Source organism: Streptomyces nanhaiensis, assembly GCF_046614825.1.
In the GTDB taxonomy this organism is placed as follows: domain Bacteria; phylum Actinomycetota; class Actinomycetes; order Streptomycetales; family Streptomycetaceae; genus Streptomyces; species Streptomyces radiopugnans.
On sequence record NZ_JBKJFM010000009.1, the window covers coordinates 1 to 57,671 of the forward strand.

45 protein-coding genes, 1 tRNA gene and 1 pseudogene (1 of these 47 running past the window's edge) are annotated in these 57,671 nt (G+C 73.0%); 20 read left to right on the forward strand and 27 right to left on the reverse strand.

Annotation, left to right across the window (positions count from 1 at the left end):
- The 12 genes from ACLIYP_RS04765 to ACLIYP_RS04820 all read right to left on the reverse strand — a co-directional run.
- Nucleotides 1-1,406, reverse strand: a 1,406-nt coding sequence (locus tag ACLIYP_RS04765) for a polysialyltransferase family glycosyltransferase (RefSeq protein ID WP_412711926.1), incomplete at its 3' end; no start/stop codon positions are given.
- A 37-nt stretch (nt 1,407-1,443) separates the two neighbouring features.
- Nucleotides 1,444-2,427, reverse strand: a complete 984-nt coding sequence (locus ACLIYP_RS04770; protein WP_412711880.1) for a glycosyltransferase family 2 protein — start codon at nt 2,425-2,427, stop codon at nt 1,444-1,446.
- Nucleotides 2,428-2,721: 294 nt separating this feature from the next.
- Nucleotides 2,722-4,071, reverse strand: coding sequence for a serine/threonine-protein kinase (locus ACLIYP_RS04775; protein WP_412711881.1), 1,350 nt, complete (start codon nt 4,069-4,071; stop codon nt 2,722-2,724).
- Nucleotides 4,068-4,799: a hypothetical protein gene (locus tag ACLIYP_RS04780; protein ID WP_412711882.1), complete on the reverse strand. Its 732-nt coding sequence runs from the start codon at nt 4,797-4,799 to the stop codon at nt 4,068-4,070. Before ACLIYP_RS04780 ends, ACLIYP_RS04775 begins: the two co-directional genes overlap by 4 nt.
- 131 nt (nt 4,800-4,930) lie before the next feature.
- Entirely contained in the window at nt 4,931-6,958 is a 2,028-nt protein-coding gene (locus tag ACLIYP_RS04785; protein ID WP_412711883.1) for a CocE/NonD family hydrolase, read from the reverse strand.
- 29 nt (nt 6,959-6,987) lie between these two features.
- Nucleotides 6,988-8,331 carry an ATP-grasp domain-containing protein gene (locus ACLIYP_RS04790; RefSeq protein WP_412711927.1) on the reverse strand — a complete coding sequence of 448 codons (1,344 nt, stop codon included), beginning with the start codon at nt 8,329-8,331 and terminating at the stop codon, nt 6,988-6,990.
- A gap of 203 nt (nt 8,332-8,534) precedes the next feature.
- Nucleotides 8,535-9,518 carry an aldo/keto reductase gene (locus ACLIYP_RS04795; protein ID WP_412711884.1) on the reverse strand — a complete coding sequence of 328 codons (984 nt, stop codon included), beginning with the start codon at nt 9,516-9,518 and terminating at the stop codon, nt 8,535-8,537.
- Nucleotides 9,519-9,657: 139 nt separating this feature from the next.
- Nucleotides 9,658-13,239: a transcription-repair coupling factor gene (mfd, locus tag ACLIYP_RS04800; protein ID WP_412711885.1), complete on the reverse strand. Its 3,582-nt coding sequence runs from the start codon at nt 13,237-13,239 to the stop codon at nt 9,658-9,660.
- Nucleotides 13,240-13,510: 271 nt separating this feature from the next.
- Nucleotides 13,511-16,087 carry an ABC transporter permease gene (locus ACLIYP_RS04805; RefSeq protein WP_412711886.1) on the reverse strand — a complete coding sequence of 859 codons (2,577 nt, stop codon included), beginning with the start codon at nt 16,085-16,087 and terminating at the stop codon, nt 13,511-13,513.
- Nucleotides 16,084-16,872: an ABC transporter ATP-binding protein gene (locus tag ACLIYP_RS04810; RefSeq protein ID WP_412711887.1), complete on the reverse strand. Its 789-nt coding sequence runs from the start codon at nt 16,870-16,872 to the stop codon at nt 16,084-16,086. Before ACLIYP_RS04810 ends, ACLIYP_RS04805 begins: the two co-directional genes overlap by 4 nt.
- Nucleotides 16,873-17,298: 426 nt before the next feature.
- Nucleotides 17,299-17,370 (reverse strand) — tRNA-Gln (locus ACLIYP_RS04815).
- 7 nt (nt 17,371-17,377) lie between these two features.
- Nucleotides 17,378-18,079, reverse strand: a complete 702-nt coding sequence (locus ACLIYP_RS04820; RefSeq protein WP_412711888.1) for a hypothetical protein — start codon at nt 18,077-18,079, stop codon at nt 17,378-17,380.
- A gap of 167 nt (nt 18,080-18,246) precedes the next feature.
- Between ACLIYP_RS04820 and ACLIYP_RS04825 the strand changes: the two are divergent.
- Nucleotides 18,247-19,652 (forward strand): annotated as a pseudogene (locus ACLIYP_RS04825) (sensor histidine kinase).
- Here the strand turns inward: ACLIYP_RS04825 and ACLIYP_RS04830 are convergent.
- Both ACLIYP_RS04830 and ACLIYP_RS04835 read right to left on the reverse strand, forming a co-directional pair.
- On the reverse strand, nt 19,633-20,145 hold the full coding sequence (locus tag ACLIYP_RS04830) for an SUKH-3 domain-containing protein (protein ID WP_412711889.1): 513 nt from the start codon (nt 20,143-20,145) through the stop codon (nt 19,633-19,635). The pseudogene ACLIYP_RS04825 and the gene ACLIYP_RS04830 sit on opposite strands and share 20 nt — an antisense overlap.
- Nucleotides 20,142-20,648: a YwqJ-related putative deaminase gene (locus ACLIYP_RS04835; protein WP_412711890.1), complete on the reverse strand. Its 507-nt coding sequence runs from the start codon at nt 20,646-20,648 to the stop codon at nt 20,142-20,144. Before ACLIYP_RS04835 ends, ACLIYP_RS04830 begins: the two co-directional genes overlap by 4 nt.
- A 293-nt stretch (nt 20,649-20,941) precedes the next feature.
- Between ACLIYP_RS04835 and ACLIYP_RS04840 the strand changes: the two genes are divergently transcribed.
- From ACLIYP_RS04840 to ACLIYP_RS04880, 9 genes are all read left to right on the forward strand, one after another.
- Nucleotides 20,942-21,946, forward strand: a complete 1,005-nt coding sequence (locus ACLIYP_RS04840; protein ID WP_412711891.1) for an SMI1/KNR4 family protein — start codon at nt 20,942-20,944, stop codon at nt 21,944-21,946.
- Nucleotides 21,947-21,952: 6 nt separating this feature from the next.
- Complete coding sequence (locus ACLIYP_RS04845; protein ID WP_412711892.1) at nt 21,953-23,941, forward strand: SUKH-4 family immunity protein; 1,989 nt, start codon at nt 21,953-21,955, stop codon at nt 23,939-23,941.
- A 208-nt stretch (nt 23,942-24,149) separates the two neighbouring features.
- Nucleotides 24,150-25,217, forward strand: a complete 1,068-nt coding sequence (locus ACLIYP_RS04850) for a coiled-coil domain-containing protein (protein ID WP_412711893.1) — start codon at nt 24,150-24,152, stop codon at nt 25,215-25,217.
- A 197-nt stretch (nt 25,218-25,414) separates the two neighbouring features.
- Nucleotides 25,415-26,881, forward strand: coding sequence for a bifunctional UDP-N-acetylglucosamine diphosphorylase/glucosamine-1-phosphate N-acetyltransferase GlmU (gene glmU / locus ACLIYP_RS04855; protein WP_412711894.1), 1,467 nt, complete (start codon nt 25,415-25,417; stop codon nt 26,879-26,881).
- A 90-nt stretch (nt 26,882-26,971) separates the two neighbouring features.
- Entirely contained in the window at nt 26,972-27,949 is a 978-nt protein-coding gene (locus ACLIYP_RS04860; RefSeq protein ID WP_093660882.1) for a ribose-phosphate diphosphokinase, read from the forward strand.
- Between the two features lie 226 nt (nt 27,950-28,175).
- Nucleotides 28,176-28,766 carry a 50S ribosomal protein L25/general stress protein Ctc gene (locus tag ACLIYP_RS04865; RefSeq protein ID WP_412711895.1) on the forward strand — a complete coding sequence of 197 codons (591 nt, stop codon included), beginning with the start codon at nt 28,176-28,178 and terminating at the stop codon, nt 28,764-28,766.
- Between the two features lie 104 nt (nt 28,767-28,870).
- Nucleotides 28,871-29,461 carry an aminoacyl-tRNA hydrolase gene (pth, locus tag ACLIYP_RS04870; protein ID WP_412711896.1) on the forward strand — a complete coding sequence of 197 codons (591 nt, stop codon included), beginning with the start codon at nt 28,871-28,873 and terminating at the stop codon, nt 29,459-29,461.
- 106 nt (nt 29,462-29,567) lie between these two features.
- A complete protein-coding gene (locus ACLIYP_RS04875; protein ID WP_412711897.1) occupies nt 29,568-30,119 on the forward strand; it encodes a hypothetical protein in 552 nt (183 codons plus the stop codon).
- Nucleotides 30,120-30,326: 207 nt separating this feature from the next.
- Nucleotides 30,327-31,115 (forward strand): LPXTG cell wall anchor domain-containing protein, encoded by a 789-nt coding sequence (locus tag ACLIYP_RS04880; protein WP_412711898.1) that lies wholly within the window; start codon nt 30,327-30,329, stop codon nt 31,113-31,115.
- Between the two features lie 139 nt (nt 31,116-31,254).
- Here the strand turns inward: ACLIYP_RS04880 and ppc are convergent, their stop codons facing one another.
- Nucleotides 31,255-33,984, reverse strand: a complete 2,730-nt coding sequence (gene ppc / locus ACLIYP_RS04885) for a phosphoenolpyruvate carboxylase (protein WP_412711928.1) — start codon at nt 33,982-33,984, stop codon at nt 31,255-31,257.
- Between the two features lie 339 nt (nt 33,985-34,323).
- Between ppc and ACLIYP_RS04890 the strand changes: the two genes are divergently transcribed.
- Both ACLIYP_RS04890 and ACLIYP_RS04895 read left to right on the forward strand, forming a co-directional pair.
- A complete protein-coding gene (locus ACLIYP_RS04890; protein ID WP_412711899.1) occupies nt 34,324-35,334 on the forward strand; it encodes an acyl-CoA desaturase in 1,011 nt (336 codons plus the stop codon).
- 7 nt (nt 35,335-35,341) lie between these two features.
- Nucleotides 35,342-36,010, forward strand: coding sequence for a TetR family transcriptional regulator (locus ACLIYP_RS04895; RefSeq protein WP_412711900.1), 669 nt, complete (start codon nt 35,342-35,344; stop codon nt 36,008-36,010).
- Between the two features lie 54 nt (nt 36,011-36,064).
- Here ACLIYP_RS04895 and ACLIYP_RS04900 read toward each other — a convergent pair whose 3' ends face one another.
- Both ACLIYP_RS04900 and ACLIYP_RS04905 read right to left on the reverse strand, forming a co-directional pair.
- Nucleotides 36,065-36,427, reverse strand: a complete 363-nt coding sequence (locus tag ACLIYP_RS04900; RefSeq protein WP_412711901.1) for a VOC family protein — start codon at nt 36,425-36,427, stop codon at nt 36,065-36,067.
- Nucleotides 36,428-36,502: 75 nt separating this feature from the next.
- A complete protein-coding gene (locus ACLIYP_RS04905; protein WP_412711902.1) occupies nt 36,503-37,336 on the reverse strand; it encodes a trans-aconitate 2-methyltransferase in 834 nt (277 codons plus the stop codon).
- Nucleotides 37,337-37,407: 71 nt separating this feature from the next.
- Between ACLIYP_RS04905 and ACLIYP_RS04910 the strand changes: the two genes are divergently transcribed.
- Nucleotides 37,408-37,902, forward strand: coding sequence for a MarR family winged helix-turn-helix transcriptional regulator (locus ACLIYP_RS04910; RefSeq protein ID WP_101258685.1), 495 nt, complete (start codon nt 37,408-37,410; stop codon nt 37,900-37,902).
- Between the two features lie 38 nt (nt 37,903-37,940).
- Here the strand turns inward: ACLIYP_RS04910 and ACLIYP_RS04915 are convergent, their stop codons facing one another.
- The 4 genes from ACLIYP_RS04915 to galT form a co-directional block, all read right to left on the reverse strand.
- Nucleotides 37,941-38,693, reverse strand: coding sequence for a response regulator transcription factor (locus ACLIYP_RS04915; protein WP_412711903.1), 753 nt, complete (start codon nt 38,691-38,693; stop codon nt 37,941-37,943).
- Nucleotides 38,694-39,050: 357 nt separating this feature from the next.
- Entirely contained in the window at nt 39,051-40,223 is a 1,173-nt protein-coding gene (gene galK, locus ACLIYP_RS04920) for a galactokinase (protein WP_412711929.1), read from the reverse strand.
- Nucleotides 40,224-40,270: 47 nt separating this feature from the next.
- Complete coding sequence (gene galE, locus ACLIYP_RS04925; protein ID WP_412711904.1) at nt 40,271-41,278, reverse strand: UDP-glucose 4-epimerase GalE; 1,008 nt, start codon at nt 41,276-41,278, stop codon at nt 40,271-40,273.
- On the reverse strand, nt 41,275-42,399 hold the full coding sequence (galT, locus tag ACLIYP_RS04930; RefSeq protein ID WP_412711905.1) for a galactose-1-phosphate uridylyltransferase: 1,125 nt from the start codon (nt 42,397-42,399) through the stop codon (nt 41,275-41,277). Before galT ends, galE begins: the two co-directional genes overlap by 4 nt.
- A 119-nt stretch (nt 42,400-42,518) precedes the next feature.
- Between galT and ACLIYP_RS04935 the strand changes: the two genes are divergently transcribed.
- Nucleotides 42,519-44,192 carry a sodium:solute symporter family protein gene (locus ACLIYP_RS04935; protein WP_412711930.1) on the forward strand — a complete coding sequence of 558 codons (1,674 nt, stop codon included), beginning with the start codon at nt 42,519-42,521 and terminating at the stop codon, nt 44,190-44,192.
- Between the two features lie 212 nt (nt 44,193-44,404).
- On the forward strand, nt 44,405-44,692 hold the full coding sequence (locus ACLIYP_RS04940) for a hypothetical protein (protein WP_412711931.1): 288 nt from the start codon (nt 44,405-44,407) through the stop codon (nt 44,690-44,692).
- Between the two features lie 43 nt (nt 44,693-44,735).
- Here ACLIYP_RS04940 and ACLIYP_RS04945 read toward each other — a convergent pair whose 3' ends face one another.
- From ACLIYP_RS04945 to ACLIYP_RS04965, 5 genes are all read right to left on the reverse strand, one after another.
- Nucleotides 44,736-45,452, reverse strand: a complete 717-nt coding sequence (locus tag ACLIYP_RS04945) for a response regulator transcription factor (RefSeq protein ID WP_412711906.1) — start codon at nt 45,450-45,452, stop codon at nt 44,736-44,738.
- Nucleotides 45,453-45,702: 250 nt separating this feature from the next.
- Nucleotides 45,703-47,685 carry an outer membrane protein assembly factor BamB family protein gene (locus ACLIYP_RS04950; RefSeq protein WP_412711907.1) on the reverse strand — a complete coding sequence of 661 codons (1,983 nt, stop codon included), beginning with the start codon at nt 47,683-47,685 and terminating at the stop codon, nt 45,703-45,705.
- Between the two features lie 276 nt (nt 47,686-47,961).
- The gene (locus tag ACLIYP_RS04955) at nt 47,962-49,809 is read right to left on the reverse strand and encodes an ABC-F family ATP-binding cassette domain-containing protein (RefSeq protein WP_412711908.1); all 1,848 of its coding nucleotides are present in this window, start codon (nt 49,807-49,809) and stop codon (nt 47,962-47,964) included.
- Between the two features lie 213 nt (nt 49,810-50,022).
- Complete coding sequence (locus ACLIYP_RS04960; RefSeq protein WP_412711909.1) at nt 50,023-50,673, reverse strand: hypothetical protein; 651 nt, start codon at nt 50,671-50,673, stop codon at nt 50,023-50,025.
- A 234-nt stretch (nt 50,674-50,907) separates the two neighbouring features.
- Nucleotides 50,908-52,563: a penicillin-binding transpeptidase domain-containing protein gene (locus ACLIYP_RS04965; protein WP_412711910.1), complete on the reverse strand. Its 1,656-nt coding sequence runs from the start codon at nt 52,561-52,563 to the stop codon at nt 50,908-50,910.
- Nucleotides 52,564-53,049: 486 nt separating this feature from the next.
- On the opposite strand from ACLIYP_RS04965, the gene ACLIYP_RS04970 reads away from it, so the two are divergent.
- The gene (locus tag ACLIYP_RS04970; RefSeq protein ID WP_412711911.1) at nt 53,050-53,289 is read left to right on the forward strand and encodes a hypothetical protein; all 240 of its coding nucleotides are present in this window, start codon (nt 53,050-53,052) and stop codon (nt 53,287-53,289) included.
- Nucleotides 53,290-53,659: 370 nt separating this feature from the next.
- Nucleotides 53,660-54,025 carry a hypothetical protein gene (locus tag ACLIYP_RS04975; protein WP_412711912.1) on the forward strand — a complete coding sequence of 122 codons (366 nt, stop codon included), beginning with the start codon at nt 53,660-53,662 and terminating at the stop codon, nt 54,023-54,025.
- Nucleotides 54,026-54,178: 153 nt separating this feature from the next.
- Here the strand turns inward: ACLIYP_RS04975 and ACLIYP_RS04980 are convergent, their stop codons facing one another.
- The gene (locus ACLIYP_RS04980; RefSeq protein WP_412711913.1) at nt 54,179-55,951 is read right to left on the reverse strand and encodes a dolichyl-phosphate-mannose--protein mannosyltransferase; all 1,773 of its coding nucleotides are present in this window, start codon (nt 55,949-55,951) and stop codon (nt 54,179-54,181) included.
- A 94-nt stretch (nt 55,952-56,045) separates the two neighbouring features.
- Between ACLIYP_RS04980 and rsmI the strand changes: the two genes are divergently transcribed.
- The 3 genes from rsmI to ACLIYP_RS04995 all read left to right on the forward strand — a co-directional run.
- Complete coding sequence (gene rsmI / locus ACLIYP_RS04985) at nt 56,046-56,897, forward strand: 16S rRNA (cytidine(1402)-2'-O)-methyltransferase (protein WP_412711914.1); 852 nt, start codon at nt 56,046-56,048, stop codon at nt 56,895-56,897.
- Between the two features lie 135 nt (nt 56,898-57,032).
- A complete protein-coding gene (locus ACLIYP_RS04990; protein WP_412711915.1) occupies nt 57,033-57,296 on the forward strand; it encodes a hypothetical protein in 264 nt (87 codons plus the stop codon).
- 80 nt (nt 57,297-57,376) lie between these two features.
- On the forward strand, nt 57,377-57,671 hold the start of the coding sequence (locus ACLIYP_RS04995) for a TatD family hydrolase (RefSeq protein WP_412711916.1). 584 nt of this gene lie beyond the right edge of the window; the window shows 295 of its 879 coding nt (coding positions 1-295); its start codon is at nt 57,377-57,379; its stop codon lies off the right edge, out of view.

The window sequence follows — 57,671 nt, forward strand, 5'->3', positions numbered from 1 at the left end:
GCCGCCCGCCTGACCCGGCGCGCGGCGCGCAGCGCGTGGTCGCTGCCGGGCAGACGGCGCACCAGGCCGGGCGTGAGCCCTCCGGGCAGGCCGAGCGCGGTCAGGCGGCGCCTCTTGAAGTAGCGGGCCGTGGTGTCGTCCAGGTGGGCGGTCAGCCACGCCTCGGCCTCGGCGCGCAGGGCGGGGTAGCGCTCGGCCTGCATGCAGTACCCGACGGCCCGCACCAGCGGCTCGGCCCGCCGCACCGCCTCCCCGGACTCGGTGACCACCTCGCCGCGCGCCCCCTGCCCCGCGCCCGGGGCCTCCAGGTCGGGCACGAGGGCGTCGACGAGGGTCAGCGGGACGCGGTTGCTGTTCTGGTACGGCGTCAGCCGGTCCAGCAGCGGCCCGGTGCCCACCCGGGCGACGGGTACGCCGTACAGGGCGGAGGCGGTGAGCAGCGCGGTGGAGAAGCAGCCCACCACCAGCTTCGGGCGGCACCGCCGGAAGACGGTCTCGGCCAGCATCGGCCGCTCGGGCACCACCAGCCGTACGCCGGTGTCCGCGGCGGCCTTGTCCAGCACCCTGGAGTAGCGGGCGGGCGCGGTGGGGTGGGGCTTGAAGAGGACCGCGCGGTGCCCGGCCGCGGCAGCGCCGCGCAGCATCCGCTCGTGCAGCGCCTCCTCCTCGTCCACGGTGAGGATGCCCAGCGCCGCCAGGTACTGGCCCAGCAGCACGGCGGTGGGCAGGCCCTCGCCGTCCGGGTCGAGTTCGGCGTCCAGGCCGTCGTCCCCGGCGGCGTCGTCGAGTTCGTCGAGGACGGAGCGGAAGACCTCGTTCGGCACCAGCTCGGACGGCACCCCGTACTCGGTCAGCAGCAGCGGTGTCAGGCCGGGCACCAGATCGAGGTGGAGCAGCCGCTGGATGCGGCAGGCCAGGGTCTGCGGCAGCTTCTCGCGGGTGGGGCCGTAGCTCATCAGGCCGTCGGCGTAGACGTGGACGGAGGCGCTCGCGAAGATCGCGGCCAGCGCCTTCGCGGGACTGACGTGCACGGACTCCACGACGAGGTCCACCAGCCCGTCGCCCAGGTCCCAGCTCGCGCGGAACATCCGCTCCCACAGCGGGCAGTCGTTGCCCGCCGGGCTCCAGGTGCTGGGGTGGTGGGGGCGGATGGCGTCGTTCCAGTCGACCACCCGGTCGAAGCGGGCGGTCAGCCGGTGCCAGCCGCGCATGCCGTCCAGCCGGGAGGCGGTCTCGGGCACCTCGGCGTTGTTGGAGACCAGCAGGACGCGCAGCGTCCGGTGCCACGGCCCGAACAGGCCCGCGTCCAGGGCGGCGGCGAGCGTGGCGGCGCCGTAGAGGGTGGAGACCTCGAAGACCTGGACGCGGGTGCGCGCGCCCGCGCCGCTCCCGGAGGTGTCCCCCATGCCGGTGGTGCCGGTGGTTCCCGTGGTGCCCGCCATGTCAGGCCGCCTTCCGTGCCGTGCCGCCCAGCAGCCGCCGCAGCGTCCTGGCGCGCTCTTGGTCCATCGACGTCAGGGTCCGCTCCAGCACCTCGCCCGGCATCCGGCGCAGCGCCGCCGCCGACTCGTGCTTCAGCCGCCGCGCGGCCGCGGGCTCGTAGCGGTGGGCGTTCGCCGCGTGGAAGGCGATCATGGCGCAGTAGGTCCGCACGATCTTGGGCAGGAAGCGCTCGGCCTCGCGGTCGGCGGCGACCTCGGCCAGGATCAGGTCGTGGGCCGGTATGAAGTCCAGTTGCCTGGCGTCGCGGATCTGGGTCAGCGAGGTGGCGACCCCGCGCCGGTAGAAGACGCCGAGCAGGCCGACCGCAGCGAACGTCCTCGCCCGCAGGTGGAGCTGCCACATGAAGACGCGGTCCTCGGCGGTGCGCAGGTGGGTGGTGAAGCGCATGCCCAGGCCGTCGCCACCGGTCTCGAACAGGCGGCGGCGGTAGATCCCGGCCCAGACGAAGGGGTAGTCCACCATCGTCTCCATCTCGGCCGGCGCGATGGCGTCCCGCGTGCTCAGCACCGCGTCCCGCCGCCGCGCCGGGGCCCGCTTGACGACCCGGTCGCGGCCGGTGGACTGCACGTGGTCGGTGCGCACGAAGTCGCAGTCCAGCTCCTCGACGGCGCGGAGCAGGTCGCGCAGGTATCCGGGCGCGTACCAGTCGTCGCCGTCGAGGAAGGTCAGGTACTCGCCCTCGGCGGCCTCGATGCCGGTGTTGCGGGCCTGGGCGATCCCCCGGTTCTCCTCGTGCCGCACCAGCCGGGCGCGCGGCAGACCGGTCACGGCCCGGTCGAGGATCTCCGCGGTGGCGTCCGTGGAGCAGTCGTCGACCAGGATGAACTCCGTCCCCGGCCGCGCGTTGGCCGCGAGGCTGCGCAGGGTGTCCTGCGCGTACTCCTGGACGTTGTGGAAGGGGACGATCACTGAGAGCTTCGGCACGTGGTTTCCAGACGCTGCGGACAGGGCGGCGGGCCGGACCCCCACCGTCCACGGCTGCCGGCCCCGCAGGGCGAGGCTAGCCACACGCCGGTCACACCGGATGCCGTCGAGGGGACACCCGGGTGAACTCTGAACGTACGCTCGGTGGACGACCTTCCGAAGGGCTGTCCGGCGGGCTGTCCCGCCCGTCGCGGGACGCGCCGTACGACGGGCCACGGCGGGCCGTCCGGAAGGCCGCCGGGACGGTTCCGGCAGGCTCCCGGCCGGTGCCCGGTCAGCGCGGCCGGCGGCCGGTCAGCGGCCGAGCCGCTCCAGGCACAGCGCCTCGTCCTGGCGGAGCTGGACCACCACCGGGTCGTGCGGGCCGCGTTCGGCGGTGTACTCCTGGGCGAGCCGGCCGATCTCCGGCAGCGCCCGCGCGTACTGGCCGGTGTCCAGCAGCACCGCCGCGTACTGCTTGCGCAGGGTGCGGACGACGGGCGAGTGCGCCCCGTGCTCGGCGACGGCGGCCGGGAGGGCGTGACCGAGGAGATCGGCGACGCGCGTGTAGTGGCCGGAGGAGAGCAGGGTGCGGACCTCCTCCAGGGTGGTGCTCAGATCGGCCGGCGGCGGGGGCGGCCCGAAGCCGGGCGGGGATCCGGCACCGGGGCCGGGCTGGAACGCGGCGGGCCGCACGACCACCGTGGGCACCGGTCCCGGACCCGGCGCCCGGCCGCGCGGCGGCCAGGGGGCCATGGGCTCGCGGAACGGGCGGGTGGGGTCCAGCGGCAGGGCGGGGCCGCCCTGCCCGGGCCGGGGCAGCAGCGGCGCGAGGGCGGCGTACACCTCGTGGGCGTCCTCGGGACGCCCCGCGGGCTCCTTGTCCAGCAGCCGCCACACCAGCGCGTCCAGCTCGGCGGGCGTCTCCGGGCGCAGCTCGCGCACCCGCGGGGGCGTGTGGTGGAGCTTCTTGTACAGCAGCCCGGTCGGCTCGGGGGCGTCGAAGGGGACCCGGCCGGTGAGGAGTTCGTACAGCAGCACGCCCAGCGCGTACAGGTCGGAGCGGGGGCCGACGGGGCTGCCGCCCATGGCCTGCTCGGGCGCCATGTAGACGGGGGTGCCGATGAGGGAGCCGGTGCGGGTCAGCCGGGTGGTGTCCCCGGCGGACCGCACGGCCGCGATGCCGAGGTCGAGGATGACCACCCGGCCGTCGGGCCGCACGATGACGTTGCCGGGCTTGAGGTCGCGGTGGACGATGCCGACGGCGTGCACCTCCGCCAGGGCCGAGCACATCTGGGCGACGACGGCCACGGCCCACTGCGGCGGGTAGGGCTCCCGCTCGGCGATGTGGTCGCGCAGGTCGCTGCCCTCCAGCCGCTGCATCACCAGGTACAGCTCGTCGCCGTCCCGGCCCGCGTCGTGGACGGAGACCAGGCCGGGGTGGTCGATCTGGGCGGTGACGCGGCACTCGCGCTCGAAGCGCTCGCGCAGCTCCTCGGGGTCCGTACCGCCGGACAGGGAGGCGACCTGCCCGGAGTGCATCAGCTTCACGGCGATCCGGCGGCCGCCGAGACCGAGGTCGCGGCCGCCCCAGACCTGGCCCATGGCGCCCCGGCCCAGCGGCTCGGTCAGCTCGTAACGGCCGGAGATCAGGCGCCCGTTCACCGGCCGTGCCGCCCGTCGCCGCCACCGTTCCCGCCGTCGTGCCCGCCGTCGTGCCCGCCGTCGTGCCCGTGGTGTCCGTCGCGCTTGCGCAGCAGCTCGCCGAGTTCGTCCAGTTCGGAGGCGACCTGGCGCATGCGCGGCGACTGCGGCGGCTGCGGCGGCTGTACGGGCGGGGACTGCCGGGACTGGGGGTAGCCGTACGCCGGGGGCCGGGCGGACGGGGCGGGCGGCGGGGCGGGCGGCTGGACGGACGGGCCGGGCAGGGGGTGGCCGTAGGCGGTGGGCGCGCCGGCGATCCCCGGGAACCGGGGTGCGGGCGGGGCGGGGTGGTGGGTGTGAGGGACGCCCGGCAGGGGGGCGGCCGCCCGGTACGGTGCGGGGTCGCGCAGGAAGCGGTCGCCGAGGACGGCGTGGGCCACGGAGCCGCCGATGAGCAGGACGCTGTACAGGCCCGCCCAGAACTGGGCCATGCCCTCCTCGCCCGGCTCGTTCGCGGGGACGTTGACCAGCAGCACCACGTAGACCACGGTCAGCACCACGCTCACCGCGAAGACCGCCCAGTCCAGCGGTCTCCTGCGGATGACCGCGAAGCGCAGCGACGGGACCCAGGCCAGCAGCCCCACCGACCACACCGGGAACGACGCGAAGAACAGTCGCAGCGCGATGCCCCCGAATCCCGGCCCGCGGCGGGACGGGGCCGGGTGCGGGGTGGCGGCCGGGCCGTACATCAGCGCTCAGACTCCCTGTTGCGACATCGTTCGGTGCGAAGGGTATACACCGCCGCGGACGGTGGGGTCCGGTGTTCGCGGGCCGATACCGTTCCGATGCCCGCCGCACCGAGCCCGCGGGAGGGAGCCGTTCAGACGTGGTCGCGGGGCAGCGTCTCGTTCCAGGTGCGGGAGAACACCCGGCGCTCCCCCTCGTACCCGTCGAGGGTGGCGTCGACCGTGAACTCCTCCTCGGTGCAGCTCAGCACCGTGCGGGTCACCGTCCGCACGTTCCAGTCGCCGCGCGAGAACTCCATCGTCCACTGCGACTCGCCGCGGGCCGAGGTGAAGTCGTCGGCGACCGAGTCGTAGCGCTCGTAGGCGCGGCGGCGCACGTCCAGGTCGATGTCCTCGAAGTGGACCGTCCCGCCGTCCTTGACGATCTCCAGCGCCGACCCGTAGTCCACCAGGTTCCGGGAGACCTCCCAGCGCTGCTCGGGCGGCTCGACCTGGCGGGTGCGGATCGGCTCGGCGCCCTCGGGCTCGCCGAACGGCTCCCCGGCCACCTCGTCGGACTCCGCCACCGGGCGCACCGGCAGCCTCAGGGAACTGCCGGGCGCGTACACGCTCAGCAGTGCCGGGCGCGGCGGCGGCCAGGCCAGCGGCCAGTACGAGGTCGACAGCGACAGCCGGATGCGGTGGCCCGGCGGGAAGACCTGCGCCACACCGTTGAGCTGCACCGTCGCCCGGTAGCGGCGGCCGGGCCGAAGCGGCTCGGGCTCCGCCTCGTGGCCGCCCAGGCGGGTGAGGTTGAGCAGCCCGTAGGTGACGCGGGTGGCACGGCCGTCGGGGGCCACGTCGGACAGGCGGGCGGCGACCATCGCCACCGGCTCGCTCACCGACAGCTCCAGCTCCACGCTCGGCGCGCCCAGGATCTCCACCCGCTCGGCCAGCGGCTCGGTGTCGAAGACCATCGAACCGCCGTCCTCCTCGCGCTGGTCGTAGGGGAGGTCCGGCGGCGCGTTGTAGGAGGCCCACTTCCCGGCGAACTGGCCCACCGACAGCGGCGACCGCACCGTCAGCTCCGTCTCCCGCGGCTCCTGCCCCGGCCGGTGGAGGCGGTGCGCGCCCAGCGGCAGCTCGGTGGGGGTGATGTGCGGCGACGGCCAGGACGGCTCGCCGACCCAGCGGCCGGGCCGCTCCTCGTACGAGGTCGACGGCGGCACGCTCTCCTGCATCCAGGTGCGCAGCATGGGCCCGTCCATAACCCCGTTGTCGGCGCCCTTGAGCCAGTGGTCCCACCAGCGCACCACCTCCTGGAGGTAGCCGATGGCCGGGCCCGGCTGCCCCAGGTGGGGGTACTTGTGCGACCACGGCCCGATCAGGCCCTTGCGGGGCACGTCCAGGTTCTCCAGCAGGCGCGTGACGGCGTTGGAGTAGCCGTCCGCCCAGCCGCTGGAGGCCAGCACCGGCACGTTCACCGCCGGGTAGTCCTCGCAGACCGAGGCGTGCCGCCAGTAGTCGTCGCGGCGCTGGTGGCGCAGCCACTCCAGCACCCACGGCCGGGTGTTCTCCAGCCGCTCCAGCCACATCCCGCGCCACCGCTCGCCCACCAGCGCCGGATCCGGCGGGCAGGTGCCGTAGGCGAACATCGTGCCCGCCTCGGCCAGGTTGTCCGACAGCAGGCAGCCGCCCATGTAGTGCATGTCGTCGGCGTACCGGTCGTCGGTGAAGGAGGAGATGACGATCGCCCCCAGGCTCGGCGGACGGCGGGCGGCGACCTGGAGGGCGGCGAAGGCGCCCCAGGAGATGCCCATCATCCCGGTGCGGCCGTCGCACCAGGGCTGCTCGGCGAGCCAGGCCAGCACGTCCTCGGCGTCGGTCTGCTCCACCTCCAGGTACTCGTCGCGCAGCACCCCCTCGGACTCGCCGGTGCCGCGGATGTCCACCCGCACGCAGGCGTAGCCGTGGCCCGCGATGTAGGGGTGGTGGATGGAGTCGCGCACCGAGGTCAGATCGCGCCTGCGGTACGGGATGTACTCCAGCACCGCGGGCACCGGCTCCCCGTCGGAGGAGACCGGGCGCCAGATCCGGGCCGCCAGGCGGGTCCCGTCGGAGACCGGGATCCACACGTGCTCCTCTTCCCTGATCGCGTACGGCAGGCTGGTCACGTGGCGCACGGCCGGACCACCTCCTCTCCCCGCCCGGTTCAGGCGGCCTGCTCGGACTCGCGGTCGTTCCCCTGGTCGCCGCCCCGGCCGCTCTCCCGGCCGTTCTCCTCGGCGAACTCGAACGGCAGCATCGCCAGGCAGCGGTCGTACTTGGCCCGCATCTCCTCCTCGCTGTCGGCGCCGACGAAGACGTGCGCCAGCTCGAAGCTGTAGCTGTCCTGGCCGGGCATGTCCGACAGCCGCTGCCCCTCCTGCGGCTTGACGGTGATCCGCACGCCGGGCACCTCGCGCTCCACGCGCTCGATCTCCTCGGCCGTCGGCACGCGCGTCACCAGTCCGTCGGTGAACTGGCGGTGGTACCACTTGGCCGCCACCTCGTAGGGGCCCTCGCGGTAGGGCAGGTCCGGGTCGCGCCCCATCGCCAGGCTGAGCATGGCGTGGTGGTTGGGCACGCCGTCGACGTACTCGAACAGCTCGGCGTGGGACTGCGAGTGGCGCGGGTTGATCTCCAGCAGGCTGATCTCGCCGGTGGCCGCGTCGTAGAAGTACTCGATGCTGAAGGTGGCCCAGTCCATGCCGATCTGCTCGATCACCCGCCGGGAGACGTCCCGCAGCCGCAGCTGCACCGGCTCGGGCAGCGAGGCGGGGTACTGGTGGCGCAGGAAGCAGGGGGTGTCGGGGTAGTTGATCGAGTCCAGCACGCCGTAGACGGTCACCTCGCCGTCGTACACGTAGCCCTCCACGGCGGCCTGGACGCCCTTGAGCGACTCCTCGGCCAGGCAGGCCTGCCCGCCGGCCTCGGCCACCTCAGGCGGCAGCTGGAGGCGCCGCATCACGAACTCGAAGGGCCGGCCGACGCGGGTGATGCCCTCGCGTATCTCGGCCACCGCCGCCGCGAACTCCTCCTCGTCCTTCACCCCGAAGGCCAGCTCCGAGGAGTAGGACTTCACCGGTTTCAGCCACATCGGGAAGCGCAGCCCCTCGGGCGGTCGGGGCTCGCCCTCCAGGTCCACCAGCGCGAAACGCGGATGCTCGTCGACGACCTTCTGCTGCTCCAGCCGGCTCCAGTACTTGTGCTCGCACTTGACCACCGACTCCAGGCTGGTGGCGCGCGTCCCGTAGCGCTCGGCCAGGATCGGCACCAGCGTGCTGACGGGGAAGTCCCAGTAGCCGACGATGGCGTCGATGCCGCCGTCGAACGCGTCCAGCTGCTTCTGCGCCTTCTCCAGCAGCTCGGCCACCGGGATCTCGCCGTGCTGGAGTTCCTCGACGCTCAGCAGGGGGTGGAAGCGGTACTCCACCGCGTGCGGCACCGCGCGCAGCGTCCTGATGTTCTCCTCGTCCAGTCCGATGACGAAGACGTTCGCCTGACTCACTTGGATGACTCCCTCGTGCCGGTTCCTCACGAGTCCTTCCGGCTACCCGGGGACAACAGGGGACATTCACCCACATGGGGCGACCGGGCACACAAGGCACGGAAAGGGAGAGAAGGTGCCGACGGTGTGAAGAGGGAGAGGAGAAGGCGGCGGGGCCGGTCGCCATCCACTTCGACCGGTCCCGCCGCCCGTCCGCCGCGCGGGCACCCCTACCAGCGGTGGTGCACCTGCGCGCGGATGCTGCGGTCGTACAGGGCGGCGATCGCCTCCAGCGTCCGCTGCGGCAGCGGCGGCAGCTGCGCCGCCGCGGCGTTCGCCCGCGCCTGCCCGACACTGCGCGCGCCGGGGATCACCGAGGTCACCCCCGGCTGCTGGATCACCCACCGCAGCGCCGCCTGCGCCGGCGTCACCCCCTCCGGCGCCAGCTCGGCGAACTCCGCCGCCGCGGCCAGGCCCGTCTCGTAGTCCACGCCCGAGAACGTCTCGCCCTGGTCGAACGCCTCACCGTGCCGGTTGAAGCTGCGGTGGTCGTCCGGCGAGAACACCGTCTCGCGGGTGTAGCGGCCCGACAGCAGGCCCGACGCCAGCGGCACCCGCGCGATGATGCCCACCCCCGCCTCGGCCGCCGCCGGAAGGACCTCCTCCAGCGGCTTGAGGCGGAACGGGTTCAAGATGATCTGCACGCTCGCCGTGCCCGGCCGCGCGATCGCCTCCAGCGCCTGCGCGCACGTCTCCACGCTCACCGCGTACGCCGCGATCCGCTTCTCCGCCACCAGGGTGTCCAGCGCGTCGAACACCTCGTCGGAGGAGTACACCTCGGACGGCGGGCAGTGCAGCTGGACCAGGTCCAGGGTCTCCACACCCAGGTTCGTGCGGGAACGGTCCGTCCAGGCACGGAAGTTGGCCAGGTTGTAGTTGCCGGGCAGCTGCTCCGCCCGGCGCCCCATCTTCGTCGCCACGAACACGTCCGCACCCGGACGCTCCGCCAGGAAGCGGCCGATCAGCCGCTCGCTGCGGCCGTCCCCGTACACGTCGGCGGTGTCGAGGAACGTCACCCCGGACTCCACCGCGGCGTCCAGCACCGCCAGCGCGTCCTCCTCGCGCACCTGCCCCCAGTCGGCACCCAGCTGCCAGGTGCCCAGTCCCACGACGGACACCTCGCGGCCCGTCCTGCCCAGTACTCGCTGCTCCATGACACCCGATCCTACGTTCCGGCCGGCCCGGCGGACCGGGCCGGTCCTCGCAGGTCACCGACTACGGGAACGCTCCCATGATCGGCTTCCGGATCGGCTTCCGGACGGGCCCCGGATCGGCCCCGGACCGGCCCCCGCGTCAGCCCAGCACCGTGGTCAGGAACTCCCCCGTCCACGCCAGCAGTTCGCGCCCCACCACCGGCTTCCCGCCGATCCGCGCCGTCGCCGGACGCGGCACCAGCACCTGCCCGGCCGCCGCCTTCACCACCGACCGCGGATACAGCCGCTTCAGCCGCAGCTCCTGCGACTCCCGCAGCTCCACCGGCGAGAACCGCACGTTCGAACCCTGCAGCGTGATGTCGGTGACGCCGAAGGAGCGCGCCAGCATCCGCAGCCCCGCCACCAGCAGCAGGTTCTCCACCGGCTCCGGCAGCGGACCGTAGCGGTCGGCCAGCTCCTCGCGCACCGCGGCGATGTCCTCCTCCGAGTTCGCCGACGCGATCGCCCGGTACGCCTGCAGCCGCAGCCGCTCCCCCGGCGCGTAGTCGTGGGGCACGTGCGCGTCCACCGGAAGCTCGATGCGCACCTCCAGCGGCGCCTCCTCCGCCGCGCCCCCGGACTCCAGCGCCGCCCGGTAGTCGGCCACCGCCTCCCCCACCATCCGCACGTACAGGTCGAAACCGACCCCCGCGATATGACCCGACTGCTCCCCGCCCAGCAGATTGCCCGCCCCGCGGATCTCCAGGTCCTTCATCGCCACGTACATGCCCGCGCCCATCTCCGTGTGCTGCGCGATCGTCGCCAGCCGCTCGTGCGCCGTCTCCGTCAGCGGCTTCTCCGGCGGATACAGGAAGTACGCGTACCCCCGCTCCCGGCCGCGCCCCACCCGGCCCCGCAACTGGTGCAGCTGGGACAGGCCGAACATGTCGCCCCGCTCCACGATCAGCGTGTTGGCGTTGGAGATGTCGATGCCCGACTCCACGATCGTCGTGGAGACCAGCACGTCGAACTTCTTCTCCCAGAAGTCCACCACCACCCGCTCCAGGGCCGTCTCCGACATCTGCCCGTGCGCCGTGGCGATCCGCGCCTCGGGAACGATCTGCCGCAGCCGCGCCGCCGCCCGGTCGATCGACTCCACCCGGTTGTGGATGTAGAACACCTGGCCCTCGCGCAGCAGCTCGCGCCGGATCGCCGCACCGATCTGCCGCTCCTCGTAGGGGCCGACGAACGTCAGCACCGGATGCCGCTCCTCCGGCGGCGTGGTGATCGTCGACATCTCCCGGATGCCGGTGACCGCCATCTCCAGCGTCCGCGGGATCGGCGTCGCCGACATCGTCAGCACGTCCACGTTCGCCCGCAGCTTCTTCAGCTGCTCCTTGTGCTCCACACCGAAGCGCTGCTCCTCGTCGACGATCACCAGGCCCAGGTCCTTGAACCTCGTCTCCGACGAGAACAGCCGGTGCGTGCCGATCACCACGTCCACCGAACCGTCCCGCAGCCCCTCCAGGACCGCCTTCGCCTCCGCGTCCGACTGGAACCGCGACAGCGCCCGCACCTTCACCGGGAACTGCGCGTACCGCTCCGAGAACGTCCCGAAGTGCTGCTGCACCAGCAGCGTCGTCGGCACCAGCACGGCCACCTGCTTGCCGTCCTGCACCGCCTTGAACGCCGCCCGCACCGCGATCTCCGTCTTGCCGTAGCCGACGTCGCCGCAGACCAGCCGGTCCATCGGGACCGACTTCTCCATGTCCTCCTTCACCTCGGCGATCGTCGTCAGCTGATCGGGCGTCTCCATGTACGGGAACGCGTCCTCCAGCTCCCGCTGCCACGGGGTGTCCGCGCCGAAGGCGTGCCCGGGAGCGGCCATCCGCGCCGAGTACAGCCGGATCAGGTCCGCGGCGATCTCCTTGACCGCCTTCTTCGCCCGCGCCTTCGTCTTCGTCCAGTCCGCGCCCCCCAGCCGGTGCAGCGACGGCTGCTCGCCGCCCACGTACTTGGTGATCAGCTCCAACTGGTCCGTCGGCACGAACAGCCGGTCCCCGGGCTGCCCCCGCTTGGCGGGCGCGTACTCCACCAGCAGGTACTCGCGCGTCGCCCCCTGGACCGTGCGCTGCACCATCTCCACGTACCGGCCCACACCGTGCTGCTCGTGCACGATGTAGTCACCCGGCTGCAACGTCAGCGGATCGATCGTCTTGCGCCGCCGCGCCGGCATCCGCCCCAGATCCCGGCTCGCCGCCTTCTGGCCCGACAGATCCGTCTCCGTCAGCACCGCCAGCCTCAGACCCGGATCGACGAACCCGTTCTCCAGCGTCCCGCACGAGACGTGCACCACCGACGGGGAGATCTCGCCGAGCTCCGGCTCCAGCCGCGCCGCGATCCCCTCACCCCCCAGCACCTCCACCGTGCGCGCCGCCGGACCGTGCCCCTCCGTCAGGAACACGCACCGCCAGCCGTCCGCCAGCCACCCCTTGGTGTCCGCCAGCGCCCGTGCCGTGTCCCCCCGGTAACTCTCCGGAGCCCGCATCCCCAGCGTCAGCGAATCGGCCCCCGGCCCCGCGTCCGCCGTGCCCGCCGCATCCGCGTCCGCCGCATCCGCCGAACCCATGGCGAACGGACTCACCGACCACCACGGCATCCCCAGCTCACGCGCCCGGTCCCGGACGTCCGCGATCCCCCACAGCGACGCCGCCCCCACATCGATCGGCGCCTCGCCCCCACCGGCCGAGGCCGCCCACGACGCCTGCAGGAACTCCTGGCTGGTCGCCACCAGATCCGCCGCCCGCGTACGCACCCGCTCCGGATCGCACACCACCACCATGCTCCCCGACGGCAGCACGTCCAGCAGCAGCTCCATGTCGTCCACCAGCACAGGCGCCAGGGACTCCATCCCCTCCACCGCGATGCCCTCGGCGATCCTCCCCAGCAGCTCGCCCAGCTCCGGATGCGCCCGCGCCAGCTCCGCCGCCCGCGCCCGCACCCGGTCCGTCAGCAGCAGCTCACGGCACGGCGGCGCCCACAGCCCGTGCTCCGCCACCTCCAGCGACCGCTGATCGGCCACCTTGAAGTAACGGATCTCCTCGACCTCGTCCCCCCAGAACTCCACCCGCAGCGGATGCTCCTCCGTCGGCGGGAACACGTCCAGGATCCCGCCCCGGACCGCGAACTCCCCCCGCTTCTCCACCAGCTCCACCCGCGCGTACGCCGCCGCCCCCAGCGCGTCCACCACCGCGTCCAGCTCCACCTGCTGCCCCGTGCGCAGGCCCACCGGCTCCAGATCCCCCAGACCCTTCACCTGCGGCTGCAGCACCGACCGCACCGGGGCCACCACCACGCTCACCGGCCCCGCCGCCGGATCGTCCGCACTCGGATGCGCCAGCCGGCGCAGCACCGCCAGCCGGCGCCCCACCGTGTCCGACCGGGGCGAGAGCCGCTCATGCGGCAGCGTCTCCCACGCCGGGTACTCCACCACCGAGTCCTCCCGGCCGGGCGGCATCAGCGACCGCAGCGCCGACGCCAGGTCCTCCGCCTCACGCCCCGTCGCCGTCACCGCAAGCACCGGCCGCCCCGACGACCGCGCCAGCGCCGCCACCGCGAACGGCCGCGCGGCCGGCGGACCCACCAGATCCACCTCGCGCCGACGGCCGTCGGCAGCGGCCCGCACCGCCTCGGCCAGCGCCGGATCCACCACGACCGCATCAAGAAGACCGGTGAGACTCATCGAGACGTTCCATCCCAGAGGCTGGACAACAAGGGCACGCACACCGGCGCCCCGGACAACACGAACAACCCGACACGCCGAGCGGGCCGGGGGTCCCAGCCTACGACGACCGGCACCCCCCGCGTCGCCCGTCCACCGCCCTCCGGCCACCCCCGCCCACCGCCGGTCCGCCACCCGCACAGCACCGCGGCCCGGCCCCGGCGGGCGCACACCGCACCCACCGCGACCGGGCCGCAGCACAGACCCCACGAGCGCCGCCGGCCTCCGCGCGCTACTCCGTGGCGATCGCGTTCAGCACGTTCATCCGGCCCGCCCGGAACGCCGGCACCAGAGCCGCCACCAGACCCACCACAGCGGCCCCCACGAACACCCCCGCGATCGTCGGCCACGGCACCTGGAGCACCTTCAGCCCCTCCAGCGCCAGCAACCGCTGCGCCGCCACGCCCCAGCCCAGGCCCAGCCCCAGACCCAGCAGCGCACCGAACAACGCGATCACCACCGACTCCAGCCGGATCATCCGCCGCAACTGCCGCCGCGACAGCCCGATCGCCCGCATCAGACCGATCTCACGCGTCCGCTCCACCACCGACAGCGCCAAGGTGTTCACCACACCCAGCACCGCCACCACGATCGCCAGCGCCAGCAGCCCGTAGACCATGTTGAGCAGCTGCCCCACCTGGTCCTCCAGCAGCTCCTTGTAATCCGCCTGGTTACGGACCTCGTACTGCGGGAACGGCTCCAGCTCCTTCTTCAGAGCCGCGTACGCCGCGTCCTCCTGCCCCTCCTCCGCCTTCGCGAACAGCATCATGTTCAGCGGCATCCGGTCCTCGGGCACATACCGCTCGGCCGTCGCCGTGCTCAGGTACATCGCGCCCTGGTCCACGCTCGTGTCCGCGGCCGTGATCGCCCGCACCGTCAGCTCCGCCGTGCCACCGGCCGCGAAATCCACCTCGACCCGGTCGCCGACCTCCACACCGTGCGCCTTCGCGAAGTCCTCCGGCACCGACATCGAATCCCGCTCGTAGGCCGCCGGCAGCTCACCCGCCACCGTCTCCACCCGCAGGTCCTCGGCATACGTCGCGGAAGCCGCCGTAACCGACTCCTCCACCGACTCGCCGTCCGGACCCGTCAGCCGCGCCTCCAGCCACCGGTACTCGGTGACGTGCTCCACACCCTCCGTACCGCGCACCCGCTCCACGGCCTCCGGCACCACCGGCTGCCCCGCGCTCGACATCATGATGAAGTCCGCGCCCACCGACCGGTCCAGCTCGTCACCGGCCGACGCCACCAGCGACGCCCCCACCACCGACAACGACGCCACCAGCGCCAGCCCGATCATCAGCGCCGCACCCGTCGCACCCGTACGGCGCGGATTGCGCAGCGCGTTCCGCTCCGCCATCCGCCCCACCGGGCCGAACACCCGCAGCACCACCGCGCCCAGCACCCGCACCACACCGCCCGCCAGCAGCGGACCGACCAGCACGAAACCCACCAGCGTCAGCACCACGCCCACGGCCAGGAACAGCGACCCGCCGGCCGCGTCGTCCGACCCCGCCGCCGCCACCAGCGCACCCGCACCGGCCAGCGTCAGCGCCAGACCCACACCCGAGCGGACCCGGCCCACCCGGCTCCCCGCCGCCGGCAGACCGTCGTCCCGCAACGCCGCCATCGGCGACACCCGGCCCGCGCGCCGCGCCGGAAGGTACGCCGCCAGCACCGTCACCACGACGCCCAGCACCACACCGACCACCGGCGTGATCCACCGCAGCGTCAGATCGTCCGTGCTCAGGTTCATGCCCACCAGGCCCATGAGCTCCATCAGCCCCACGGCCAGGCCCACACCGGCGGCCACACCCACCACCGAACCCAGCACACCCAGCAGCACGGCCTCCACCAGCACCGAACGGTTCACCTGCCGACGGCTCGAACCGATCGCCCGCATCAGACCGATCTCACGCGTCCGCTGAGCCACCAGCATCGAGAACGTGTTCACGATCAGGAACACGCCCACCAGCAGCGCGATCCCCGCGAAACCAAGCAGCGCGTACTTGATCACATCGAGGAAGGACCCGATCTCGTCCTTGCCCTCCGCCGCGTACTCCTCCTGGGTCCGGACCTTGTACTCCCCCGAACCCAGCGCCGCGACGACACGCTCCTTCAGCTCCTCGTCGCTCACGTCCCCGGCCGCCATCACATACACGTCCGTGTAGGCGTCCGGGTCCCCCAGCAGCCTCTGCTGCACCGTGCCGGTGTCGAAGTACACCACCGTCGCGCCCGGGTTCGTCGACCTGAACGCCGCCACACCCACGATCTCCGCCCGGAAGTCACCCAGCGCCGAGATCGTGCGCAGCTCCTCCCCCAGCTCCAGACCGTGCCTGTCCGCCGTGTCCGCGTCGACCATCACCTCGCCCGCGCCACGCGGCAGCCGGCCCTCGGTGACCTCCATCGACTTCTCGTCGATCTCGGTCCAGTTGCTCGCGATCGTCGGCGCACCCGTCGACGACCCCATGTTCTCGTTGTCGGCGTTCACCACCGTCACGCTCGTGCTGTACGCGCCACCCGAGACCGAGGAGACCCCCTCGACCCCCTCCAGCTCGTCCAGCAGCGAACCCGGCACCGTCGCAGGCCGCCCCGTCGTCGGCTGCCCGTCGCTCTCCGCATCCTTCGCCGAGACCGTCACATCCGCCGCCGTCTGCGAGAACAGCCGGTCGAACGTCGTGTTCATCGTGTCCGTGAACACCAGCGTCCCGCACACGAACGCCACCGACAGCACCACCGCGACACCGCTCAGCAGCATCCGGCCCTTGTGCGCCACGAAATTGCGCAGCGAAGTCCTCAGAACGGTCATGACACCCGCCCGAACGTGTCGAACGCCTTCATCCGGTCCAGCACAGCCTCCGCCGTCGGCCGCAGCATCTCGTCCACGATGCGCCCGTCCGCCAGATACAGCACCCGATCCGCGTACCCCGCCGCCACCGGATCGTGCGTCACCATCACGATCGTCTGGCCCAGCTCGTCCACCGAACGCCGCAGGAAGCCCAGCACCTCCGAGCCGGAGCGCGAGTCGAGGTTGCCGGTCGGCTCGTCACCGAAGATGATCTCCGGCCGGGCGGCCAGGGCGCGGGCGACGGCCACGCGCTGCTGCTGGCCGCCGGAGAGCTGGCTGGGGCGGTGCTTGAGGCGGCCCGACAGGCCGACCGTCTCCACCACGCGGTCCAGCCACTCCCGCTCGGGCCTGCGGCCGGCGATGTCCATCGGCAGCGTGATGTTCTCCAGCGCCGTCAGGGTGGGCAGCAGGTTGAACGCCTGGAAGATGAAACCGATCTTGTCCCGGCGCAGTTGGGTGAGCTTCTTCTCCTTCAACCCCGTGATCTCGGTCTCACCGATCCACACCTGCCCCGACGACACCGCGTCCAGTCCCGCCAGGCAGTGCATCAGCGTGGACTTGCCCGAGCCCGACGGGCCCATGATGGCCGTGAACGCCCCCCGCGCGATGTCCACGTCCACCCGGTCCAGCGCCACCACCCGCGTCTCGCCGGCGCCGTACGCCTTGACGACCTGCCGCGCCCGCGCGGCGACGGCCGTACTTCCTCCACTGCCCCCGGTCCTGGGATTCACTACAGCCGTTGTCACGGTATGTCTCCTATATCGACTGGCATCGACCGTCCGGGCCGGGGCCTCCCCGAAGCCCTCGGCGCCGGCCGGCGCTGGACGGCACTGAACTGACCTGGTCTGGATCTGGATTACGCGAAGAGCCTGCCGTGCACGGGACGGCGCCGCGATGGTGCGCGGTGCCGTATCCGTACGGGGGCCGGCACCACCCCCGCCTGTGCGGCGCCCCCTGCATCAAGCAGCCTAGGGAGCGATCCGCCCGCCCTCGTCCTGCCAGGGGACGAACCGCGGGTAGGAGGAAGGGGGTACCACCCCCTAGGGGAATCGGCCCCGAGGATGCCCTTTACCCCTACGTCAACCTCAACCCGGCGCGGGGTCGACGGGCCGCTCGCGCATACGGCGAAGGGCCCCGACCGGTGGGTCGGGGCCCTTCACTCGAACCTTGAGCTCCCCCGCCAGGACTCGAACCTGGAATGATCCATCCAAAGTGGATAGTGTTGCCGATTACACCACAGGGGATGGCAACTCAGGCCAAACCGGACACTCGCTCGGACCGCCGACTGGCCTCCACCACTATGCCGTACCACCAGCCCTCGATGCGACGGTACAGGTCCGCCCCGCCACGAACCCTGACCACACAGCACCCTCTGTAGTCCTCACCGGTGTTCTTGCGCACCGTCTTGGGGTTGTGTTTCTTGAGCGTGGTCTTGCCCAGCGCGGCGACGTCCACGCCGACGAGATCAGCCCAGTAACGTTCGGCCGCCGCCACATCCGCCGACTCGTGGATCATGACGTGGAAGCGCAGCCGCTCGGGTTCCACTCCGAGTAGCGCGAGCCACGCGAGGTAGACCTCGATCATCGACGGATCGCTGTTGACGAAGACGACCGTCTCCTGCACCCGGTGCGGCTTGCTCTTCGAGCCCTCGGCCCAGTAGAGCCCCACTCCGACCATGAACAGTTCCCGGTCGGTCATGGGGTGGATCTCGTTGGCCGCTGCCAGCTTCGTCTGCTGACGCCTGATCGCCACGGCACGCCGGTGGGGGGCCCATCGCGCCTCCGCCATCATGCGAGCGTGTTCCACCCTTCGTTGCGGCCTCGGCAGATCCCGCGCCCACAACGACACCGAGCTCTTCGACACCCCCAGCTCCGCCACGATCTCGTCGTATGTGCGGCCCGCGCGGCGCAGGGCGCGGGCGCGCTCCTTCATCTCCTTCTTGGCTCGAACCATGACGCCAGCCTGGACCCGCGAAAGCGTGCGCGGTTCGAAAATCCGGATGATTCAGTGGTTCGGGTGAAAAATAGCTTCTTCATCACCGCGCATACCGGCACGCACACGGTTTTCCGCGGGCGGAGCCGCCCCGAAAACCGCTGGCTGGCGGTCGTAGGCTGGGCGGTATGACCGAGACGGGGGAAAGCGTCGGAGCCCGTGACCAGGGTGATGCGCCTCGGGGGCCGTTGTGGTGGACGCGGCGCCGGAGTGCGGTGCTGGACGTGGGGCTGGCACTGGCGTCGGGTGCGGAGTGTGCGGCGCAGGGGGTTCCGTTCGCGCGTGACGCGGGCGTTCCGGTGGGGTTGTCGGTGGCTCTGGGTGCGCTGGCGGGGTTGGCCTTGGTGCTGCGGCGCCGGTGGCCGATCGCGGTGGTGCTGGTGGCCATCGCGGTCACACCCGCGCAGATGGGTTTCCTGCTGGGGACGGTGGGGCTGTACACGCTGGCGGCGTCGGAGGTGCCGCGGCGGATCATCGGTCTGCTGGCCGGTATGCAGGGGCTGGGGACGCTGGTCGTCTCGGCCATGGAGCTCCAGCGGAACGTGGGGCGGGACGACTACGGCTACGACCCGCCGGTGTGGTTCGTTCCGCTGGTGTCGGTGCTGATGTCGGTGGGTGTGACGGCGCCGCCGGTGCTGCTTGGGCTGTACGTGGGTGCGCGGCGGCGGCTGGTGGAGAGTCTGCGGGAGCGTGCGGACGGTCTGGAGCGCGAGTTGTCGCTGCTGGCGGACCGTGCGGAGGAGCGTGCGGAGTGGGCGCGCAACGAGGAGCGGACGCGGATCGCGCGGGAGATGCACGACGTGGTGGCGCACCGGGTGAGTCTGATGGTGGTGCACGCGGCGGCGTTGCAGGCGGTGGCGCGGAAGGATCCGGAGAAGGCGTCGCGGAACGCGGCGCTGATCGGGGACATGGGGCGGCAGGCGCTGACGGAGTTGCGGACGATGCTGGGTGTGCTGCGGGCGCACGAGGGGAAGTCCGCGGGGTCCGCGCAGGTGCCGGGGGCGTGTCGGCGGGGGCTGCGGGGGCGGAGCGTCCGCTGGCCCGGGTCGCGGAGGTCGCGGAGGTGGCCGCGGCGGCCGCGGGCCGGGATCCGGCGGAGGACGCGGAGGGCGGCCCGGCGGGGGGCTCGGAGGAGTCCGGTGGGCCGTGTCTGCGTGAGCTGGACGCGCTGGTGGGGCAGTCGCGGGCGGCGGGGATGCCGGTGGAGCTGGCGGTGGAGGGGGAGGTGCGTTCGTATGCGCGGCGGGTCGAGCAGACGGCGTACCGGGTGGTTCAGGAGGCGTTGACGAACGTGCACAAGCATGCGGCCGGTGCGCGTACGCGGGTGCGGTTGGCGCGTCGTGCGGGTGAGGTGGCGGTGCTGGTGGAGAACGAGGCGCCGGTGGAGGGTGTGCGGGGTGCGGGGCTGCCCAGTGGGGGCAACGGCCTGGTGGGGATGCGTGAGCGGGTGGCGGCGCTGGGCGGGGGGTTCGTGTCGGGGCCGACGGAGGCGGGGGGTTTCCGGGTGTCGGCGGTCATTCCGGATCGCGGGTGAGGCGTTTGGGGTTGGTGCCGGTGACGAGGGTGGTGAGTGCGGCGTCGATGGTGGGGCCGAGGTACCAGTCGCCGGTGTGGTCGATGCTGTAGACGCGGCCCTGTTCGTCGATGGCGAGGAGGGCGTTGCCGTTGTCCTCTTCGCCGAGGGGTGCGATGGCGGTGTCGAGGGCGCGTCCGAGGTCGTTGAGGGTGCGGGGCCAGTGGAGGCCGTACAGGGGGTCGATGCGGACGGCGGTGGGGGCGATGTGGCGGCCGGGCTCGGTGCCCGCGATGTGGAGTCCGCCGAATTCGGCCCAGGCTTCGACGGCTGCGGGGAAGACTGCGTGCTGGTGTCCGGTGGGTGAGCGGTGTGCCCGGAGGGTGTCGGCCCAGATCTCGGCCTGTGCGATGTGGTGGCGTCCGGGTGTCCAGCCGGCGTTGCGGAGGGCGGCGTCGACGGGGACGGGGAAGCGGGTGGTGGTGTCGCGGGGGTGGGGGATGGGGGTGTTCACCGTTCTCCTGCGGGGTCGACGGGGCGTACGCCGAAGTGTGCGAGGAGGGCTGTGCAGGAGCGGCAGGGGGGTGCGTAGGTGCCGTGTGCGGGGTCGCCGTCCTCGCGGATGCGGCGGGTGGTGATCTTGGCGCCTTTGAGGGCTTTGCGGGCCTCGCCGGTGCTGAGGGGTTTGCGGCCGGCGCGTTTGCCGCGGGTGGCTTCGGTGGTGGTGAGGTGGCGGGAGATGAGGACGGCCTCGGGGCAGCGTCCGGTGTGGCGTTCGCGTTGCGGGGTGGTGAGGGTGTCGAGGTAGTCCTGTACGAGGGGGTGGAGGGCCGGGGGGTTGTCGGCCTTGCCGGCGGTGCAGGTGAGGGTCTGGCCGCGTACGGAGAGGGCGGCGGCGACGGTGGGCATGATGCCGTCGCGGCGGTGGCGCGGGACGGGGGTGGTGTCGTCGGGCGCGCCCCAGCCGATGCGGGGGTCTCCGGGGTGTTCGGCGGTGTTGTGTTGTGTGGCGTGCATGGTTGGGTTTCCTCCCCGCGCATCCCCCCGATGGCGTTGGTTCAGAGTGCCAAACGCCTGGGCTTTTGGGAAAGCGGGGTCGGTTTCGGGGCATGTCGTGTGGCGTGTCCCGGCCCGGTGGGCCGTGGTGCGAGTGTGCCGTGCCGGGGTGGCGGGCTGGTCTCCGGGGTGGCCGGGCGGGGGTGTGGCGGGGTGGCCGGGCGGGGCGGGACCGGTGGCGGGGGTAGCGCATAGGCTGTGCTCGTCAGCGCCCATCGGCGCCCGTGAGCCAGTTGCCAGCAGGGGGCACCGCCATGACGACAGGTAGGCCTGGGTTGGGGGTCTCTCCCGGTTCTCGTCCCGGGGAGGGGTCCGCGCCGCCGAACGCGGCCTATGCCGGGCAGGTCGTGCGTTTTCCGGATCCGGTGCGGGCCGCCCGGTATCCGGACGGTGTGCGGGTGGACGAGCGGGGTTATCCGGATTTCTCGCCGTTCGCGCGTGCGGCGGTGGAGATCGCGGAGCCGCCGGAGGGTTTCGGCGCGGACGAGTTGCGGTTGACGGACTACGTGTCGGCGAACGCGGCGCTGCACGCGGAGGGGCACGAGTTGTGGGCGGAGTTGCCGCCGGTGGCGACTCCGCACGGCTGGACGTGGCATCACGTGGCGGGCGGCCGCCGGCTGGAGTTGGTGCCGGTGGAGGTGAAGGCGCTGCTGCGGCACCACGGTGGTCTGGCGACGGCTGTGGTGGACCACGGGAAGCGGGGGACGCGGCCGTTGCAGGAGACGCGTCCGGTGCACTTCGAGGTGCCGCACGGTGTGGCGGTGTCCGAGGAGCAGGTGCTGGACGTGGAGGAGGCCCTGGGATACCGGCTGCCGGAGGCGTACCGGTCGTTCCTGAAGGCGGCTGGTGGTTGCGCGCCGGCGGGGGTGGCGCTGGACGCGGAGTCGGGGCTGCTGGTGGACCAGCCGTTCTTCACGGTGCGCGAGGAGGCGGCGGTCAACGACCTGGTGTACGTGAACAAGTGTCTGCGCGACCATCTGACGAAGGACTACCTGGCCGTGGCCTTCGTGCAGGGCGGGATCGTCGCGGTGAAGGTGCGCGGTGAGGCGCCGGGTTCGGTGTGGTTCTGCGCGTACGACGACGCGCGGGACCGGGACGGGCTGACGGTGCAGGAGCGGGTGGCGGGGCTTCTGCTGCCGTGCGGTGCGGATTTCGACGACTTCCTGCTGCGGCTGGCGGGTAATCCGCCGGAGTTGGAGACCGTGGCCGGCCTGATGGTGGACGGCGGGTTCGCGCGTGCCGTTCCGGTGGAGGGGTGAGGCTCGATGGTGACGTTCGCGCAGGCGCAGGAGCGCGCGGAGCGCTGGGTCAACGGCGGTGTTCCGGTGTACCAGCACCGTGAGGTGCGGGTGCGGGAGTTCGATCTGGGTTTCGTGGCGTGGGCGGAGGGCCCCCCGGGTTCGGGGAGCCCGGGTGGTGCCCCCGGTGCGGACGGCCCGTCGTCGGGTGGTGGCCGGCAGCGGCTGGTGATCGCGCGGGACAGCGGTGAGTCGACGCTGTGGCCGGCTTTGCCGGTGGGCGAGGTGATCCGGCGGTACGAGGAGGAGTACGGGGCGTCGGCCGCGCCGGCGCCGGCGGCTCCGCCGCGGCGGGTGGATCTGGAGGCGACGTCGTTCCTGCTGACGCCGCCGGAGTGGTTGCAGGAGGCGGCGGACCAGTTGGGGATTCCGGGCCGCCGTGAGGCCTCCGGTTCGGGGGGTTCGGACGGTCCGGGCCGGTCGTCGGGCGGTCCGGTGCCGTCGGCGCCGGAGCCCGCCCCGGCGTCCGCGTCCGCTCCCACGCCCGCTCCAACGCCTCCTGCGGCGGCGGCTTCCGGTTCCGGCTCCGCTTCCGGTTCGCCGTGGGATGCGGCGGACACCAGCGGCAGCGGGGGCGATGCGGCCTCGGTGCGGCCGCCGGTGACGGTGTTCGCGCCGCCGATCAGCGGGAGTGACGACGAGGACGGCGGGCCGGGTCAGGCGCCCGGGGCGAGCGCGGAGGCGAAGACGGCGCTGCTGCCGGAGAGCGGCGCGCTGCCGAGGACGACGGTGGCCCCGGCGGTCGGCGGCCCGCAGGATCCGCAGGGTGCCGGGCGGGACCCTGGCCGGCCGTCGCAGGGGCAGGCTCGGGACCTGCCGCCGCGGACTCCGCCGGGCGGGGTGCACCACGCGGCGACGATGCTGGCGGGCCCCGGCGGCCCGGGGACCCCGCCGCCGCCCGGTGCGCCGGGGGTGCCGGGGGTTCCTCCCGGTGCGCCGTCGTACGGCTATCCGCAGCAGCCCTCCGGTGTGCCGATGGTCGGGCCCGGTTACATGGCGGTGCTGCGCTACCGCGCGCCCGACGGTTCCGAGCAGCAGCTGATCCGCCGTTCGGCGCCGGGCACTCCGCATCCGGAGTGGCAGATCCTGCACGAGCTGCGGGCGATGAACGTTCCGCCGCAGCAGGTGCTGGAGCTGCACACGGAGCTGGAGTGCTGCGACGTTCCCGGTGGTTACTGCGCGCGGATGGTGCGGGAGTCCTGGCCGCAGGTGCGGATCAGCCACACCGCGCCGTACGGGCGCGATGCGGCCTCCCGCCAGCAGGGTGTGCGTCATCTGATAGAGCACCAGGGCGAGTTGCACCAGGTGGCCGACGGTCCGGCACGTCCGGCGCCGGTCCGGGTGCCGCTGCCGCCGCCGCATCTGCTCCGGCCGGCGCCGCCGGCCGGGCCGGAGGGCGTGGCGCAGGAGCTGGCGCAGGCGTTCGGCCCGCAGGCGGTGTTCCGTTTCGACCAGCGTGCGGTCTCCCGGCAGGGGGTGCCGGACGTGGTGGCGCAGACGCTGATGTGGGCGGGTCTGCCGGTGGAGTTCGGCCCGTTCTTCTGGGCGCAGGCGCAGCCGGGGCGTCCGGTGCCGACGCTGGCGGAGCTGGCGCAGGAGCGCGGGGTGGTGCCCGCGGCGGACGCGGCCTCGTATCTGGTGATGGGCAACGACTACGGGCGCCAGTTGTGTGTGCAGTACGGCACGGCGCACATCGTGGCGGTGCCGCTGGAGGCTCCGCCGGGGGGCGGGCCGGCGGCGGTGCAGTTCGTCAACAGCGGCCTGCCGGAGTTCGTGCGGTGCCTGGCGCTGCTGGGCCGGATGTGGCGGCTGCGGTACGGGCTGACGCCGGAGCAGGCGGGCCGCTGGACGGTGGACTTCCAGGGGATGCTGGCGTGTCTGGACCCGGCGGCGCCGGCCGGTCCGGAGAACTGGTGGTCGGTGCTGCTCGAGCAGATGTGGGACGGCCTGCTGTAGCCGTCGCGCCCGGCCGTTCCCGGTGTGTCCGTGCCCGGTCTCCGCTCGGCGGGGGCCGGGCACGGCCGTTCCTCCGGTCGAGGGGGCGCGCCGGGAGGATCACGCTTCCGCGGGTGTTCGCGGGGTTTGTGTCGGTTGCGGCGCGTGGGGTCCCATGGCGCATGCTGGGTGGGATATCCGCCGGATTGTGTCGAGGTTGGGGTTCACGATGTCTGCGTCGTCTGCGTCCAGGTCACCTCACGGCTTCGCCGTCGTACGGGGCCGCGGTTACCGGCCCGAGCAGGTCGACCGCTTCACCAGCGGGTTGTACGGGGATCTGGAGGAGGCGCGGGAGCGCCTGGCCCGGCTGGGGCTGCTGGCCGGGGAGCTGGAGGTGGAGGCGGACCGGCTGCGCGGGGTGGTCGCCGCGCTGCCCCCGCAGACGTTCGAGGCGCTGGGTGAGCGGGCCGTGCTGATCCTGTCCGAGGCGGAGGCCGAGGCCGGGGAGTTGCGGGCGCGGGTGCGGGAGGAGTCGCGCCGGGTACTGGAGCGGGCCCAGGAGGAGGGCCGGGCGCGGCGGGAGGCGGCGCGCGGTGGTGCGGCCCGGGTGCGGGCGGAGGCGGACGCGGAGGCGGAGGCGCTGCTCGGGCGGGCGCGGGAGCGCGCCGGGGAGCTGTTGGCGAAGGCGCGCGCGGAGGCCGACGAGCTGCGGGGCGCGGGCGAGCGCGAGCTGCGGGAGATGGCCGAGCGGTGCGAGGCACTGCTGCTGGGTCAGGAGAGGAAGCAGGCCGAGGAGACCGAGGCGCGGGAGGCGGAGCTGGCCGGGCGCGAGTCGGCGGTGGCGGAGCGGGTCGCCGAACTGTCCGCGCGGGGCGAGGCGGTTCTGGAGCGGGCGCGGCGGGAGGCCGCCGGGGCGGAGGAGGACGCGCGGCGGCTCCAGGCGGAGGCCGAGGAGCGGGCGGCGGAGCTGCTGGCCCGGGCGCGGCTGCGGCGGGAGCGCGTGGAGCGGGAGACGGAGCGGATCGTGCGTGCGCACGAGCAGCGGCGGGAGGCGGTGCGGCAGCACATGGCGCATGTGCGCGCGAGTCTGGCGGCGATCACCGGGCGCGGTCCGGGCGGTGTGGACGCCCCGGGCACCCCGGAAGACCCGGACGGCACGGACGGCACTGACGGCACGGACGGCGCCGGGGGCACGGGCGGGCGCGGCGGCACGGAGGACCCCGGCGGTACGGGCGGCGGCACGGGCGGCGCGACGGGCGGCGCGACGGTGCCGGGCCAGGGGGCACCGCCGGAATGACCGGCTCCCCCCGGTATCCTGCGGAGGACACCACACCTTCCCGCGCGGTTCCGCCGCGGTCCCTCCCGTGAACCGGCGGTGGCCGCCGGGTGTGCGGGAGTGGTCCCCCGGGCGGGTTCCGTGTCGGTCCGGCAGCCCGTCCCGCCATCCGTCCACAAGACGTCCGAAGTTCCGTCCCGAAGCCGAAGGGCACACCCGTGAGCGCCAACCGCCCGGCAGCCGTCGTCGTCCTCGCAGCGGGTGAGGGCACCCGCATGAAGTCCGCCAGGCCCAAGGTCCTGCACGACATCTGCGGGCGGTCGCTCGTGGGTCATGTGGTGGCGGCCGCCCGCGAGCTGGATCCCGAGGAGCTGGTGGTGGTCGTCGGCCACGGCCGCGAGCAGGTCACCGAGCATCTGGCGGCGCTGGACGCGAAGGCGCGCACGGCGGTGCAGGCCGAGCAGCGGGGCACCGGGCACGCGGTGCGCACGGCGCTCCAGGCGCTGGCGGCCGACGGGGTGCGGCCCGCGGGGACGGTGGTGGTCGTCTGCGGCGACACCCCGCTGCTGACCGGCGAGACGCTGTCGGACCTGGCCGCGGCGCACGCCGGGCAGGGCAACGCGGTGACGGTGCTGTCGGCCGAGGTGCCGGACGCGACCGGTTACGGGCGGATCGTGCGCTCCGAGGACGGCGCGGTGACGGCGATCGTGGAGCACAAGGACGCCACCGAGGAGCAGCGGGCGGTCCGGGAGATCAACTCGGGGGTCTTCGCGTTCGACGGGCGGCTGCTCGCGGAGGCCCTGGGCCGGATCGGCACGGACAACAGCCAGGGCGAGGAGTACCTGACCGACGTGCTGGGGATCCTGCGCGCCCAGGGGCACCGGGTGGGCGCCTGTGTGGCGGGCGACCACCGGGAGATCGTCGGGATCAACAACCGGGTGCAGCTCGCCGAGGCGCGCAGGCTGCTGAACGAACGGCTGCTGGAGCGGGCGATGCTGGCCGGGGTGACGGTGGTGGACCCTGCGACGACGTGGCTGGACGTGACGGTGACGTACGAGCCGGACGCGCTGGTGCATCCGGGTACGCAGCTGCTGGGGTCCACGCGCCTGGGCGCGGGCTGCGAGGTCGGGCCGAACTGCCGGCTGGCGGACACCGTCGTCGGCGAGGGCGCGGTGGTGTCCAACGCGGTGACGGACTCGGCGGAGATCGGCCCGGGCGCTTCGGTGGGCCCGTACGCGTATCTGCGGCCCGGGACGCGGCTGGGGCCGAGGTCGAAGGCCGGCACGTACGTGGAGATGAAGAACGCCGAGGTGGGCGAGGGCACGAAGGTGCCGCATCTGTCGTACGTGGGCGACGCCACGATCGGCGAGCACTCGAACATCGGCGCCGCGAGCGTGTTCGTGAACTACGACGGGGTGAACAAGCACCACACCACGATCGGCTCGCACTGCCGGACGGGGTCGGACAACATGTTTGTGGCTCCCGTCACGGTCGGGGACGGGGCGTACACCGCCGCCGGGTCCGTGATCACCAAGGATGTGCCGCCCGGTTCGCTGGCCGTCGCGCGCGGCCAGCAGCGCAACATCGCGGGCTGGGTGGCCCGTAAGCGCCCCGGGAGCGCGGCCGCGCGGGCGGCCCAGGCCGCCGCGGAGGAGGGCGGCGACGGCCCCGTGACCGGGGGATGACCCGGCGGAGGCGCCCCGACCAGGGCGTACCGTGAGAAGCGCACACCGTGGTGCGCCCCGACGAATCGATGCTCGCAAGGAGATTGTGTTGTGACCGGGATCAAGACGACCGGCCAGAAGAAAATGATGTTCTTCTCCGGCCGCGCCCACCCCAGTCTGGCGGAGGAGGTCGCGGGGCATCTCGGTGTCAGCGTGGTCCCGACGAAGGCGTTCGACTTCGCCAACGGCGAGATCTACGTGCGCTTCCAGGAGTCCGCCCGTGGCGCCGACTGCTTCCTGATGCAGAGCCACACCGCTCCGATCAACAAGTGGATCATGGAGCAGCTGATCATGGTGGACGCGCTCAAGCGGGCCTCGGCCCGGAGCATCACCGTGATCGTGCCGTTCTACGGCTACGCGCGGCAGGACAAGAAGCACCGCGGCCGTGAGCCGATCTCGGCGCGGCTGATCGCCGACCTGCTCAAGACGGCCGGCGCGGACCGGATCCTCACCGTCGATCTGCACACCGACCAGATCCAGGGCTTCTTCGACGGTCCCGTGGACCACCTGTTCGCGCTGCCGGTGCTGACGGACTACGTGGGCGGCAAGGTGGACCGCTCCAAGCTGACGGTGGTCTCGCCGGACGCGGGCCGGGTGCGGGTCGCCGACCGCTGGTGCGACCGGCTGGGCGCGCCGCTGGCGATCGTGCACAAGCGCCGCGACCCGGACGTGGCGAACCAGGTGACCGTCCACGAGGTCGTCGGCGACGTGCGGGGCCGGGTGTGCGTGCTGGTGGACGACATGGTCGACACCGGCGGCACGATCTGCGCCGCGGCCGACGCGCTGTTCGCCAACGGCGCCGAGGACGTGATCGTGGCGGCGACGCACGGTGTGCTGTCCGGCCCGGCGGCGGACCGGCTGAAGAACTCCAAGGTGAGCGAGTTCATCTTCACCAACACCCTGCCGACGCCGAGCGAGGTGGACGTCGACAAGATCAAGGTGCTGTCGATGGCGCCGACGATCGCCCGCGCGGTGCGCGAGGTGTTCGAGGACGGCTCGGTGACGAGCCTCTTCGACGAGCAGGCGTAACGGTTCGGCGGGGGCGCCGTACCCGGGCACGGGCCCGGGTACGGCGCCCCCGCCGTGTCCGCTGCCGCTTTCGCGGGGCGGTAGACTCGTGGAGTTGCTCGGCGAGGGAGCCGTGCCCGCGGTGGCACGGTGATCCGTTATCGACGCGCTCTTCGCAGCAGGTCAGTCGTGGCCGAGTAGCTCTGGCAACCGCCACAGAACCGACTTGAGAGACGAGGAGTGCGTCATGGCTGACGTCAAGATCTCCGCCGAGGTCCGCAAGGAGTTCGGCAAGGGCGCGTCCCGCAGGCTCCGCCGCGAGGACAAGGTTCCCGGTGTCATCTACGGGCACGGCACCGAGCCGGTCCACGTGGCCCTTCCCGGCTACGACCTGATGATGGCCCTGAAGACCTCGAACGTGCTGATCACGCTGGACGTCGAGGGCCGCCAGGAGCTGGTGATCCCCAAGGCCGTGCAGCGCGAGGCCATCCGCGGCTTCCTGGTCCACATCGACCTGCTGGTGGTCAAGCGCGGCGAGCAGGTCACCGTGGAGATCCCGGTCCACACCGAGGGCGAGCTGGCCCCGGGTGCGAACCTGCTGGAGCACGTGCTGAACACGCTGCCGGTCGAGGCCGAGGCCACCCACATCCCGGAGGCCGTGACCGTCTCCATCGAGGGTCTGACCGCCGGCGACTCCGTCCTGGCCAAGGACATCCCGCTGCCCAAGGGCTCCTCGCTGGCCGTCGAGGAGGACACCGTCGTCCTCAACGTGCTGGCCGCGCAGGCCGAGGCGCCCGCGGAGGGCGAGGCCACCGAGGGCGAGACCGCCGCGGAGTGATCCGCGGGCTCACCCCCCTTTCTCCGGCCGCCGGCCCGCGCCGTGGGCGCGGGCCGGCGGCCGTGGTTCTTCCCCCTGTAGGTCCGCTGTAGGAGAGGACGACGATGAGCGACGCCGACGCCCCCTGGCTGGTGGTGGGCCTGGGCAACCCCGGCCCGGAGTACGCGGCGAACCGGCACAACGTGGGCTTCATGGTCGCCGACCTGCTGGCCGGGCGGATCGGGGGGAAGTTCAGGACGCACCGCTCCCGGGCCCAGGTGCTGGAGGGCCGGCTGGGCGCTCCGGGCGCCGGGAGCCGCCGGGTGGTGCTGGCCAAGCCGATGTCGTACATGAACCTCTCGGGCGGCCCCGTCACCGCGCTGCGCGACTTCTACAAGGTGCCCGCGGAGCATCTGGTCGTCGTCCACGACGAGTTGGACATCGACTACGGGGTGCTGCGGCTGAAGAAGGGCGGCGGCGACAACGGCCACAACGGGCTGAAGTCGATCACCAAGTCGCTCGGTCCCGGCTACCACCGGGTGCGCTTCGGCATCGGCCGCCCGCCGGGCCGGATGCCGGTGGCCGACTTCGTGCTGAAGGACTTCTCCTCCACCGAGCGCAAGGAGCTCGACTACTTCGTGGACCGCGCCGCGGACGCCGTGGAGTGCCTGGTGGTGGACGGCCTGGAGCGGGCGCAGGGCACGTACAACTCCTGAGCCGCGCCCGGGCCGCACCGAGCCGCACCGAGCAGCGGGGCCCGGGGCGCACTCCGGGGGCGCACGGAGGTTGACCGTCCGCTTCCCGGTGCCCCAGGATCCCGCCATGTCTCCTGGGTTCCTGGGCACCTCCGCCGGACGCAGCCGGGTGCGCCGGGCCGGCGAGAGCGCGTACGGCCTGCTGCTGCTGGCGAGGGCGGCGCTGATGGGCGCGGTCGCGGCGGTGCTGCTGATGGCCGGTGTGTGGGTCTCACTCGACGGGACGCGGCAGGCGGTGGCCGACCGCGGGGCGGTGCGCGGCACGATGACCGTCGCCGAGTGCGACGGGTGGACGTGCACGGGGCCGTTCGCGCCGGAGGGCGGCGAGGGCGCGCGGGCGGAGGTCGCCGTCGAGGCGCCGGTGTCGTACGAGGCCGGTGAGCGGCTCCCGGTGGCGCTGTGGCCCGGCCGGGAGGGATCGGACGGGCCGGACGGGACCGCCAGGGCCGAGGCGGTGCGCACCGGTACCGCCGGCGTGCTGTACGCGTGGCTGCCGCTGGCGGGCGCGCTGGTGCTGGCCTCGCCGGTGATCGCGGGCGGCCTGGGCATGCGGCGCACCGCGTGGGGGACGGGGCTGTCGGGGCTCGCGCTGATGGGGGCGGCGTTCGCGCTGCTGTGAGCGGCGCCTTCCGGCGTCTGCCCGTTTCAATCTTTTCGATCTTGAGATTGATCTGATTGTTACACGAGGCCTTCGGGACAAGCGCGATACATGGGGCCAGAGGTGGCGCATCGCGCTTGACCGGTTCCGTACGGCGGGAAAGGCTACGCCCACCCCCCTCACTCCCCACACGTCCAAGATGTCCCCCGCCACCGAAGGTGGTAGTTCATGCGCATTCTCTCTCCGGCGTCTGTGGTGACGGCGGCCGCAGCGGCCTGTCTGCTCCTGGCCCCCACCTCGCACGCCATCTCGCCCGCAACCAAGGGCGACAACGGTACGGTCAAGATCCACGACGCCGTGACCGATGCCGAGTACGACAAGCGGAACAACCCGAAGGTGTGCGAGTTCTACCTCGACGCCTTCCAGTTCGACGCGGTCCAGGAAGTCTCCTGGAAGATCTACGAGCACCCGCACTCCCCCGAGGAGCCCTCTCTGGAGGGCGACATCACCCTCGACGGTGAGGGCCACGGCCGTACCGAGGACATGACCCTGCCCGACGGGCAGTACAAGCTGTACTGGACCTTCGAAGGCAAGAAGGGCGCCCCCAAGCACAAGGTCTTCAAGGTGGACTGCGAGTCCGGCGAGACCTCGGGCGGCTCCACCGGTGAGACCACCGAGGGCACCACCGGCGGCTCGGAGGAGACCACCGGCGGCAGCACCGAGGGCACCTCCGAGGGCACTTCCGGTGAGTCCACCGAGGGCGCCGCGGGCGGCGAGGAGACCACCGGCGGCACCGAGGGCTCCACCGGCGAAGGCTCCACCGGTGAGGGCTCGACCGGTGAGGCCACCGAGGGCGTCGCCGGCGGCGAGGAGCCGGGCGCTTCGACGGGCGACGGCGGCAACCTGGCCGAGACCGGTTCCGAGGCCCCCGTCGCGGCGCTCGCGGCGGCCGCCGCGGCGCTGCTGGGCGCGGGCTCGTACCTGGTGATGCGCCGCCGCAAGGCCACCCAGGGCTGATCCCCGAGCGCACCGCGCACGGTCGCGGACAGGGCGATGGGCCCCTCTCCCGGGTGGGAGAGGGGCCCATCGCCGTTCGGGTGTCCGCTCACGCGCGTGCCCCGGCCCCGGCGGGCACCCGCCGGGGCCGGGGCACGCGTCAGCCGGTGTTGCGCAGGCCCGCGGCGACGCCGTTGACCGTCAGCAGCAGGGCGCGGCCCAGCAGCGGATCGGGCTCCTCGCCGCGCTCGGCGGCCTCGCGCTGCCGCGCCAGGAGCGTGACCTGGAGGTAGGAGATCGGGTCCAGGTAGGCGTCGCGGATGGCGAAGGTCTGCTTGAGCACCGGCTGCGCGTCCAGCAGTTCCCGCTCGCCGGTGATCCGCAGCACCTCGCGCACCGTCAGTTCGTGCTCGGCCTCGATGGTGGCGAAGATGTGCCGCAGCTCGGCCGGCACCAGCGTCTCCACGTAGTGCCGGGCGGTCCGCAGGTCGGTCTTGGCCAGCGTCATCTCGACGTTGGACAGGAAGTTGCGGAAGAAGTGCCAGCGCTCGTACGCCTCGTCCAGCACGCTGTCGAGCCCGGCCTCGCGCGCGGCCTTCAGCCCGGTGCCGACGCCGAACCAGCCGGGCACGATCTGCCGCGACTGCGTCCAGCCGAACACCCACGGGATCGCCCGCAGTCCGTCCAGGCCGGCCCCTGAGTCGGGGCGGCGCGAGGGGCGGGAGCCGAGGTAGAGGTCGGCGAGCTGGTCCACGGGGGTGGAGGCGAAGAAGTACGCGGGCAGGTCCGGGTCCTCCACCAGCGCGCGGTAGGCGCTGTGCGCGGCCTCGGAGACGGTGTCCATCGCCGCGTCCCAGCGGGCCAGCGCCTCGTCGGACTGGCGGGGCGCGGTGTGCAGGGCGGACGCCTGGAGGGTGGCGGCCACCGTCTGCTCCAGGTTCTCGCGGGCCAGGGAGGGGATGAGGTACTTGTCGGAGATGACCTCGCCCTGCTCGGTGACCTTGATCTCGCCCTCCAGGGTGCCCCAGGGCTGGGCGAGGATCGCGTCGTGGGTGGGGCCGCCGCCGCGGCCGACGGTGCCGCCGCGGCCGTGGAACAGGCGCAGCCGCACCCCGTGGCGGTGGGCGACGTCGCGCAGCCGCCGCTGGGCCCGGTGGATCTCCCACTGGGAGGTGGTGATGCCGCCGAACTTCGAGGAGTCGGAGTAGCCGAGCATGACCTCCTGGACGTCGCCGCGCAGGGCGACCAGACGCCGGTAGGAGGGGTCGGAGAGCATCGAGTCCAGCAGCTCGTCGGCGATGCGCAGCTCGTCGGTGGTCTCCAGCAGCGGCACCACGCCGATGCGGGCCCAGCCGGCGTGCAGGTCGATCAGGCCCGCCTCGCGCGCGAGGACGGCGACGGCGAAGACGTCGTCGGCGCCCTGGCACATGGAGATGATGTAGGACTCGATGACCTCGGGGCCGAAGGTGTCCAGCGCCCTGCGGACGGTCTCGAAGACGCCGAAGGTCTTGGCCCCGGCGGCGTCCAGCGGCGCGGGCTGCGGGGCCAGCGGGCGGCGGGAGCGCAGTTCCTTGGCGAGCAGCCGCCGGCGGTAGTCGCGCGGCATGTCGGCGTAGCGCCAGGACTCCTCGCCGAGCCGGTCGAAGAGCTGCCCGAGGGCGTGGTGGTGCGCGTCGGCGTGCTCGCGCACGTCCATGGTGGCCAGCTGGAGGCCGAAGGCGCCCAGGGTGCGCATCACGCGCTCCAGGTGGCCGTCGGCGATCAGCGAGCCGCGGTGCTCGCGCAGGGAGTTCTGGACCAGCTCCAGGTCGGCCAGGAGTTCGCCGGTGCCCAGGTAGTCGCGGCCGGGCACGTGCGGGTCGCCCTCGGCCAGGCGCTCGCGGGTGTTGAGCAGCTTCTGCCGGATGCAGGTGACCTTGAGCCGGTAGGGCTCCTCGGCGTTGAGCCGCTTGTAGCGGGGGCTGATCTCCGGCAGGAGTTCGAGGTCGCGCTCCAGGGATTCCCGCAGTTCCTCGGTGACGCCGCTGATCCGGATGGAGTTGGACAGGGCGGCGCGCAGCTCGTCGATGTGCTCCAGGGCGTCGGTGATGCCGTGCTCGTGCTGGAGCAGCAGCACCTCCCAGGTGACGGCGGGGGTGACGTTGGGGTTGCCGTCGCGGTCGCCGCCGATCCAGGTGCCGAAGGTCAGCGGGCGGGAGGCGGGCGGGAGCGGGGCTCCGGCGCGCTCCAGCTCGGCGGCGAGGTCCTCCAGGACGTCGCCGACGGCGTCGCGGTGCAGTTCGTCGAGGTAGTAGACGGCGTTGCGCGCCTCGTCGGCCGGCTCGGGGCGGGCCACGCGCAGCTCGTCGGTCTGCCAGATCAGGTCGATGTTCTCGGCGAGCCGCAGGTCGGTGCGGCGGCGCTCGTTGGGGTCGGTGTTCTCCAGCAGCTCGGCGACCTTGCGGAGCTTGGTGAGCACCGACCGGCGGGCGGCCTCGGTGGGGTGGGCGGTGAAGACCGGGCGCACGCCGAGGTTCGCCGCGGTCTCCCGCAGGTGGGCGGGGTCGGCGTCCTTGAGCATGTCCGCGGTGCGGGCGAGGTTTCCGCCCTCGGCGGCCCGCCGGGCGCGCAGTTCGCGGCCGCGGTGGACCTGCTCGGTGATGTTGGCGAGGTGGAAGTAGGTCGAGAAGGCCCTCACGAGCTTGGTGGCCGTCGCGAGGTCGGTACGGCTGAGCAGGGCGGCGGCGGCCTCGCCGTCGGTCCTGGTCAGGGCGCGTACGCGCTCGACGAGCTCCAGCAGCTCGGCGCCCTCCTGGCGGACGAGCGTCTCGCCGAGGAGATCGCCCAGCCTGCGGATGTCGGCCCGCAGGGCCGCGCTGGTCTCGGCACGGGCCTCGGCGGAGGCCTCCAGCGGGGCTTCGGGGGCGCTGGGTTCGTTTCGGGCGTCCGGGGTACTCGGACGGCCCGCCGTGGGGACCTCCCCGGCCGGGGAAGGGTTCTTGCCAACCGGGTTCGGGGAGGTGTCGGCACTGCTCACAGGTGCGGCTCCTTGCGGCGATGCTTCTGGCAGGTCACGGACCGCGTTGTCCGACGACCCCCAGGATAGGCCGCCCCGGGAGCGCGTGGATCATCCAGTCCACCATGCGGCCCTCTTGCCCCCACACCCACGGCTGCCATACTTACGATTGCGTAGGTTACGGAACCGTAAGTAACGCGACCCCCGTCCCTCAGCTTCAAACGAGAGCAATCTATGACGATCAGTCCGGACGTGCTTCGCACGAACTCCGAGAACCCCGAAGACACGGCGAAGTCCGCCGCGGCGTCCGGGGAACCGCTCCCCTCGGCCACGCTCGGCGGCGAGCAGCGCCGTTCCGTAGAGCAGATCACCCTGCTGCTGTTCATCACCGTTCCCTTCGTCGCCCTGGTGGCCGCGGTCCCGCTCGCCTGGGGCTGGGGGGTGAGCTGGCTGGACCTCGGGCTGCTGGTCGGCATGTACTTCCTGGGCTGCCACGGCATCACCATCGGCTTCCACCGCTACTTCACCCACGGCGCCTTCAAGGCGAAGAAGCCCCTGCGCGTCGCGCTGGCCGTCGCCGGGTCGATGGCCGTGGAGGGTCCGCTGGTGCGGTGGGTCGCCGACCACCGCAAGCACCACAAGTACTCCGACGCCGAGGGCGACCCGCACTCCCCCTGGCGCTACGGCGAGACGGTCCCCGCCCTGCTCAAGGGCCTGTGGTGGGCCCATGTGGGCTGGATGTTCGACGAGGAGCAGACGCCGCAGCACAAGTACGCCCCGGATCTGATCAAGGACCCGGTGATCCGCCGCATCTCCCGCCAGTTCGTGCTGTGGACGGCCGTGTCGCTGGCCGTTCCGCCGGTGGTCGGCGGGCTGGCCACGATGAGCTGGCAGGGCGCGCTGACCGCCTTCTTCTGGGGCTCGCTGGTGCGGGTGGCGCTGCTGCACCACGTCACCTGGTCGATCAACTCCATCTGCCACGCGGTGGGCAAGCGCCCGTTCAAGTCGCGTGACCGCTCGGGCAACGTGTGGTGGCTGGCGGTGCTCTCCTGCGGGGAGTCCTGGCACAACCTGCACCACGCGGATCCGACCTGCGCCCGGCACGGTGTGCTGAAGGGGCAGATCGACTCCAGCGCCCGGCTGATCCGCTGGTTCGAGAAGGCCGGCTGGGCGTACGACGTGCGCTGGCCGTCGCGGAAGCGGATCGACGCCCGCCGCCGGGAGGAGGCCGCCGAAGCGGCATGATGGAGAAGTGGCGACCGACGACAGCAGTACCAAGGGCAGGCACTCAGGCTCCACCCGGCGGACCCGCCGCCGGATGACGGGGAAGGAGCGCCGCGAGCAACTGCTGGACATCGGTCGCGCGCTCTTTGCCGAACGCGGCTTCGAAGGCACGTCGGTGGAGGAGATCGCGGCGAAGGCCGGGGTCTCCAAGCCGGTGGTCTACGAACACTTCGGCGGCAAGGAGGGGCTGTACGCGGTCGTGGTCGACCGGGAGATGCGGCGGCTGCTGGACATGGTGACGGGGGCACTGACCGGCGGTCATCCGCGTGAGCTGCTGGAACAGGCGGCGTTCGCGCTGCTGGACTACATCGAGCAGTACACCGACGGGTTCCGCATCCTGGTGCGGGACTCGCCGGTGGCCCAGTCGACGGGCAACTTCGCCTCGCTGATCAGCGACATCGCCACCCAGGTGGAGGACATCCTGGGCCTGGAGTTCAAGGCGCGCGGCTTCGACCCGAAGCTGGCGCCGCTGTACGCGCAGGCACTGGTGGGCATGGTGGCCCTGACGGGCCAGTGGTGGCTGAACGCCCGCAAGCCCGACAAGCCCGAGGTGGCCGCCCATCTGGTGAACCTCGCCTGGCACGGGCTGGACGGCCTGGAGCCCAAGCCGCGCCTGATAGGCCACCGCCGCAGCTGAGCCCGGCGCCCGGGCTCCCCTCCTCCCCTCCTCTCCTCCTCTTCCGTGCTTTCCTCACCCGTGCGGCTGGAGGAACTCCAGCCGGTTGCCGACGGGGTCGGCGCTGTGGAAGCGGCGCACGCCGGGGACGGAGTCGTCCCAGGCGACCGGGTGGCCGGCGTCCGCCAGACGGGCGGCCAGGGTGTCGACGTCCGCCACCCGCAGGCCGGGGTGGGCCTTGAGCGCGGGCCGGAAGCCGTCCTCGATCCCGAGGTGGAGCCGGACGGAGCCGGCTTCGAACCAGCAGCCGCCGCGGGCCGCGAGGGCGGGCGGCCTGGGGGTCTCCGCCATACCGAGCAGTCCGGCGTAGAAGGCGCGCAGGACCTCCTCGGATCCGCGCGGAGCGGCGAGCTGTACGTGGTCGAGCGCCTCGATCACGGTGTCTCCTCCAGAAGTTCCGCCCAGTGGGTTCCGGGCGTGTTCGCGGGGGTGTTCGCGGGGGTGTTCGCGCCCTCAGGCGCGCCTGAGGGCGACGGCGAAGATCCGGCGGAACGGGAAGAGGGTGCCGTGCGGGCCCGGCGGGTAGGCCTCGCGCAGCAGGTCGCGGTACTCGGCGAGGAACGCCTCGCGTGCGGCCGGGTCGGGTTCGAGCGCGGTGAGGACGGGGCGCAGGGCGGTGCCCTTCACCCACTCCAGCACCGGGTCCTCGCCGGTGAGGACGTGCACGTACGTCGTCTCCCATACGTCCGTTTCACAGCCGAGCGCCGCCAGCGCCTCGGCGTACTCGACGGGCTCGGCCACGGGGGCGCGGCGAGCCCCGGCTCCGAGGCGGTCGCGCCAGCGAGGTGATGCGCACAGGTCCGCGAGCAGGGTGTGCCCGGGAGCGGTGAAGTTGCCGGGGACCTGGAAGGCCAGGACGCCTGTGGGGCGCAGTGCCGCGATCCAGTCGGGGAACCGGGTGATGTGTCCGGGGCACCAGTGCAGCGCCGCGTTGGAGACGATCAGGTCGTGCGGTTCGCCGGGGCGCCAGGCGGCCAGGTCGGCACGGGCGAAGTCCACGGCGCCGCCCTCGGAGGTGGGCCCGGCGTGCGCGCGGGCCTCGGCGAGCATCGCCTCGGACAGGTCGTAGCCGGTGATCTCCGCCGTGGGCCAGTGCCCGGCCAGCAGCGCGGTCGCGTCGCCGGGGCCGCAGCCCAGGTCGGCGATGCGGGGCCGGGGCGAGGGCAGAGGGGGGACACGGGCCAGCAGGTCGTGGAGCGGGCGCAGACGGTGGCCGGTGTGGCGGCGGTACTGTGCGGGGTCCCACAGCGGGACGCCGGTACGCCGGAGCGGGTCGGCTGGTTCCATGGCAGCAGGGTCCGCCGGAGTTATCTCGATGTCAAGAGACTTCACATCGACAGAACTACTACACTGTCCGTATGGAGGACGAGGTCGACCGACTGGTGGCAGCGTGGCGCCGCGAGCGCCCCGATCTCGATGTGGAGCCCCTGGAGGTGCTCAGCCGGGTCAGCAGGCTCGCCCGCCACCTCGACCGGGCCCGCCGCATCGCCTTCGCCGAGCACGGGCTGGAGCCCTGGGAGTTCGACGTGCTGACCGCGCTGCGCCGCGCCGGCGCCCCGTACCAGCTCTCCCCCGGACAGTTGCTGACCCAGACCCTGGTCACCTCCGGCACCATGACCAACCGCATCGACCGGCTGGCGAAGAAGGGGCTGGTGGAGCGGCTGCCCGACCCCAGCGACCGGCGCGGCGTCCTGGTCCGGCTGACGGAGGCAGGGCGCGACCGGGCCGACCGGGCCCTGGCCGGGCTGCTGGAGCAGGAGCGGGCCATCCTCGCCGAGCTCCCCTCCAGCCGGCGGGCGGAGCTGGCCGGGCTGCTGCGGCAGCTCACCGCCCCCTTCGACAACGTCCCCTGACAGGAGCCGTGACACGGGCCCGGCGCGGGTACGGGGGACTACGTCGTCACGTGCTCCAGGTCCACCGGTCCGACGCCCGCCTTGCGGGCCAGCGCGACCGCGGCCAGGGTGGAGTGCACCCCCAGCTTGCCCAGCACGTTCTGCATGTGGGTGCGGACGGTGTGCGGGGAGAGGTACAGCCGCTCGGCGACCGCCTTGCGCCCCAGCCCGGCCACCATGCAGCGCAGCACCTCGTGCTCGCGCGGGGTCAGCGACTCCACCAGCCGCTCGCTCTCGGTGCGGTGTCTGCGCGTCGCGGTCAGCTCGCGCAGCACCCCGGTCAGCAGGGCGGGCGGCAGGTGCGTCTCGCCGCGCAGCACCCCCCGGACCACCTGGAGCAGCCGGGAGAGCGAGCAGTCCTTGGCGACCCAGCCCGACGCCCCCGCCTGGAGCGCGGCGGCCGCGCGGCGCGGGTCGTCGCACTCGGCGAGCACCACGGTGCGGACCTCGGGGTGGTCTCTGTGCACCCGCGAGACCAGGGCGATGCCGCCGGCCGCGGCCGGCGCGTCGGCGGCGGCCTGGTCCGGCACCGGCGTCTCGCCGGCCTCCGGAGGGGCGCCCCCCAGATCGGCGTCGATCAGCAGGACGTCGAAGCGGCGGCCGTCGGCCGCCGCCCGTTCCAGTGCGCGCAGCGCCGCGGGGCCGCTGCCGGCCGCGGCCACCTCCACGTCCTGCTCCACCGCGAGTGCCGCGGCGAGCGACTCGGCGAATATGCGGTGGTCGTCCACCACGAGAACCCGGATACGTTGCACGCACACCCCCTGCCGCCGAAAGGCCCACCCGCGCTCGGGCACGGCGCCCGGTGCGGGTACCGGACGGGCCGCACGGCCGCCGCCGTGCCCTGCTCGTACCCGGCCCCCGTGCGCCGCATCCGGCGTGTGCCGCCCCCTGATGCGCACCGGCCCCCGGCGGCCGGTGCCGTCCATCAGCGTACGGCCGGGGTGGGGCCGACGAGGCGGATTGGGGGAAACCGACCGCCGGCGCGGGCCGCGGCGACCGGACGTGCCCGGTCGGCGGTGCCCGGCACGGCGCGGGCCGACCGCTTCCGACACATTGCGATCACCTCGCCGACCACCGCGCCGACCACCGGCCGGGCACGGACCGGCGCCTCACCCGTCCAGCCGGCGTGCCCCCTCCGAGGGCACCGCCTCGAAAAGCCGCGGGGCCGGGTGGCCCGCGGCTTCGAAGGCGTCGGCGACCTCCGCGCCGACCTCCTCCGCCCCGTCCGCCTCCACCAGGACGACCGCGGAGCCGCCGAAGCCGCCGCCGGTCATCCGGGCGCCCAGCGCGCCCGCCGCGTTCGCCGTCTCCACCACCAGGTCCAGCTCGGGGCAGGAGACGGCGAAGTCGTCGCGCAGCGAGGCGTGCCCGGCGGTCAGGACCGGGCCGATCGAGCGGGGGTCGCCCGCGTCGAGGAGGCCCACGACCTCCTCCACCCGCCGGTTCTCGGTGACCACATGGCGCACCAGCGGCCGCAGCGCCGGATCGGCCAGCCCGGTCAGCGCCGCGTCCAGCTCCCCGTACGGAACGTCGCGCAGGGCCGCGACCCCCAGGGCCGCCGCGGCCTCCTCGCAGCCCGCCCGGCGGCGGGCGTACTCGCCGTCGCCCAGGGCGTGCTTGACGCGGGTGTCCACCACCAGCAGCCGCAGGCCCGCGGCGGCCAGGTCGAACGGGACCTGGCGGGCGGCCAGGTCCCGGGTGTCGAGGTGGAGGGCGTGCCCGGCCGTGCAGCAGGCCGACGCCATCTGGTCCATGATCCCGCAGGGGACGCCGACGAACTCGTTCTCGGCCCGCTGGCAGAGCCGGGCGATCCGCTCGGGGGCCAGCCCCAGGCCGTACAGGTCGTTCAGGGCCACCGCCGTGGCGACCTCCAGGGCGGCCGAGGAGGACAGGCCCGCGCCGGTGGGCACATCGCTGCGGACGTAGAGGTCGGCGCCCCCCTCCCGGCCGGACAGCAGGCCGGCCTCGCGCAGCGCCCACACCACGCCGGCCGGGTACGCGGCCCAGCCGTCGGCGGCGCCGGGCGCGAGCTTCTCGGCCGGCAGGCGCACCGTGCCGCCCGACACGTCGGACGAGTGGAGGGCCAGCACGCCGTCGTCGCGGCGGGCCGCCGCCACCCGGGTGGTGTGCGGCAGGGCGAGCGGCATGACGAAGCCGTCGTTGTAGTCGGTGTGCTCGCCGATGAGGTTGACGCGGCCCGGCGCGGCCCAGATCCCGGTGGGCTCACCGCCGTGGACCGCGCGGAAGCCGTCGGCCGCCTCCGCCGTCTGCGCCGCGTTCAGCGCCTCCGCCTCCGCCTCGGCCCCGGCCTCGGGGTCCAGGGGCCCGTTCACGTTCCGCTCCCCTCGCCGCCGCCGGCGGAGTCCAGCGCCCTGCCCCGGGCGAAGGCCCAGGCGTCGGCGACGATGTCCTTCAGATCTGTGCGCGAGGGCCGCCAGCCCAGCCGCTGCCTGGCCCGCTCCGCGGAGGCGACCAGGAACGCCGGGTCGCCTCCGCGGCGCGGAGCCGTCTTCTCGGGCACGGGGTGGCCGGTGACCTCGCGGACCGTGCGGATCACCTCGCGGACGGAGAAGCCGCTGCCGTTGCCCAGGTTGCACACCAGGTGCTCCCCGGGCTCCGCGGCGTCCAGCGCCAGCAGATGGGCCTCGGCGAGGTCGGCGACGTGGATGTAGTCGCGTACGCAGGTGCCGTCGGGGGTGGGGTAGTCGTCGCCGTAGACCGAGATCGCCTCCCGCTGCCCGAGCGCGACCTGGAGCACCAGCGGGATGAGGTGCGACTCGGGGTCGTGGCGCTCGCCGAGGGCGCCGTGCGCGCTGCGGTAGGCGCCGGCGACGTTGAAGTAGCGCAGCGAGACGGCGGCCAGGCCGTGGGCCGCGCACTCGCCGGCGATCATGTGGTCGACGGCGAGCTTGGAGGCGCCGTAGGGGTTGGTGGGGGCGGTGGGGGCGTCCTCGCGGATGGGGACCTCCTCGGGCTCGCCGTAGGTGGCGGCGGTGGAGGAGAAGACCAGGGTGCGCACACCGGCCCCGCGCATCGCGTCCAGCAGCGCCATCGTGCCGCCGACGTTGTTGCGCCAGTACTTCTCGGGGTGGACGACGGACTCGCCGACCTGGGAGCTGGCCGCGAAGTGCAGCACGGCGTCACAGGAAGGGTCCAGCCAGTCGGCGGCGTCCTGGATGCGCCCCTGGACGAAGTCCGCTCCCGCCGGCACGCCCGCGCGGAAGCCGGTGGACAGGTCGTCGACCACCGTCACCCGGTGTCCCGCCTCCAGCAGGTGCGCCGCGACGACGCTCCCGACGTAGCCGGCCCCGCCGGTCACCAGATACGTGCCGCTCACCGGCTCGCCACCTCCCGCAGTCGCTGCGCCGCGCTCTCGGGCGGCACGTCGTTGATGAAGACCCCCATGCCGGACTCCGAGCCCGCCAGGTACTTCAGCTTCCCGGACGTGCGGCGGACCGTGAAGAGTTCCAGGTGGAGGGCGAAGTCCGCCCGTCCGGCCCAGTCCTTCCCCCCGTCCGGGCCCAGCGGCGCCTGGTGCCAGCCGGAGATGTACGGCGTGGGCGGCTCTCCGGGGCCGAAGATCCGGTCGAAGCGCCGCAGCAGCTCCAGGTAGACGCCGGGGAACTCGGCGCGGGCGTCCGCCTGGAGCTCCGTCATGTCCGGCACCCGCCGCCTGGGGTACAGGTGCACCTCGTACGGCCAGCGCGCGGCGTGCGGCACGAAGGCGGTCCAGTGGCCGGTCTCCAGAACCACGCGCCGCCCGTCGGCGCGCTCGGCGGCCACGACGTCGTCGAAGAGGTTGCCGCCGGTGCGCTCGCGGTGGGTGGCGGCCGAGCGCAGCATCCGCCCGGTGCGCGGGGTGACGAAGGGATAGGCGTAGATCTGGCCGTGGGGGTGGCCGAGGGTGACGCCGATCTCCCGGCCCCGGTTCTCGAAGCAGAACACCTGGCGCACGCCCGGCAGCGCCGACAGTTCGGCGGTGCGGTCGGTCCAGGCGTCCAGGACCAGGGCGGCCCGCTCCTCGGTGAGGTCGGCGAAGGACGCCTCGTGGTCGGAGGTGAAGCACACCACCTCGCAGCGCCCGGCGCCCGGGGCCCGCAGGAAGAGGCCGGTGCCGTCCTCCGCGGCCGCCGGGCCCGGGGGGCCGGCCAGGGAGGGGAAGCGGTTCTCGAAGACGGCCACCTCGTAGTCCTCGGCTGGGATCTCCGTCATGCGCCCGTCGCGGGACGGGCAGAGCGGGCACTCGTCGGCCGGCGGGTGGTACGTGCGGGCCTGGCGGTGCGCCGTGACCGCGACCCACTCGCCGAGCAGGGGATCGTGGCGGATCTCCGACGCCGTGGCGACGGCGTCCAGGGGGCGCCGGTCCACCGCGTCGCGCTCCGCGGCGCCGTGACCGCCGCGAACGTCGTAGTACACGAGTTCGCGGCCGTCGGCGAGGCGGGTCGAGGTCTTTTTCACCTGGGGTCTCCCTATACTACGACCCAAACATAATCGAACATAAAAAACCATGAGTGAACATTGACGTCAAGGGGCCGCCCCCCACGAAGGCCCCGTCACGCCATGGAGGCGACCTGCTCATGCCGTCGTACCAGTTGGCCCAGGACCTTCGGCTCCCCACGAACGCCCTGGACTACACGATCCTGGCCGTCTACTTCCTCGTCATCCTGGGAGTCGGGTTCGCTGCCCGGCGCAGCATCAAGACCAGCCTGGACTTCTTCCTCTCCGGCCGCTCACTGCCCGCCTGGGTGACCGGCCTCGCCTTCATCGCGGCGAACCTCGGCGCCCTGGAGATCCTGGGCATGGCGGCCAACGGCGCGCAGTACGGCGTCTACACCGTGCACTGGTACTGGGTGGGCGCCATCCCGGCCATGGTCTTCCTCGGCCTGGTGATGATGCCCTTCTACTACGGGTCCCGGGTGCGCTCGGTCCCCGAGTTCCTGCTGCACCGCTTCGGTCCCTCGTCCCACCTGCTCAGCGGCATCCTGTTCTCGGCGGCCTCGGTGCTGATCGCGGGCGTCAACCTCTACGCGCTGGCCATCGTGCTGGAGGCGCTGCTGGGCTGGCCGCAGTGGGTGTCCATCGTGGTCTCGGGCCTGTTCGTACTGCTCTACATCACCCTGGGCGGTCTGTCCTCGGCCATCTACAACGAGGTCGTGCAGTTCTTCGTGATCCTGGCCGGCCTGATCCCGCTGACCGTCCTCGCGCTGACCCGGGTGGGCGGCTGGAGCGGGCTGCGCGACTCGCTCACCGCCTCGCAGGGCGAGAACTTCGTCTCCGCCTGGGGCGGGACCGGCATCGGCTCGGACAACCCGCTGGGCGCCAACTGGCTCACCATCGTGCTCGGCCTCGGCTTCGCCCTCAGCTTCGGCTACTGGACGACCAACTTCGCCGAGGTCCAGCGCGCCCTGTCCGCCAAGAACCTCTCCGCCGCCCAGCGCACCCCGCTGATCGCCGCCTTCCCCAAGATCTTCATCCCGGCGATCGTCGTCATCCCCGGTCTGGTCGCACTGGTGGTGGCACCGGACATCGGCCCGGGCAGCGGCCTGGAGTACAACGAGGCGGTCCCCCTGCTGATGCGGGACCTGCTGCCCAACGGCGTGCTGGGCGTCGCGGTGACCGGTCTGCTCGCCGCCTTCATGGCCGGCATGGCCGCCAACGTCTCGGCCTTCAACACCGTCTTCACCAACGACATCTGGCGGCCCTACCTGGTCAAGGGCCGCCCGGACTCGTACTACGTGCTCACCGCGCGCGTGGTCACCGCGGTCGGCGTGCTGCTGGGCATGGGGACGGCGTTCATCGCGGCGACGTTCAGCAACATCATGAACTACCTGCAGACGCTGTTCTCCTTCTTCAACGTGCCGCTGTTCACCGTCTTCATCATCGGCATGTTCTGGAAGCGGATGACGGCCGCGGCCGGTTTCTGGGGGCTGCTGGCGGGCACGGTCGCGGCGATGGTCAACTACTTCTGGTTCTACCGCGGCGGGCTGGTCGACATCCCCACCGACCAGGGCGCCAACTTCGTCTCCGCCATCGTCGCCTTCGTCGTGGGCACGCTCGTCGTCGTGGTCCTCACCCCCCTGACCAGGCCCAAGCCCGTCGAGCGGCTGGCCGGTCTGGTGTACGGCACCCGCTCCCCCGGTCTGGCCGAACCCCCGGCCGCGGGCGACGAGGCCTGGTACCGCAGGCCCGCGCTGCTGGGCTGGGGCGCGATCATCCTCGCCGCCCTCTGCTACATCCCCTTCTCCTTCTGAGCGCCCCGCGCACCGCACAGCGAAGGATGTGATCCACCATGACGAACGACGGCAACGGCGAGAACGGCAACAACGGCGCAGGCGGTCCGCACGGCGCCCACGAGTACCGCGGCCCCTCGGGCTCCCGCGGTCCCTCCGACCCCGCGGACCCCGGTGTCCCCGGCGCCGGCAAGGGCGACCCGGAGCCGGACTGGCGGGAGGAGGAGCGCGAACTGGAGGAGCGCTCGGCCAGCGCCGCCCGGCTGTTCGACATCCGCCGTGTCATCGGCCTGCTCTTCGTGGTCTACGGCGTCCTGGTCACCGCGGCGGGCGTCTTCGTCTCCGACGCCGACCTGGCCAAGGCCCAGGACATCAACATCAACCTCTGGGCCGGGCTGTCGATGCTGGTGCTGGGGCTGCTGTTCCTGCTCTGGCTGCGGCTGAGCCCCACGGTCCCGCCACCGCCGCGGCGGGAGGCCGGCGACGGCGGCCCGGGAACCGTACCGCCGGCCGGGGAGTGACACGCGCCTCCAGCCGTACGGACAGGGGCGCGGGGCCGTTGCGTCAGCCCGGCCCCGCGCCCCTGTCCGCACCGCCGCGCGGGCCCCCGCCCCGCGCCCTCGCCGCCCGGTCCAGCAGTCCGGTACGGGCCGCCAGCGCCGCCGCCTCCAGCCGCGAACCGACCCCGAGCTTCATCAGCACCCGCTGCACATGGGTACGGGCCGTGCTGGGCGCGATCCCCATGCCCACCGCGATCGTCCGGGTGTCCTCCCCCTCGGCCACCCGCACCAGCACCTCGGCCTCGCGCGGGGTGAGCATCCGCAGCAGCCTGACGCCCTCGTCGTCCGGCTCGGTCCTCGGGTTGAGCAGGTCCGCGAAGGCGCCCCGCAGCAGCTGCGGGGCCACCGCCGCCTCCCCGGCCCGCGCCCTGACCATGCCGCGCTCGACGCCCTCGATCCGCTCGTCGTGCCGTATGTAGCCCGACGCCCCCGCCGCGAACGCCGCCGCGATCCCCCGCGGGCTGGGCACCGGGCCCAGCACCACCACGGCGGTCTGCGGCCGCTCCCGCCTGATCCTCGCCACTGGATCGAACGCCCCGGGCTCGGCGGGCGACGCCGTGCCCCACAGACACACCTCGGGGGCCCTGCTGACCACCAGTTCCGCCGCCCCCGCGGCCGGCGCGGCGGCGGCGAGCACCCGGTGCCCGCGCAACTTCAGCGCCGAGGCGAGCGCCTCGGCGTGCAGACGGTGGTCGTCGACCACCATGAGCCGCACGGTCATCCACACCCCTGTCGTTCCGTCGGCCCCGTCCCGGGGCCTGGCCGGGCCCCGTACGGCCCTTCGAGCCGCCCGGCTCCGTCTTGCCCCCGGAAGCTACACGCTCCCCAGGCATCCCGCGTCCCTTCCGGCAAGAACCGGCGGGAACTCCCGCGGACCCACGCGAGCGGCCCCGCGTCCCTCCACAGGAGGGGCGCGGGGCCGATGCGGTGGCGGCGGTCCGCCGCGTCAGGCCGGGAGCGGCCGCGGAACCTCAGTTGTAGGCGGCTATCGCCAGGTCGCTGAGACCGGCGGTGGCGTAGAACCTGTGGTTCACCAGGAAGAAGTGGCCGTCCTTCCAGAACGGGTGCACATCGGAGCCGGTGGCCATGTCGTACTCCTGCTTCACACCGCTCTCCGGCAGCTTCATCCGCGGGGACGGCTTGCCCGTCTTCGGGTCGAGCCTGACGACCTGCCCCGGCTTGTCGTAGCCGGGGAGCTCGTAGGCGAGCAGCGAGCCGTCCTCCACGGTGACCGGGACGATCCGGCCGCCCGTGGTCGGCTCCCCCAGCCACTTCGACTTGCCCGTGGTGAGGTCGAAGGCGATGATCTCGCTGGTCTGCCCGTAGTCGCCGCCCTGGTGCGGCTTCGAGGAGATGTACATGGTCTCGCCGTCCACCACCGTCCCGGGGCAGTTGCTGAGCGTGATGCCCCGGCAGCCCAGCTCGTGGCGGTCCTTGTCGATGGAGATCTTGTCCTGGAGCTTGCCGCTGTCCGAGAGGACCATCACGTCCGTGATGTCGATGCTGGACTCGCCGCCGGCGTTGACCCCCAGGACCAGGGGGTCGGTGGACAGGACCTTGAGGACCTCGATGCCGTCGGGGACGTCCCACTGCCACTTCTTCTTGCCGCCCGGGCCCACTCCCTGGACCTTCTGCGAGCCGCCGAAGCCGCACTCCAGCTTGGCGACGAGCTGGGCGCCCCCGGAGTAGCCGCGGTCCTTGCAGTCGGAGCCCTCCTCCTGCTGCCACAGCTCCTTGCCGGTGGACAGGTCGTAGCCGACGGCGTTGCCGATCCAGGCCGCCGCGGCGATGTCACCGCTGACCGCCATCTCCGTGTAGCTGAACTCCGAGGAGCTGTCGCGCTTGGACGGCAGTTCCTTGTTCCACAGCTTCTTGCCCGCGGCCAGGTCGATGCCCATGACGAACTCGCAGCGCCGCCCGTACTGGACCACCGTCCGGTCCTCGGACATCTCGAAGGCGGCGGTGCAGTCCTTCGGGCGGGGCATGTCGATGGACCACGCCACCTTGCCGGTCTTCATGTCGTAGGCCGTGGTGGAGCTCGTCGTGGCCTTGACGATGTTCCCGCCGACGAACCACGTGCCGGGCGCTTCCGCGATGATGTCCTGCTTGTCCACCTTGGGCGGGTCGACCGTCCAGGCGAGCTCGGCGTCGATCAGGCCCTTCTCGCCGCCGGAGCCACCGGAACCGCCGGAGTCGCCCGAGCCCCCGTCGGCGCCCTGGGTGGTGCCCTTGTCGCCCTTCTTGGCCTCGGTGCCGCCGTCGTCCTTGGTCAGGAACCAGACACCGCCGCCCGCGACGAGCAGGACCGCGACGACCGCGGCGACGACGGCCAGGATCTTGGCGTTCTTGCTGCCGCCGCTGCCGCCGGGCGGCTGCGCGCCGCCGCCGTACACGGGCTGCGTCGGGTACTGGCCGTATCCGGGCTGCTGCGGATAGCCGTAGGCCTGTGGCTGCCCGTACGCAGGGGGCTGGCCGTACGCGGGGGCCTGGCCGTACGGCGCCTGGGGCATCTGGCCGGGCTGCTGCGGATAGCCGTACGCCTGGGGCTGGCCGGGCGGGAACTGCGGCGCCTGGCCGAACTGGCCGGGCGGGCCCGGCTGTTCCGGCCCGCCGAACTGGCCGGGCTGGCCGGGCTGGCCGAACTGGCCGGGCTGGCCGGGCTGCTGCGGGTAGCCGTACGACGGCGGGCCCGGAGGCGTCTGCGGGCCCGCGGACGCCTGCGGCGGCTGCCCCGGCGGATCCGCCGGGGCCTGCGGCGACTTGGACAGCGGAACCTGCGGAGGCTGTTCCGGCTCGGCCCTCTCCGGCTGCTGTCCAGGCTGCTGTTCAGGCTGTCCCGACTGCTCGGGCTGCTCCGACCGCTCCGGCTGCTCCGGTCGGTCGTCCGGCTGCTCCGGGGGCGGACCGAAACCGCCGGACGGCGGCTGACTTGGTGGCGGAGGCGGCTGCGACATGGGTTTCCTCATTCACGCGCGGACCGACTGCCCAGCCCCTCGCCCCCCGTGGGGCAGAGCGAATCGGACATGGCCCGCCACTTCTCGGCTGTTGTCGGCCCTTGGCGCCGACGGTCGGAAGGGAATTCTTTCTATCACCGGACACCCGGAAAGCCGCCTCCGGTTCCCGTCCCGAGCCACCAGGTGAGACCGGCCCGCGACCTCGCCGTTACCCGTCCGGCGCGGCCGTCCCCGGCCGTTACCCGCCGGCCTCCGCCTCTCGCGGCCGGTTCCCGGTCAGTCCCCGTCGGCCAGTTCCAGCCAGCGCGTCTCCAACTCGTCACGCTCACCGGCCAGTTCGCGCAGCTCGGCGTCGAGCCCGGCGACCTTACCGAAATCGGTGGCGTGCTCGGCCATCTCGGCGTGCAGCACCGCCTGGCGCTCCTCGATCCGCTCCAGCCTGCGCTCGATGCGCTGCAACTCCTTCTGCGCCGCCCGCGAGACGGCGGCGGGCTTGGTGGAACCGGCGGAACCGGCCTGCCCCGCCGGGGCGGCGGCCGCGGCGGCGGCCGTCCCCGGGGCCGGGGCGCCGGGCGCGGTGGTGGCCCGGCGCAGCCGCTCGCGACGCTCCAGGTACTCGTCCAGCCCGCGCGGCAGCATCCGCAGCGTGCCGTCGCCCAGCAGCGCGTACACCCGGTCCGTGGTGCGCTCGATGAAGTAGCGGTCGTGGGAGATGACGACCAGCGAGCCGGGCCAGCCGTCGAGCAGGTCCTCCAGCTGGGTCAGGGTCTCGATGTCCAGGTCGTTGGTCGGCTCGTCCATGAACAGCACGTTCGGCTCGTCCATCAGCAGCCGCAGCAGCTGGAGCCTGCGGCGCTCGCCGCCGGAGAGGTCCCCGACGGGCGTCCACTGCTTCTCCTTGCCGAAGCCGAAGCGCTCGCACAGCTGGGAGGCGCTCATCTCGCGCCCCTTGCCCAGGTCCACGCGCGAGCGCACCCGCTCCACGGCCTCCAGCACGCGCCAGGCGGGGTCGAGTTCGGCGACCTCCTGGGAGAGGTAGGCCAGCCGCACCGTCCTGCCCACCTTGATGCGGCCGGCCGCAGGCTGCTTCTCGCCGCCGCTGTACGCCGCGTCCGCCATCGCGCGCAGCAGCGAGGTCTTGCCGGCGCCGTTGACACCGGCCAGGCCGATCCGGTCGCCGGGACCGAGCTGCCAGGTCAGGTGCTTGAGCAGCACCTTGGGCCCGGCCTGGACGGTCACGTCCTCCAGGTCCATGACGGTCCTGCCCAGCCGGGAGTTGGCGAACTTCATCAGCTCGGCGCTGTCGCGCGGCGGCGGCACGTCGGCGATCAGCTCGTTGGCGGCCTCGACCCGGAAGCGGGGCTTGCTGGTGCGGGCGGGGGCGCCGCGCCGCAGCCAGGCCAGCTCCTTGCGGACCAGGTTCTGCCGCTTGGCCTCCTCGGTGGCCGCGATGCGCTCGCGCTCGGCGCGGGCGAAGACGTAGTCGCTGTAGCCGCCCTCGTACTCGTGGACGGTGCCGCGCTGCACGTCCCACATCCGCGTGCACACCTGGTCCAGGAACCAGCGGTCGTGGGTGACGCAGACCAGCGCCGAGCGCCGGGCGCGCAGATGCCCGGCGAGCCAGGCGATGCCCTCGACGTCGAGGTGGTTGGTGGGCTCGTCCAGCACGATCAGGTCCTGCTCGGCGATGAGCAGCTTCGCCAGTGCGATGCGCCGCCGCTCGCCGCCGGACAGCGGGCCGATGACGGTGTCCAGCCCCTGCGGGAAGCCGGGCAGGTCCAGTCCGCCGAAGAGTCCGGTGAGGATGTCGCGGACGCGGGCGTTCCCGGCCCACTCGTGGTCGGCCATGTCGCCGATGACCTCGTGCCGGACGGTGGCGGCCGGGTCGAGCGAGTCGTGCTGGGTGAGCACTCCCAGCCGCAGCCCGCCGGCGTGGGTGACCCGGCCGTCGTCGGCGGGCTCCAGCTTCGCCAGGATGCGGACGAGGGTGGTCTTGCCGTCGCCGTTGCGCCCGACGACGCCGATCCGGTCTCCCTCGCTGACGCCGAGGGAGACGCCGTCGAGCAGCGCACGGGTGCCGTACACCTTGCCGACGGCTTCCAGATTGACGAGGTTCGTGGCCATGGGGCTCCCGCTGCCCGGCGCGCCGGGCTGGTGTGGTCTTCGGGTGGGCTGGTCAGCCTCTCAGCCTAGTCGCCGCCCGGGCGCACGCGCTCACGCCCGCCCCGGGGCGACCCGCACCGTCCCGCACCGTCCGCCGCGGCGCCGCCGCGGGCCCCGCACCGCCGCGCCCGGGCCGGCGAGGGCCCGCGCCGGGACCGTCCTTCCGGCCCCGGCTCAGTACGAGGGGCTGTGCTGGGCCGGGGCCGAGCGCGGGGTCGGCCGGTTGAGGCCGAACAGCGAACCGGTGGCGACCGTCAGCTCGGCGGCGCAGTCCGCCGCCGGCTGGTCCGGGATGCCCATCCGGCGCAGCGCCCCGGAGAACGCGTCCTCCAGCAGGGCCAGCCGCCAGCTCAGCTCGGCGGGGCCGACCTGCTGTCCGTCGCGCGGCCGGCTCGACAGGACGGTCAGCACGTCCTGGGCGTTGCTCTGCAGGTCGGCCAGGGACTGCCAGCCGTTCGGCAGCCGCGCCGGGCTCCGGTCCGACGGCTCCGCGCCCGATGCGCCCAGCGTCACGGGGAGCTGTGCGGGGATCGAGGAGTACCAGTCGACCAGCGCACCGCTCAGGTCCGCCCGCAGGCCGTCGAGGAAGCTCAGCAGCACCGCGGCGCCCATGGGGGCGCCGACGGGCTCGACGCGCGGCGCGGAGTCCTCCGGTGCGGGCGGCCTGCCGCCCGCACCGGGGCCCATGAACGACCGGATGACGACCGAGACCTCCTCCTGCTGCGCCGGGGCGGAGCGCTGGGCGGGCAGCAGAAGCGCCCGTACGGGCGCGATGCCGCGGGCGGCCTGCTCGGCCGCCGCCTGGCACGCGTAGTCAGTGGGCACGGGTCCCCCCTTCTTCCGAAGCCGCCTTCTCTCGCGGCGTCGGTCTTACGTTTCGGGGCCGTACCGTATCGTTCCGCAAAGGCTACGGGGAGACGTTCGTCACAGAGAGTTCACAGCGCGATCCCGGTGGAGCGCGCCCGGCCGGACCGGGGCGCCCCCCGCACAGCGGGCACGGCCCGCGCGATGCCGTCCCGCGCGGGCCGTACGGGGTCCGGGGTCCGCCCGGGGGCGGGGTCAGCCGACGGAGTCGAGCACCTGGCGGACGACCGGGCCCGCGTTCTTGCCGCCGTGGCCGGAGGCCGGGACGACCGCCGCCGCGGCGATGTCGCCCCGGTAGGCGGTGAACCAGGCGTTGGGCTTCTTCTGGCCGTCCACCTCGGCCGAGCCCGTCTTGGCCCCGAAGTCGCCGGTGGCGCCGGCCATCGCCTCGGCCGCCGAGCCGCTGGTGGCCGTCAGCCGCATCAGCGAGCGCAGTTCCTGTGAGACGGCCGGGGAGAGGGTGCGCGGGGCCTTGGCCAGGGTGCGGCCGTCCACCTCGGGCGAGACGATGTACGGCTGGCTGAAGACGCCGCTCTTCACCGTCGCCGACACCGAGGCCATGATCAGCGGGTTGGCCCGGACACCGCCCTGCCCGATCAGCGAGGCGGCCATCTGCGCGTCGGACTGCACGGGCACCGAGCCGTCGAAGGTGGCGGTGCCCACCTGCCAGTTCAGCCCGATGCCGAAGACGTCGCGGGCCTGCTTGGTGAGGTCGTCGTCCGACAGCTCGCCGGCCTGGCTGATGAAGGCGGTGTTGCAGGAGGCGGCGAAGGACTGCGCGAAGGTGCCGCCCTCGATCTCGAACTTGTCGAGGTTCTGGAACCTCCAGCCGCCGTGTGTGAAGTACTTCGGGCAGGGGTGCTGCTTGGCGCTGGAGGCCAGGCCCTTCTCGATGAGCATCGACGCGGTGACGACCTTCATCGTGGAGCCGGGGGCGAGGGAGCCCCTGAGGGCGGTGTTGAAGCCGTCCGCCGGGGTGTTGGCGACGGCCAGGATCTCTCCGGTGCCGGCCTTCAGCGCGACGACCGACGCCTTGGGCTTGCCTGCGATGGCCTGGACGGCGGCCTTCTGCACCTTGGCGTCCAGCGTGGTCCTCAGCTCGCCCGGGGTGCCCTTGCTGAGCCGCTTGAGGGTCTTGACCTCCTTGCCGGCCGCGTCGACGATCCGGGTCTCGTAACCGGGCTTCCCGTCGGTCCTGCCGCCGAAGCGCTTGCGCAGATCGGCCAGGATCGCGGCCAGTTCGGGGTGGGCCTCGGCCGTCAGCTCGGCGCCGTTGCGGTCCAGGGCCTTGATGGGCGGGGCCCCGGAAGCGGCGGTCTGCAGCTTCTGGCCGCCGGTGAGCGCGGGGTGGAGGACGGACGCCTCCCAGTCGACGACGGGCTCGCCGCTGCCGTCGTCCCGTACGACGGTCAGCTCCGACTCGTACGTCCAGGTGGCGGGCCTCTCCCCCTTGTCGTACTCCAACTCGGCCGTCACCGTGAACGGGACGTCGGCGCCCGCGGCGGCGCCCGGTTCCAGGCGCACGCCCGAGGCCCGGACGTCCTTGCGGAAGCCGGCCAGGGCCTCGGCGGCCGCGGCCTCGTCGTCGGTCAGCGCGGCGGCCTCGCCGGCCTTCCCCTCCTGCCACGCCCTCAGGAACCTTCCGGCGGTCTCGCGGACCTCCTCCGGCGAGGGCGGGCCCGTCCGGACCGCCGGTTCACCGGCCCGGCCGTCGGAGAAGGCCACGTCCTGCCCGCCCTCGCCGCCGGCCGCGCCGCTGTCGCCGATCAGGGTGTACGCCCCGAACCCGGCGGCTCCGACCACGGCGGTGAAGACCGCTCCGATCACCGCCACCTTCCGACCGTCACGCATGAGTCTCCCGAATCTCCGCCCCTGCCCCGGACCACACCGCCGGGGACCCGTGCGAAGAACCCTAGAGCACACGGGTGGCACGGACCGGGGCCAGGCGTCCGGGCCGGAGCACGGCGGTGCTCCGCAAAACGTCCGCGCGGCTTTCCCCCTCCACCACGGGAATGATTAGTGTGTTTTTCGGAAGATGAATGACGGAAAGAGGCTCCGATTACCCGCTCATGCGCACGGCATCACTTCTTTCACTCTTCCGGAAGCACAACCATCGCCCCTCACCGTCGTTGTCACTACGAAGCAGAAGGCCGATCCTCCTTCCGGCAATTACCGTCACGGGCCCGCGCCGCAGCCGGCGGCGCGGGCCCGTGACACGTATGGAGCAGAAAAGAGTCGCGCGGCGCGCGGCAAGGCTTACGGTGTACTCGGCTCGCTAGTTCCTAGCATTACGCACGCAAGCCCGTGAAGCGGCTTCGTACATTGGAGGTACATGCCATGAAGATGAAGCGGACCGCAGCCGTCGCGCTTTCCGCCACCGCCCTGGTGCTCGGCGGAGCCGGCGTCTCCCACGCCGGGGACGGCCCGAAGTTCCAGAACAACGCGCAGATCCTCCCCTGCGTCAACCTGGAGCTGCTGAACGTCCCGATCGCGTCGGCGGACATCAACAACCTCGACTGCTCGGTCACCTACGTGGAGTCGAAGAAGGTCTCCTCCTACGGGTCCTTCAAGCACTGAGGAGCCGGCCGGACCACCGGTACAGCACTCCGAAAGGCCGCCCCGGCACACCGGGGCGGCCTTTCGCCTTTCCATGACACGCTCACGGGATATAGCCCGAAACAACACCCGCTTGGCGCAGTGGCGGCACAGAAGCCCAGGTGGCGCGCGGATCGGAGATGATCCGGCGCCGCTTTCCGCAGGACACGCAGAAACACAGAAGCGCGCAATCGGGGATTCAGTGGGTTAATGTCGCCGACGTGGGGGCAACTCCCGCCTTTCCGGTGAGCCGGCCGAACTGCGGCCGCAATCCGGAAACCGGTTATCCGGCCGCTCGGCGGCGGCCGGGGACATCGGAACCTTCCTTCTCTCGTCAAGGAGACAAGACAGCATGATGCTGAAGAAGACGCTCGTCGTTTCTTTCGCCGCCGCCATGGCCCTCGCGGGTGGGGCCGCCAGCGCCCACGCCGGTGAGGCCAAGTTCGAGAACAACGCGCAGATCCTGCCCTGCCCGAACCTGGAGGTCGTCAACCTCCCGATCCTGTCGAGCGACATCAACAACCTCGACTGCTCGCGGAACTCCAAGGAGGAGGTCCACGTCAAGAAGATCGTGAAGGTGGAGAAGGAGTCCGACATCCACGTCGCCCCGAAGCAGGAGCAGGCCCAGGGTCAGGGCCAGGGCCAGGAGAACAAGCAGGGCCAGAAGCAGGAGGGCGAGCAGGAGCTCGAGAACAAGAACGCCATCAAGAAGCACTGAAACGACCGGCGCCTCGCGTCGGACCGTCTCAGAACGCCGCCCGCCGGTCTCACCGGCGGGCGGCGCCGCTTTTCCCCGGGACCCGCGGGACCCGCGGGAGCCGCGGGAGCCGCGGGGCTCGCGGGGGCCGGGGTCCGGGGTCCGGGGCCGGGATCAGATCCAGGTGTCCAGCCACATACGGGACTGCCAGGCGTCCTTGGGGATCTGCACCCCGGTGTAGAGCGGGTGGAAGTAGACGAAGTTCCACACGATCAGCAGCACGAGCACACCCGCGCCCACCGCGCCCACCGCCCGCCGCCGCCCGGCGCAGCCGGGCGGACCGAGGAGCGCGCCGATCGCCATCGCCAGCGCCAGGCACAGGAACGGCACGAAGACGACCGCGTAGAAGTAGAAGATCGTGCGCTCCTGGTACAGGAACCACGGCAGCCAGCCCGCCGCCACCCCGCACAGGATCGCGCCCGCGCGCCAGTCGCGCCGCAGCGCCCAGCGGTACAGGCAGTACAGCAGCGCGAAGCAGGCCGCCCACCACAGCAGCGGGGTGCCCAGCGCGAGCACCTCGCGGGCGCAGCCGCCCTCCGCCGTGCAGCCGTTCTCGCCCCTGTCGGAGGACTCGTAGAAGTACGACACCGGGCGGGCGGTCACCAGCCAGCTCCACGGGTGGGACTGGTAGGTGTGCTCGGAGGTCAGCCCCACGTGGAAGCTGTAGACCTCGCTCTCGTAGTGCCACAGGCTGCGCAGCGGGGCCGGGACCCAGGTCATGTCGAACCGGGGCAGGGACAGCTCCAGCCCCGTGAAGGGGATGGGCAGCGACTCCGGCGACAGTCCCCGGCGGCCCTCCGCCCAGGTGCGGAAGTAGCCGTCCCGGCTCGCGAACCAGCCGGCCCAGGAGGCCACGTAGGCGGCGACGGCGACCGGCACCAGGGAGAGGAAGGCGGGGACGGCGTCCCGGCGCAGCATCGACAGATGGGGGCGCCGGGCCCCGGCGGTGCGCCGGGAGGCGGCGTCCCACAGGACCGTCAGGACCCCGAAGGCGATCAGGACGTACAGGCCGCTCCACTTGGTGGCGCAGGCCAGGCCCAGGCAGAGCCCGGCGGCCAGGCGCCAGGGGCGTGCGCCCAGGCCCAGCCGGTCGCCGGCTCCCGCGTCGGGCCGTCCGTCCGGCGGCAGGGCCGCGGCCAGCCGGGCGCGGGCGCGGTCGCGGTCGATCAGCAGGCAGCCGAAGGCCGCCAGCACGAAGAACATCAGCACCAGGTCGAGCAGCGCGGTGCGGCTCATCACCAGGTGCAGCCCGTCCACGGCCAGCAGGAGGCCCGCCAGGCAGCCCAGGGCCGTGGAGCGGAACAGCCGGCGCCCGATGCGGCAGACCATCAGCACCGACAGCGTGCCGAGCACCGCCATCATGAAGCGCCAGCCGAACGGTGTGAGGCCGAACGCCGCCTCGCCCAGGGCGATGACCCACTTGCCCACGGGCGGGTGCACCACGTACGCGGCGGCCTCACTGAGCGGGGCCGCCGCGGGGTTGTCGAGGATGGTGTCGTTGGCGCCGTCGGGCCAGGTGCCCTCGTAGCCGAGCCGGTACAGCGCCCAGGCGTCCTTGGCGTAGTACGTCTCGTCGAATATCACCGCGTGCGGCGAGCCGAGGTTCCAGAAGCGCAGGAGGCCGGCGAGGAGCGCGACGAGGACCGGGCCGCCCCACGCCGTCCAGCGGCCCAGCAGCCGCGCGTCGTCCCCGTCCAGCCCGAACAGCCTCCACACCCGGCCGCTGCCGGGCTCCGGGTACGGCGGCACCAGCCGCTCCCGCGCGCCCGCCCGGGGCGGCGGTGCGTATCCGTAGCGCCGCAGCCGCCCGCGCCACGACGGGATCTGCTCCCCGACGGGCTCCCCGTGCCGGGCCTGAGTCGCGGTGTCACTGGTCACGCGGGCCATCGTAGGGAACGGCCCCGCGGCGCGGCGCCGCGCACCGGTGGCCGGGCGGGGCCACACCGCTCCCGGTCACCGCCGGAGCTGCGAGGATGGCGGGGTGAGCGGAACACTCGTACTGGCAGGCACACCCATCGGCGACACCGCCGACGCACCGCCCCGGCTCGCGGCCGAGCTGGAGGGGGCCGACATCGTCGCCGCCGAGGACACCCGGCGGCTGCGGCGTCTCACCCAGGCGCTGGGGGTGCGGATCTCCGGCCGGGTGGTGTCGTACTTCGAGGGCAACGAGGCAGCGCGGACGCCGGAGCTGGCCGACGCGCTGTCGGGGGGTTCCAGGGTGCTGCTGGTCACGGACGCGGGGATGCCGTCGGTCTCCGACCCCGGCTACCGGCTGGTGGCCGCCGCCGTCGAACGCGGGATCAGGGTCACGGCCGTGCCCGGGCCGTCCGCCGTGCTGACCGCGCTGGCGCTGTCGGGGCTGCCGGTGGACCGGTTCTGCTTCGAGGGCTTCCTGCCGCGCAAGGCGGGCGAGCGGCTGGCGCGGCTGCGCGAGGCGGCCGGGGAGCGCCGCACGCTGGTCTACTTCGAGGCCCCGCACCGGCTGGCCGCCACCCTGGCCGCGATGGCGGAGGCCTTCGGCGCCGACCGCCGGGCCGCGGTGTGCCGGGAGCTGACCAAGACCTACGAGGAGGTGCGGCGCGGCACGCTGGGCGAGCTGGCCGCCTGGGCGGAGGAGGGCGTGCGGGGCGAGATCACCGTCGTCGTCGAGGGCGCGCCCGCCGAGGCGCCCGGCACGGTGGACGCCGCCGAGCTGGTGCGCCGGGTGGCGGTGCGCGAGGCCGCCGGGGAGCGCCGCAAGGAGGCCATCGCGGAGGTGGCGCGCGCGGCGGGGCTGCCCAAGCGGGAGGTGTTCGACGCGGTGGTCGCGGCGAAGAACGCGGGGACGGCCTGAGGGGGCCGGACCGCGGGCGGGCCCGGGGCGGACAGGGCGCCGGCGGGGTCCAGGGCGGGGAACGGCGGGCCCGCCCGTGCATTTCGGGCCGGGAAGGAGTCCACTGGTAGGAAGGAGAACCGCGAGGAGGTTCCCATGGACCCCAGGGACACGGCCGGCCACGAGGAGTACTCCTTCGCCTGCATGCACTGCGGCCACGGCTGGGAGCGCGCGTATGAGATACGGCACCACACCGACCTCGACGGACGGCCCTTCGTCACCTACCACGATCCGGCGGACGGCGGGCGGGTGCCGTCGCCGCTGACGCGCCCGCTCTGCCCCAACTGCGAATCGCACGTGGTGCGGATCATGCGGGCCGGGCAGGTGTACACGACGGAGCACGCCCTGCCGCAGGAGTGACGCCCGCGCGGGCCGCCGGACCCCGCCTCACGGGCGGGCGCCGGGCGGCCCGGGCCGCCCGGCGGCCTAGGATCGCGGGCATGGAGAAGTCCGCGAAGGCAGCGAAGGCGGCGAGGCCCGCGAAGCAGGCCGGCGGGGCCGTGGAGCCCGCGCCGCCGCCCGTACCGCTGAACGTGCCGGTCGCCGACTCGCACACCCACATCGACATGCAGGACGCCACGGTCGGCCAGACCGTCGCCGCGGCCGCCGAGGTCGGCGTGACGACCCTGGTGCAGGTCGGCTGCGACCTGGAACGCTCCCGCTGGTCGGCGCGGGTGGCCGCCGAGCACGACGCGGTGTGGGCCGCCGTCGCCCTGCACCCCAACGAGGCGCCGC

Bases quoted from the DNA above. Each gene is read 5' to 3' on its own strand.
- ACLIYP_RS04880 (WP_412711898.1), top strand. From the start codon at position 30,327: ATGCGCATTCTCTCTCCGGCGTCTGTGGTGACGGCGGCCGCAGCGGCC.
- ACLIYP_RS04965 (WP_412711910.1), bottom strand. From the start codon at position 52,563: ATGCGTGACGGTCGGAAGGTGGCGGTGATCGGAGCGGTCTTCACCGCC.
- ACLIYP_RS04910 (WP_101258685.1), top strand. From the start codon at position 37,408: ATGGAGGACGAGGTCGACCGACTGGTGGCAGCGTGGCGCCGCGAGCGC.
- ACLIYP_RS04980 (WP_412711913.1), bottom strand. From the start codon at position 55,951: ATGGCCCGCGTGACCAGTGACACCGCGACTCAGGCCCGGCACGGGGAG.
- ACLIYP_RS04845 (WP_412711892.1), top strand. From the start codon at position 21,953: ATGGTGACGTTCGCGCAGGCGCAGGAGCGCGCGGAGCGCTGGGTCAAC.
- ACLIYP_RS04945 (WP_412711906.1), bottom strand. From the start codon at position 45,452: ATGACCGTGCGGCTCATGGTGGTCGACGACCACCGTCTGCACGCCGAG.
- ACLIYP_RS04795 (WP_412711884.1), bottom strand. From the start codon at position 9,518: ATGGAGCAGCGAGTACTGGGCAGGACGGGCCGCGAGGTGTCCGTCGTG.
- ACLIYP_RS04975 (WP_412711912.1), top strand. From the start codon at position 53,660: ATGATGCTGAAGAAGACGCTCGTCGTTTCTTTCGCCGCCGCCATGGCC.
- ACLIYP_RS04835 (WP_412711890.1), bottom strand. From the start codon at position 20,648: ATGCACGCCACACAACACAACACCGCCGAACACCCCGGAGACCCCCGC.
- ACLIYP_RS04970 (WP_412711911.1), top strand. From the start codon at position 53,050: ATGAAGATGAAGCGGACCGCAGCCGTCGCGCTTTCCGCCACCGCCCTG.
- ACLIYP_RS04955 (WP_412711908.1), bottom strand. From the start codon at position 49,809: ATGGCCACGAACCTCGTCAATCTGGAAGCCGTCGGCAAGGTGTACGGC.
- ACLIYP_RS04840 (WP_412711891.1), top strand. From the start codon at position 20,942: ATGACGACAGGTAGGCCTGGGTTGGGGGTCTCTCCCGGTTCTCGTCCC.
- ACLIYP_RS04850 (WP_412711893.1), top strand. From the start codon at position 24,150: ATGTCTGCGTCGTCTGCGTCCAGGTCACCTCACGGCTTCGCCGTCGTA.
- ACLIYP_RS04905 (WP_412711902.1), bottom strand. From the start codon at position 37,336: ATGGAACCAGCCGACCCGCTCCGGCGTACCGGCGTCCCGCTGTGGGAC.
- ACLIYP_RS04990 (WP_412711915.1), top strand. From the start codon at position 57,033: ATGGACCCCAGGGACACGGCCGGCCACGAGGAGTACTCCTTCGCCTGC.
- mfd (WP_412711885.1), bottom strand. From the start codon at position 13,239: ATGAGTCTCACCGGTCTTCTTGATGCGGTCGTGGTGGATCCGGCGCTG.
- ACLIYP_RS04820 (WP_412711888.1), bottom strand. From the start codon at position 18,079: ATGGTTCGAGCCAAGAAGGAGATGAAGGAGCGCGCCCGCGCCCTGCGC.
- ACLIYP_RS04865 (WP_412711895.1), top strand. From the start codon at position 28,176: ATGGCTGACGTCAAGATCTCCGCCGAGGTCCGCAAGGAGTTCGGCAAG.
- ACLIYP_RS04950 (WP_412711907.1), bottom strand. From the start codon at position 47,685: ATGTCGCAGCCGCCTCCGCCACCAAGTCAGCCGCCGTCCGGCGGTTTC.
- ACLIYP_RS04875 (WP_412711897.1), top strand. From the start codon at position 29,568: ATGTCTCCTGGGTTCCTGGGCACCTCCGCCGGACGCAGCCGGGTGCGC.
- ACLIYP_RS04890 (WP_412711899.1), top strand. From the start codon at position 34,324: ATGACGATCAGTCCGGACGTGCTTCGCACGAACTCCGAGAACCCCGAA.
- ACLIYP_RS04780 (WP_412711882.1), bottom strand. From the start codon at position 4,799: ATGTACGGCCCGGCCGCCACCCCGCACCCGGCCCCGTCCCGCCGCGGG.
- ACLIYP_RS04805 (WP_412711886.1), bottom strand. From the start codon at position 16,087: ATGACCGTTCTGAGGACTTCGCTGCGCAATTTCGTGGCGCACAAGGGC.
- pth (WP_412711896.1), top strand. From the start codon at position 28,871: ATGAGCGACGCCGACGCCCCCTGGCTGGTGGTGGGCCTGGGCAACCCC.
- ACLIYP_RS04935 (WP_412711930.1), top strand. From the start codon at position 42,519: ATGCCGTCGTACCAGTTGGCCCAGGACCTTCGGCTCCCCACGAACGCC.